This is a genomic window from Nocardioides sp. CFH 31398, from assembly GCF_022436705.1.
In the GTDB taxonomy this organism is placed as follows: Bacteria; Actinomycetota; Actinomycetes; order Propionibacteriales; family Nocardioidaceae; genus Nocardioides.
Genome location: NZ_JAKUHT010000026.1, coordinates 1 through 57671 on the forward strand (window position 1 = coordinate 1; position 57671 = coordinate 57671).

Below are 57671 nucleotides of genomic sequence, written 5' to 3' on the forward strand. Positions count from 1 at the left end.
GGGCGGAGCACCCGGCGCGGGCGGCGGCGTGGTCGGCGCGTACGTCGTCCAGCTGGACGAGCAGAGCTTCCAGACCACGCTCGAGGCGTCGATGACGGCGCCGGTGCTGCTGGTCTTCTACTCGCCGTCGCGGATGCCGGAGAGCGCCCAGCTCGCGGACGACGTGGCGCTGCTGGCCGACGAGTTCGCCGGTCGGTTCCTCGCCGGGCTGGTCGACATCGACGCGGTCCCGCAGATCGCGCAGGCGATGCAGATCCCGTCCGTGCCGCTGGTGGTCGCCGTCCTCGAGGGCCGGCCCGCGCCGCTGCTGCAGGACGTCGTCCCGCTGGAGGAGCTGCGGACGGCGCTGACCCAGGTGATGCAGCAGCTCGCGGGCCAGGGCATGACCGGGCGCCACCACCCGCTGACCGGGGCCCCGGTCGAGGCGGAGGACCCCGACGCCGAGCCGCCGCTCGACCCCCGCTTCGTGCCGGCCGAGGACGCCCTGCAGCGCGGGGACGCCGACGGAGCCGTCGCGGAGTACCAGAGGCTGGTCGACGCGAACCCCGCCGACACCGAGGCGGCCGCCGGCCTGGCGCGGGCGAAGCTGCTCCAGCGCGCGGGCACCGCCGACCTCAACGCCGCCCGCGCCGCGGCCGCGGCCGCCCCGGACGACGTCGACGCCCAGCTCCTCGTCGCCGACCTCGACCTGCTCGGGGGACACGTGGAGGACGCGTTCAACCGCCTCGTCGACCTGGTCCGCCGCACGCGGGAGGGCGAGCGCAACCGTGTGCGCGAGCACCTCGTCGAGCTGTTCACGGTCGTCGGCAACGCCGACCCGCGGGTGCAGCGCGGCCGCCAGAACCTCGCCTCGGCCCTGTTCTGAGCGACACAGCGATGCCGGACGACCCCTCGGTCGAGACCGTCGCGGACGGCGTGGCCCGCGTGCGGTGGACGCACGCCGGCACCGACGTCGTCCGCGCCACGGTCGAGGACGCCCTGTCGACCCACGGCCGGGTCGAGGCGCACGTCGGCGTCGACGACGTGGCGGGCCAGCGCACGGCCACCTGGTCGGGCCTGCGCAAGGAGGGCGTGCGACGGGGCGTCGCCGGTGACGAGGTCGTCTACGCCCGCCTCGACTCCGACGCCTCCGTCGGGGAGCCCGACGGCTTCCGCGCCCTGCTCAACAGCTTCCTGCCCCGCAAGCGGGCGATCGCGCAGATGCTGGTCCGCGACGACCGCGGCCGGGTCCTGCTGTGCCGCCTGACCTACAAGCGCGACTGGGACCTGCCCGGCGGTGTCGTCGAGGTGGGGGAGTCGCCCCAGCTCGCCGTCGTCCGTGAGGTCGCCGAGGAGCTGGCGCTCGACCTCGAGGCCCGCTCGCTGCTGCTCACCGACTGGCTGCCGCCGTGGGGCGGCTGGGACGACGCCCTGTGCCTGGTCTTCGACGGCGGCGTCCACGACCCGTCCGTCCTCGACCGCGTCGTGCGCCAGGAGCGCGAGATCAGGGACGTCGCGTTCTGCGACCCCGCCGAGGTCGAGGAGCGGTGCGCCGACTTCACCGCACGGCGCGTCCGCGCCGCGCTCGAGGCCCTCGACGCCGGCACGTCGTACACCGAGTCCGGGCGCGGCTGAGGCCGCAGCCGGGCTCGCGGCAGCTCGGACCGGCCGCGGCTCACCACGCTAGGTGGGTGGGCCCTCGGGTTGCGCGGCGAGCCCACCGCGCCAGGCAGCTGCTCACCGCGCCAGCGTGGTGAGCGTGTGACGACCTGACACGGCAGGATCCGCCCGCCGGGTCAGGCCAGCCCCATGAGGCGGCGTACGCGCTGGGCCGTCACCGACGGCCGGGAGTAGTCGGCCCAGACCAGGCGGACCATCGCGCACCCGGAGGCCTCACGCATCCGGTCCTCCCGGTTCTTCTCGCCGAAGACGACCTCACCGGGATCCTGGCCCGGCCGGAGGAGACGACGGTACTTCCACTGACCGTCGAACTCGCCGAGCAGCCGGTAGTCCTCCCACCACCAGTCAGAGGTCCCGATGACGACCCCGTCGGCGTCGACGACAGGGTGCTGGACGACGGGTTGCGGGATGCGGAACTGACGGAACAGCCAGCGGCCGCGACTCTCGCCGGGCCCGTCCGCCCCGGGCTCCACCATCCGCAACGGGACGTGGAGGCGACGGGTGTCGCACCACGCGGCCATGACCTCGAACCGGGCGAACAGGTCCTCCGGCGTGCACAGCCCGAGGTGGGTCACGGAGTCGAAGACCGCGAGGGCCCGCTCCCCGTCGGCCAGCGTGCCGGTCTCGATGGCTGCCCGGTCCGGGCGGGTGACGAGCATGCCGTCGACCTCCACGACGTCCTGCTCCGTGAGCTTCCCCGCGTGGTAGGTGACGTCCGCCTCCGTCCGGCTAGACCGGCCGTCGAGCCGGGTGACGTGGACGCGGTCGAGGCAGTGGCCCCAGACGATCCCGCCCAGGACGAGGACGGCTGACACGTGGCTGAGCGCGTAGCCCCGGCCCAGCGACCGCAGCACCGCCCGGCAGCGCACCCGGTGGCGTGAGACGTCGTCCAGGCCCCGCCACACGTCGGTGAAGGCGTAGGAGCCGCGGCGGAAGCGCACGAGCAGCCCGTCCCTCACCGCCGCCGTCAGGTCGCCGTCGCGGTAGCCGCGGCCGAGGGCCTCAGCCCGGGTGAAGAAGCCCTGGCTGTCGGCGAGCACTCGGAGGTCGTCCATGCGCCGAGGGTCGGTCACCGGACGGGTCGACCGCGCCTACGAGGCGACGTCCTGTGCAGGACCACGCTCCGCTCGCAGCTGTGGACGGATCGTGGCTCGTCCATGGCGCCGCGCGTCGCTCACCACGCTAGGTGGGCGAGCCCTCGGGTAGCGCGGTGGGCTCGCCGCGCCAGGCAGGTGTTCGCCTACCTAGCGTGGTGAGCCACCAGCAGCCGCCGCGACCCACCCACCTAGCGTGGTGAGCCGCGGGCCCGGCCCACCCCGGAGCCTGACTCGTCAGTCGCGCCGCCGGAACCAGACGGTGGCCAGCGGGGGCAGGCGGACGTCGGCGTGGGCGGGCTGACCCGAGGCGCCGGCGCCGTGGCCGTCGGTGGCCTCCACGGAGCCGAGGTTGCCGACCCCGGAGCCGGTGTAGCCCTCGGCGTCGGTGTTGAGGACCTCGTCCCACACGCCGGCCGACGGGAACCCCAGGCGGTAGCCCTCGTGGGGGACGGCGGCGAAGTTCGTCGCGCACACCAGGTCGGGGTCGCCCGCGGGGGAGCGGCGCACGAAGGAGAAGACGTTGTGGCCGGCGTCGTTGGCGTCGATCCAGCCGAAGCCCTCGTGGGAGGAGTCCGCCGCCCACAGCGCGGGGCTGTCGCGGTACACGGCGTTGAGGTCGCGGACCAGGGCGTGGACGCCGCGGTGCTCGGGGTGGTCGAGGAGCCACCAGTCGAGCTCGCGCGACTCGGCCCACTCCGACTCCTGGCCCATCTCGGCGCCCATGAACAACAGCTGCTTGCCCGGGTGGGCCCACATGTAGGCCAGGTAGGCGCGCAGGTTCGCCAGCTGCTGCCACCGGTCGCCCGGCATCTTGCGCAGCAGCGAGCCCTTGCCGTGGACGACCTCGTCGTGGCTGATCGGCAGGACGAAGTTCTCGGAGTAGGCGTAGACGAGGGCGAAGGTCAGCTCGCCGTGGTGGTAGGACCGGTAGACCGGGTCGTAGGCGACGTAGCCCAGCGAGTCGTGCATCCAGCCCATGTTCCACTTGAAGCCGAACCCCAGCCCGCCGGCGTCGGTGGGCTTCGTGACGCCCGGCCAGGACGTCGACTCCTCGGCGATGGTCACGACGCCGGGGCAGCGGCGGTAGACCGTCGCGTTCATCTCCTGCAGCATCGCCACGGCCTCGAGGTTCTCGCGGCCGCCGAGGTGGTTCGGCGTCCACTCGCCCTCGGCGCGCGAGTAGTCGAGGTAGAGCATCGAGGCAACGCCGTCGACGCGCAGGCCGTCGGCGTGGAACTCCTCGCACCAGTAGACGGCGTTCGCGTAGAGGAAGTTGCGGACCTCCCGGCGACCGAAGTCGAAGATGTGGGAGCCCCACTCCTTGTGCCAGCCGCGCTGCGGGTTCGGGTCCTCGTACAGCGGCTGGCCGTCGAAGCGCGCCAGCGCCCACGGGTCGGTGGCGAAGTGCCCGGGCACCCAGTCGAGGATCACGCCGATGCCGGCCTGGTGCAGCCGGTCGACGAGCAGGCGGAAGCCGTCGGGGTCGCCGAACCGGCTGTCCGGGGCGAAGTACGACGTCACGTGGTAGCCCCACGACCCGCCGAACGGGTGCTGCATCACCGGCATCATCTCGACGTGGGTGAACCCCAGGTCGCTCACGTAGCCGACGAGCTCGTCGGCCAGCTGCTCCCAGCTGCGGTCGCGACGCCACGACGCGAGGTGCACCTCGTACGTCGACATCGGCTCCGCGACCGGCTGGCTCGCCGCCCGCGCGGCCATCCACTCGTCGTCGTTCCAGGTGTACGACGACTTGTAGACGCGGCTGGCGGTGTCCGGCGGCGTCTCGGCCCAGGCCGCGAGCGGGTCGGCACGGTCGGTCCAGGCGCCGTCGGAGCCGAGGACGGCGTACTTGTAGCGGGTGCCCGAGCCCACGTCGGGCACGAAGAGCTCCCAGACGCCGGACGACCCGAGCTGGCGCATCGGGTGCTGCGAGCCGTCCCAGCCGTTGAAGTCGCCCTTGACCCGCACGGCGCGGGCGCGGGGCGCCCAGACGGCGAACGAGGTGCCGACGACGTCGCCCTCGAGCCCGCCGGTGTAGCGGTGCACGTGGGCGCCGAGGACGGTCCACAGCTGCTCGTGGCGGCCCTCGTTGACGAGGTGGAGGTCGGTCTCGCCGAGGGTCGGCAGGAAGCGGTAGGGGTCGTCGGTGACGTGGTGCGCGCCGTCCGGGTAGGTCACCGAGACGCGGTAGTCCGGCGTCTGCGCGAGGGGCAGGACGCCGACCCAGACGCCGCCGTGCTCGTGCGTCAGCGGCGTCTCGAGCGAGCCGTCGGGGGAGGGTGCGGAACCGTGGCGGACCGTCACCGTCTCGGCGAAGGGCCGCATCACGCGGACCGTCACGCCGCTCCCGTCGGCGGCCGGGTGCGGGCCGAGGATCGCGTGCGGGTCGCCGTGCTGGCCGTGGAGGAGCTGGTCGAGCTGCTCGGTCGCGACCGGCGCCGGCGTGGGCCCCGAGGTCGGCACGGACGGCGTCGGCTCGGGGGTGGGAGGGGTGGGCGGCTGGGTCATCGGGCTCCGATCCGAGCGATCGCGGCCAACGGGATGGACACCCACGTCGGCCGGTTGCGGGTCTCGTACACGGTCTCGTAGACCGCCTTGTCGGCGACGTACGCCGTGAGCAGGGCGCGCTCGGCGTCGGTCAGGTCGCGGGCGGCGTACGCGGTCAGGAAGGCCTCGCGGTTGCGGTCGGCCCACTCGGCGGCGCGGTAGGCGCGCTGCGGGGCGCCCTCGCCCTCGTCGTCGTCGATGGTGTGCTGCACGACGCGCGGCACGTAGTCGAAGGAGCGCAGCATCCCGGCGACGTCGCGCCAGGGGGAGTCGGGCAGGACCCGCTCGGCCAGCGGCTTGGCGGGCTCGCCCTCGAAGTCGACGATCTTCCAGCCCTTGGTGGTGCGCAGGGTCTGGCCGAGGTGCAGGTCGCCGTGGACCCGCTGCACGGGGATGCCGTCGAGGGTGGCGATGTCGGAGTAGAGCGTGCGGAGCGCGGCGGCGTCGGCCTCGAGCTCGGGCACGACGGGGAGCGCCTCCTCCAGCCGGCGCGTCATCGCCGCGGCCAGCTCGCCCATGGCCGCCCGGTCGGCGGTCTGCGTGGGGAAGTGCTCCGCGAGGGTCGCGTGGACCTCCGACAGCGCGACCCCGAGCCGCGCGGACTCGCCCGCGAAGTCCCCGCCGACCTCGTCGGCGTGCAGGTCGGCCTCCGCGAACAGGTTGCGGACGCTGGCCAGCCCGAGCTCCCAGCCGTCCGTCGCGGTGCGCAGGAACTGCTGGATCATCCCCAGCTGCAGGGGCTCGCCGGTGGCGGGGTCGCGGGCCTCGAGCCACCCGTACAGCGCGGCGACGTGCTCCGAGGCCGCGCGGGTGAGGACGTCGTGGATCGCGATGTCGGGGTTGACCCCGGTGGTGACCTTCCGGAACACCTTCATCAGCGAGTCCTCGCCGAACGCGACCGAGGAGTTCGACTGCTCGCCGGTGAACAGCAGCCCGGTGGCCGTCTCGTCGAGCGTGTAGAACGGCAGCCGGTGGAAGGTGAGCCCGTCGGTCTGCATCACCTTGTCGGGCGCCTCGAACGCGTCGGAGAACGCGGTCAGCCAGCCGGACGTCGCCGCGCGGTCGTGCAGCGCGTCGTACGCGTGCTCCGGCGGGCCGTCGTCCGGGGTGAACGTGCCGACGCGGGCGTACTCGAGGTGCTCCTGCTCCTCGGCGTAGCAGGCGAGCGGCACCTGGTAGGTCTCGTGCGAGTCGGTGGCCGTGCCCTCGGCGTACGCGACGTCGACGAGCAGCACCCGCACCGTCGGGCCGTCCGCGGGGACGACGCCGAGGTGGGTCCAGCCGGTGACGGTGAAGTCGCGGCCCTTGCCGCCGAACCAGCGGGTGCGGACGAGGTAGGCGGCGAGGGCGTCGGTCAAGGGGCCGCCGAGGGGGTCGCTCACAGCAGGCCTCCCGTCGTCGTCTCGGTCTCCGGTGCGGTCAGCCGGAACCAGTAGAACCCGTACGCCGACAGCGTGAGCAGGTACGGCAGCTCGCCGACGACCGGGAAGGGCACGCCGCCGAGCAGCTCGACCGGCCGGTACCCCTGCCAGCGCCGCAGATCCAGCTCGACCGGCTGCGGGAAGCGGGACAGGTTGTTGACGCAGAGGATGACGTCCTGGCCCTCGGCCGGGTCCTCGTAGGTGCGCAGGTAGGACAGCACCGAGGGGTTGGAGCCGCCGAGGTCGACGAAGTCGCCGAGGCCGAAGGCACCGTGCTGGCGACGGGCCTGGATCATCCGGCGCGTCCAGTGCAGCAGCGAGGACGAGTTCTCCAGCTGCGCCTCCACGTTGACGGACTGGTAGCCGAAGACCGGGTCCTGGATCAGCGGCAGGTCCAGCCGCCCGGGCGTCGCCGACGAGAAGCCCGCGTTCCGGTCCGGCGTCCACTGCATCGGGGTGCGGACGCCGTCCCGGTCACCCAGCCAGATGTTGTCGCCCATCCCGATCTCGTCGCCGTAGTACAGGACCGGCGAGCCGGGCAGCGACAGCAGCAGCGCGTTGAACAGCTCGAGGCGGTTGATGTCGTTGTCGAGCAGCGGGGCCAGGCGCCGGCGGATGCCGATGTTGGCCTTCATGCGGGGGTCCTTGGCGTACTCGTCCCACATGTAGTCGCGGTCCTCGTCGCTGACCATCTCGAGGGTGAGCTCGTCGTGGTTGCGCAGGAAGATGCCCCACTGGCAGTTCTCGGGGATCGCCGGCGTCTGCTCGAGGATCTCCGAGATCGGGTAGCGCGACTCGCGGCGCACGGCCATGAAGATGCGCGGCATGACGGGGAAGTGGAACGCCATGTGGCACTCGTCGCCGCCGACGGAGTAGTCGCCGAAGTACTCCACCACGTCGCCGGGCCACTGGTTGGCCTCGCAGAGCAGCACGCGGCCCGGGAACTCGTCGTCCACGAACCGGCGGACCTTCTTGAGGAACTCGTGGGTCTCCGGCAGGTTCTCGCCGTTGGTGCCCGGGCGCTCGTAGAGGTACGGCACCGCGTCGAGGCGGAACCCGTCGAGGCCCATGTCGAGCCAGGTCCGCATCGCGTCGATCATCGCGTCGTGGACGGTCGGGTTGTCGAAGTTGAGGTCCGGCTGGTGGTGGAAGAACCGGTGCCAGAAGTACTGCTGGCGCACCGGGTCCCACGTCCAGTTGCTGGGCTCGGTGTCGACGAAGATGACCCGCGCCTCGGAGTACAGCTCGTCGGTGTCGGACCAGACGTAGAAGTCGCCGTAGGGCCCGTCGGGGTCCTTGCGGGACTCCTGGAACCACATGTGCTGGTCGGAGGTGTGGTTCGCGACGAAGTCGATGATCACGCGGATGCCGCGGGCGTGCGCCTCGTCGAGCAGGTGGTGGAAGTCCTCGACCGTGCCGACCTCGGGCAGGACGCCGTTGTAGTCGGCGACGTCGTACCCGCCGTCGCGCAGCGGTGAGGGGAAGAACGGCGGGATCCACAGGCAGTCCACGCCGAGCCACTGGAGGTAGTCCAGCTTCTCGATGAGGCCCTTGAAGTCGCCGGTGCCGTCGCCGTTGGAGTCGCGGAACGACCGGACGAGCACCTCGTAGAACACCGCGGTCTTGAACCAGTCGGGGGTGTCCCCGGCGGCGTACTCGGCGTTGTCGGCCGCGGTCGTGCCGGCCGCCGGGTCGGACTCGAGGGCGGGGTCGCCGTCGAAGGTCAGGTCGTCGCTCACGCGTGCCTCCTGACGACGAGCACGTGCGCGGGCTCGTGGTGGGGGTCGAGCCGGACGTAGTTGCGCTCGCCCCAGCCGTAGCTCTCGCCGGACAGCTCGTCGGTGACGGTGAAGCCGTCGTGCCAGTCCATGCCCAGCGCAGGCATGTCGAGGTGGACGGTCGTCTCGCGGGTGGCGTGGGGGTCGAGGTTGAGCACCACGATGACCTGGTCGTCCCCGTGCGCCTTGGAGAACACCAGCGTGTGGTCGTCGTCCGCGTGGTGGAGGCGGAGGTTGCGCAGCAGCCGCAGCGCGGGGTGGCGCCGGCGGATGTCGTTGAGCCGCGCGATGTACGGCGCCAGGGTGCGGCCCTCGGCCTCGGCGGCGTCCCAGTCGCGGACACGGACCTGGAACTTCTCGGTGTCCAGGTACTCCTCGCTGCCCGGCTTCACCGCCACGTGCTCGAAGAGCTCGTAGCCGGCGTACACGCCCCACGACGGGGACGTCATGGCCGCCAGGACCGCGCGGATCTTGAACGCCGGCGGACCGCCGTACTGCAGGAAGGCGTGGAGGATGTCGGGGGTGTTGACGAAGAAGTTCGGCCGCATGACGTGGTCGGTCTCGGTCGACAGCTCGCGCAGGTAGGCCTCGATCTCCCACTTCGCGGTGCGCCACGTGAAGTACGTGTACGACTGCTGGTAGCCGATCGACCCCAGCCCGCGCATCATCGCGGGCTTCGTGAAGGCCTCGGCCAGGAAGATGACGTCCGGGTCGGTGCGCCGGACCTCGGCGAGCAGCCACTCCCAGAACGCGACGGGCTTGGTGTGCGGGTTGTCGACGCGGAAGATGCGGACGCCGCGGCTCATCCAGAGCCGCACGATCCGCAGCACCTCGCGGCAGATGCCGGTCGGGTCGTTGTCGAAGTTGATCGGGTAGATGTCCTGGTACTTCTTCGGCGGGTTCTCGGCGTACGCGATCGTGCCGTCGGCACGGGTGGTGAACCACTCCGGGTGGGCGGTCACCCAGGGGTGGTCGGGCGCCGCCTGCAGCGCCAGGTCGAGGGCGACCTCGAGGCCGAGCTCGGTCGCGCGGGCGACGAAGGCCTCGAAGTCCTCCTCGTCGCCGAGGTCGGGGTGGATGGCGTCGTGGCCGCCGTCCTTGCTGCCGATCGCCCACGGGCTGCCCGGGTCGTCGGGACCGGGGGTGAGGGTGTTGTTCGGGCCCTTGCGGTTGACCTCGCCGATCGGGTGGATCGGGGGCAGGTAGACGACGTCGAAGTTCATCGCCCTCGCCCGCTCCAGGCCGGCGACGGCCGTGCGGAAGGTGCCGGAGACGACCTTCCCGGTCGCCTCGTCGACGTACGCGCCCTCGGAGCGGGGGAAGAACTCGTACCAGGAGCCGTACAGGGCGCGCTCGCGGTCGGCGTACGCCCGGTAGGGCCCGGCGGTGGTGACCAGCTCGCGGAGCGGGTGGTCGAGCATCACCTGCACCAGGGCGGGGTCCTGCAGGGCGGCGAGGCGGGCCTCGACGGGCCGGGCGGTGTCGGTGCACGCCTCGATGCCCGCGGCGACCCGCGCCTGCTCCTCGGCGGTGCCGCCGGTGGCGCCGAGGTCGGCGGCCACACGCTCCAGCAGCAGGCGGCCCTCGGTGAACATGAGCTCGACGTCGACGCCGGCGGGGATCTTCAGCCCGGCGGCGTGCTCCCAGGTCGCCAGGGGGTCGGACCAGGCGACGACCTCGAAGCCCCAGGCGCCCTCGGCGTCCGGGGTCACCCAGGCGCTGTAGCGGTTGGGCACGTCGGCGTCCTCGACCATCCGCACCGGCGGGCGCCGCGTGCCGCGCGGGTCGATGAGCACGACCTCGGCGCCGAAGCGGTCGTGGCCCTCGCGGAAGACCGTGGCGCTGACGGGGAAGGGCTCACCGACGGTCGCCTTGGCGGGCAGACGCCCGAGGTCGACCACCGGCGAGACGTCCATGACGGGGATGCGTCCGACCATGACTCGACCCTAGTCAGGCGCCTACCCCCACCTGCAACCGCTCGTCCACGCCAGCCCCCGGGACGGCGGCCGGACCGGCCCCGCGGTGCTGCTCGACCACCTGGGACGGGCTCGCGTGCTGCTCGACCGCCGTGCGGTGAGGCGAGGGGTCAGACCGGGCAGGCCGAGACGCGCAGGTTGGGGCCCGTCTCGACGTAGTGGCAGGTGACGTAGCCGGAGGCCGGGGCGGTGATCTTCGCCCAGTTGCGCGAGGTGTTGCCGCCGATGGTCACCGCCTCCCCGACCGCCTGGCACTGCACGGTCATCACGGTGCCGTTCGCGAGGCTCGCCACGACCGCCGCGGAGGTCGTGGGCTGGGTGCGCACGTTCAGGTTGCCCACGGTCGCCCGCAGCTGCGTGCCCTCGGACGGCGGGTCGGTCGGGGTGCCGCCCTGCGCGGCGGCGACGTCCGCACGCATCGAGCCCAGGTCGATGTACGACGGGTCGATCTTCCCGGTCGTCGAGGTCTCGCGGTGCCCCCGCGCGTACGACGAGTCGCGGCCGAGGCGGTCGAGCACGGCGGCGGTGGCGACGATCGAGGCGTCGTACTGCGCCTGCGTCATCCGCTGCTGGACGCCGCCCCCGCCGTCGCCCGCGTAGTCGATCTCCCAGCCGATCATCAGGGTGTTCCCGTCACCGGCGGGGATCGGCCCCGAGCCCCCGCTGCGCCCGGCGTGGTTGGCGCGGTTCGCGCTGATGACGTGGAAGACGCCGTGGTAGTCGACGAGGGCGTGGCACAGCGGCCCGGGCAGGTCGGAGCGGCCGTTGATGCAGATGTTCAGCGCCGGGTGCGGGTTCGAGGCGCTGCTCGGTGCGGCGGTGTGGTGCCACAGCACGCCGACGGGGGAGAACGACGACCCGGCGCTGCGCGCGAGCCAGTCGCCCTCCTCGACCACCTCGACGCCGGCGCCGCGCAGGACGTCAGCCAGCCACGAGATCGCCACGGCCCACCACCCCCATCTCGATGAGGTCGGCGAGGCAGGACGGCGTCGAGACCTCCTCGTAGCCGCGCGCGTCGACGCGCGGGTCGGGGTCGGCGGCGTGTGCGGGGTGGTCGCCCAGCACCGTCAGCGCGGCCGGCGCGACCGCCAGGGCGCCGAGCCCCTTGAGCACGCCGCGGCGTCCCGTCCGCAGGCCGCGCCCGTCGGTCGGGGGAGTGTCGATCGGGGGTGTCATGGTCCCAGGTCACCAGGGCCCGCCGGCGGGGCGAAACGGGGAGAACCCTTGCGTGGACGGACCGAGGGCCCGGCCGCTGCAGGTGCGGTCGGGCCCTCGGCGCCGAGAGGCGGAGCGGTGGGTCAGTAGACCTGGAGCTCCGCGGCGCGCACAGACTCGTCACGGTCGGTCGCCGTGCGGCAGTCCGTGTCGTTGGTCGGGTCGTCGTCCTGCTCCCCGGCGTAGCCGGCGAAGCCGGTGCACTGGTTCTCCAGGGCGACGAACCGCAGCGCGGCCGCCTTCGTGGCCGGCACCGTGAACGACCGCAGCTGCTGCTTGCCGACGGTCGGGCGCGGGGCGACGGCGGGGAAGGCGTCGGCGGGCGCGGTGTAGAAGCGACGGAACGTCGCGTCCGGGCTCCCGCACTGCGACACGCACGCCTCGAGCGCGAAGCGGCGCAGCGAGGTGAAGCGCGACCCGGCGTCCGTGTCGTCCTCGCCCTCGGCGAGCGCGGGCCGCAGCATGGCGCTGACCTGGACCCGGCGCACCGTGCGGACGCCGCCCGCGAGGTCCACCGTGACCGACGGGCGCGTGCCCTGGTCCACCGACACGTCCGCACCGGTGCTGCGACCGGCCCAGTTGGTGGCCTCGGTCCCGTCGATCAGGTCCTCGGTGTTGAGGGACCCGGCCGTGGTGGAGAGCACCCGGGCGCCGTTCGCGGCGGCGGAGAGGTTCTCCGGCGCGGCGACGGTCACCGTACGACGCTCACCGGCCCCCACCGTCATGGAGAAGCGCTTCGCGCCCCGGGTGGGGGAGACGTAGAGCATCTCGTAGGTGCCGGGCGTGAACGACGCGGTGTCGCCCAGCTCGGTGCCGCGACGGGTGTCGGCGACCGGGCGGGACCGCGCCTCGAACCGACCGACGTACACGTTGCCGGCACCGGCGGTGTCGAACGTGATCCGGGCGTTGTCGGAGCGCGGCGACGCGAACCCGCCGACCGTCTGGGTGTCGTCGCCACCCTGGGAACGGGCGTCCTCGCCCATGCCGCGGCGGGCGAACGCGTCCCAGATGACCTTCTGGTTCTGACCGTTGAAGCGCACGCGGTCGGCGGCGAGGAAGGCGTCGCGCATGTCGAGCATGCTCACCGCGCCGCTGGCCTGCAGCAGGAACGAGTCGAACATCAGCTGGATCCAGCGACGGTTGCCGGCGCAGACCTGCGGACGCAGCGGCGAGGCGGCGGCGCGGCCCTGGGCGCAGCTGAGCTGACGCTTCGTGTCGCGGTAGGGGTAGTCGCGCTCCCACTTGTCGACGAGCGCCTGGCGGACGTCCCACATCGTGCCGCTCCAGATCTCGCCGTCGGCGTGGACCTGGGGACCGAGCGTGTCGTAGCCGACGTTCGAGTAGTTCAGCGGGTTCTGGTTGTGGGCGAAGTTGCGGATGCCCGACTCCAGGTTCCCGGTCACGTAGGCGCCGGTGATGAACGGGTGGACGCCCTGGTCGTAGCCGTGGCTGAAGACGTACTCCGCGGCGACGAGGTCGCTCCAGGACTCACCCATGGCGCCGCCCTGGTCGGACGTCAGGCCCTCGTCCGGCCCGGCGATCATGCGGTTGCTGATCGCGTGGGTGTACTCGTGGCCCGCGACGCTGAAGTCCAGCGCGCCGTCGGCGCACGGTGCGTAGAAGGCCCCGGCCAGCGGCTGGAACAGGTACTGGTTGGTGATGCCCGGGATGCCGTCCTGCAGGGTGATCTGGTTGGCGTTGTTGCGGCCCAGACCCGTCGCGGCCGGGGCGCCGGTGATGGCGCCGGCCTGGACGTTGCCCACCTCGGGGTCCCGCTCGCGGGACGGGTCGGGGTTCTTGCCCAGGTTGCTCAGCTGCATGTTGTAGTTCTGCTCGGTGAAGCCGAGGCCGTAGCTGAAGTCGTGCATCCGGTTGTGCTGGGCGTTCAGGTTGGTCGTCGCGTAGACGACGTCGTTGCCGCCCGGCACCAGCTGGGTCGGGTTGCAGCGCGAGTTGTTCCACGCGTCGGTGAAGCGCGGCGTGGTGTAGCGCCGCTCCGGCGAGAACGGCCGCTGCATCAGCCCGCCCGGGGTCAGCGGGCTGACCCAGGCCTCGGCGGTGTTGGCGTTGTTGCCGAGCGAGGTGAAGCTCGGCAGGTTCGCGCCCGGGATGACGTCCCACGGAGCGCCGAACGGCTGGTCGACCGGTCCGCTCGACAGCGTGCAGCCCTTCGGCTGCGAGCCCAGGCCCCGTCGTCCGCCGTAGCAGGCGATCGCGTCGTTCGTCGGGGTGGTGTCCGCCGAGAAGTCGAGCGTGGGGTTCGTCGGGAAGTAGCGGTAGCGCGGCAGCTGGGAGGACGTCGAGCCGCCCCCGCCGCCGGGCAGGGACTCGTCGCTGGTCTGGACGACGCCCGCGTAGTCGCCCGGCTCCATCACGGTCTCCGCGGTGAAGGGGCACACCTGCACGGCGTAGTCACCCGCCGGGATGGCCGCGTCCGGGGTGTAGGTCAGCGCCTCCGGCGACGCCAGGAGGTCCTGGCTGGCCAGCAGCTCGCCGTCCGGGTCGAACAGCTTGACGGTGACGTCGTTGGTGGGCACCGCGGCGGTCACGCCGACGACGATGGTGCGGGTGGCGTCGTCGTCCAGCGGCACCGTGACGGGGTCGTCGCAGGCCGTGGGCGTGATCGCGCCCGAGAACGGGATCGTCTGGGTGGTGGTCGCCAGCGGAGCCGCCGGTGCGGCGGCCGCCGGGACGGCGGTCGGGGCCGCGCTGCCGGGCTCGAAGTGCTCGACCTGGTTCTCGCGGTAGAGGACCTCGCCGGTCACCGCGTCCACGAGGCTGGTGTAGGCCAGGGCGGCCTCGCCGTTGCGGGGCTGGGCGTCGACGACGTTCGCCTCGACGACCGGGCGGACCTCGCCGTCGGCGAGGGCGAGGGCCGTCGGCCGCGCCTGCTGCTCCTGGGCGAACCCGTCGACGGTCAGCCGCGTCCACGGCCGGACGGCGCCGAGGGCCCCGTCGAGGTCGTCGGTGGCCTCGGCGGCCACGTCGCCCGCGGAGGCGGGCAGGCCGATCTCCTCGGCCGCGGCCAGCCAGCCCTGCACGGGGCTGAGGTCGGCGGCCTCCGTGAGGGCGCCGGGCGTGGCCTTGACGAGCGAGGACGACACGTAGTGGACCCGTCCGCCGTTCACGCCGACGGTGACCTGGCCGCCGCGGGCGGACCCGAGGCCCTGCGAGCCGAACGTCTGGCGGAAGAGCACCGCCTTCCCGCTCGACTGCTGCAGGCGCTGGGCACGCACCAGCTCGAGGGACTCGACGACCTCCTCGCTGACGCCGAGCACGTCGCGGTGGTCCATGAGCCACGAGGACGCGCCCTCGACGGCGCCGCCCGGGGCGGCACCGAGGTCGGCGCCGCGGGAGGGGTTGACCGAGCCGGCCGTGCCGAAGGTGTTCCAGGAGACCCGGAACCCGTCGCGCCGGGCGGCGGCGAGCTGGTCGGCTTCCGCCGCGACGGAGCCGCGGAGGTCGACGTCGGCCAGGCCGAGGGGGGAGTCGCCGAGGGTGGTGACGTCGTCGGCGGTGGGGACCGCGGTGGCGGTCGTGGTGAGGCCGGAGACGGCCGGCAGGGGGGCGAGGCCGGGGATCGCGAGGGCGAGCCCGAGGCCGAGGCCGAGGACCCCGAGGCGGGATCGGCGGGGGTGACGGGTGGTCATGACCCCTCCCAACGTGGTCTGGGCCACGTGGTTACGGCCCGATCGGGCGCGGTTGCCGGCGAACTAGGGCCGCTCCGGTCTTGGATCGATCCAAGAAGGGCGTTAGCGTTCGCCGGTGCGCGCTATCCGTCGGTTCACCGTCCGCCCCCTGCTGCCCGAGTCGCTGGGAGGTCTGGACGTCCTCGCCCGCAACCTCCGGTGGTCCTGGCACCCCGAGACGCAGGACGTCTTCGCCGCCGTCGACCCGGAGCTGTGGGAGACCAGCGGGCACGACCCGGTGCGCCTGCTCGGCGCCGTCTCGCGCGACCGCCTCGCCGAGCTCGCCCGCGACAAGCGGTTCACGCGGATGCTCGAGCTGGCGGTCGCCGACCTGGAGCAGTACCTGACCGGGGACCGCTGGTACCAGCGCAGCGAGCCCGCCGCCGGCGAGAGCCCGCGCGGCATCGGCTACTTCTCCCCGGAGTTCGGCATCACCTCGGTGCTGCCGCAGTACTCCGGCGGCCTCGGCATCCTCGCCGGCGACCACCTCAAGACCGCCTCGGACCTCGGCGTCCCGATCACCGGCGTCGGCCTGCTCTACAAGCACGGCTACTTCCGCCAGTCCCTGTCGCGGGACGGCTGGCAGCAGGAGACCTACCCGGTCGCCGACCCCGACGGCCTGCCCATCACGCTGCTGCGCTACGCCGACGGCTCGCCCGCGACGGTCAGCATCGGCGTCCCCGGCGGCACGCTGCACGCCCGCGTCTGGGTCGCCCAGGTCGGCCGGGTGCCGCTGCTGCTGCTCGACTCCGACATCGAGGCCAACGAGGGCCACCTGCGCGAGGTCACCGACCGGCTGTACGGCGGCGCCGGCGAGCACCGCCTGCTCCAGGAGCTGCTCCTCGGCGTCGGCGGGACCCGTGCGCTCGGCGTCCACAGCGAGATCACCGGCTCGCCCTACCCCGAGGTCTTCCACACCAACGAGGGCCACGCCGGCTTCCTCGGCCTGGAGCGGATCCGGCTGCTGTCCGTCGCCGAGGGGTCCCCGGGCCTGTCGCTGGACGCGGCCCGCGAGCTGTCGCGCGCCGGCACCGTCTTCACCACCCACACCCCGGTCCCGGCGGGCATCGACCGCTTCCCGGTCGAGCTGATGCGCCAGTACTTCGGGGCCGGCCGCGACGGCTCCGACGGCCCCGTGCCCGGCCTCCCCGTCGACTGGGTGCTCGCGCTCGGCGCGGAGGACTACCCGGGCGGCGACCCCGGGGTGTTCAACATGGCCGTCATGGGCTTCCGCCTCGCCCAGCGCGCCAACGGCGTCTCGCTGCTGCACGGTGAGGTCTCCCGCGGCATGTTCAACGGGCTGTGGCCGGGCTTCGACGAGAACGACGTGCCCATCGGCTCCATCACCAACGGCGTCCACGCGCCCACCTGGGTGGCCCGCGAGGTCTTCGAGCTGGCCGCCAAGGCGGGCGGCGACGCCGACGACGAGTCGGTCTTCGACGTCGTCGACCAGATCCCCGCGACCGACCTGTGGAGCACGAAGCGGGTGCTGCGCCAGCGGCTCGTGCACGACGCCCGCCGGCGCCTGCGCGACTCCTGGCTCGAGCGGGGCGCCGCGCCCGCCGAGCTCGGCTGGGTCGACGAGGCCCTCAGCCCCGACGTCCTGACGATCGGGTTCGCGCGCCGCGTGCCGTCGTACAAGCGGCTGACGCTGATGCTCCGCGACCCCGAGCGCCTCAAGCGCCTGCTGCTGCACCCGGAGCGACCGATCCAGCTGGTCATCGCCGGCAAGTCGCACCCCGCGGACGACGGCGGCAAGTCGCTGATCCAGCAGATGGTGCGCTTCGCCGACGACCCGGAGGTCCGCCACCGCATCGTCTTCCTGCCCAACTACGACATCGCGATGGCGCAGCCGCTCTACCCCGGGTGCGACGTGTGGCTGAACAACCCCCTGCGCCCGTACGAGGCCTGCGGCACCTCCGGCATGAAGGCCGCGCTGAACGGCGGACTGAACCTGTCGATCCTCGACGGCTGGTGGGACGAGTGGTACGACGGCCAGAACGGCTGGGCGATCCCGTCCGCCGAGGGCCCCGACACCGGCCCGGAGCTCGACAACGGCCACCGCGACGACGTCGAGGCCACCGCGCTGTACGACCTCATCGAGAACCACGTCGCGCCGCGGTTCTACGACGTCGGCCGCGACGGGGTCCCCGACCGCTGGCTGGCGATGGTCCGCCACACGCTGCGCTCCCTCGGCCCGAAGGTCCTCGCGACCCGCATGGTGCGCGACTACGTGGAGCAGCTCTACGCCCCCGCCGCGCTCACCGCCCGCCTGCTGGACGGCGACTTCACCGGCGCCAACGAGCTCGCCGCGTGGAAGGGCAGGGTCGGCTCGTCGTGGTCGTCGGTCGCCGTGGAGCACGTCGAGGCCACCGACCTGCCCGACGCCCCCGAGATCGGCTCGACCCTCTCGGTGCGGGCCTTCGTCGCCCTCGGCTCCCTCGCGCCGTCCGACGTGGTCGTCCAGCTCGTCCACGGCGGCATCTCGTCGACCGACGAGCTCACCGGCGCCGTCTCCGCGCCGCTCACCCTCGCCGAGTCGTACGAGGGCGGACGCCACCGCTTCGAGGGCACCGTCACCCTCGACCGCACCGGCCCCTTCGGCTACACCGTCCGCGTGCTCCCGACCCACCCGCACCTCGCCGGCCCGTCCGAGCTGGGGCTCGTCGCGCTGCCGGCCTGACGCCCGCGCGGCGCGCGTGACCCGGCCCGGTCTCGCCGGGTCGGGTCTGGTCCGGCTCCGGGGTTCCGGGGGCCAGGTCGGGGTTTCACCAGCCGGCTGGTGGAACCCCCGGGCCCGGGCCCGTGACACGAGTGACCACCGAGGCTCGTGCGGCGACAGGGAGTCAGGGGGCGTGCGGGCGCGGGCGGTCGGTGGGGTCGGCGGAGCCGAGGCCGGTGCGCAGGGGGCTGGCCGGGTAGGTGCCGAGCATGCGGAGCTCGTCGGTGAAGAACGACAGCTCCTCGAGCGCGTAGCCGAGGCCGGTGTCCTCGGGGTGGCCCTCGACGTCGGCGTAGAACTGGGTCGCGGCGAACACCCCGCCGACCTGGTAGCTCTCCAGCTTCGTCATGTTGACGCCGTTGGTGGCGAACCCGCCGAGCGCCTTGTAGAGCGCCGAGGGGATGTTGCGGACGCGGAAGAGGAACGACGTCACGTACGGCGTGCCCTCCTGCCGCGTCACCTCGACGGGCTCGGGGGAGAGGGCGACGAAGCGGGTGGTGTTGTGGTGCTCGTCCTCGACGTCGGAGGCGAGGACGTCGAGCCCGTACAGCTCGGCGGCGAGCAGCGGCGACAGGGCGCCGACGGTCGGGTCGCCACCCTCGGAGACCTCGCGGGCGGCGCCGGCGGTGTCGTCGGCGACGACACCGCGCCACCCGTGCTCACGGATGATCGTGCGGCACTGGCCGAAGGCGTGCGCGTGGCTGCGGACGCTGCGGATCTGCTCGATGTCCGCCCCGGGCAGCGCCATCAGGTGGAAGTGGATCGGCAGGAAGTGCTCGCCGACCAGCCACAGCCCCGAGCCGGGCAGCAGGTGGTGGACGTCGGCGACCCGGCCCGCGCTGGAGTTGTCGATCGGGATGACGGCGAGGTCGGCGGTGCCGTCCTGCACGGCACCGATCGCGTCCTCGAACGTCTGGCACGCCATCGGCTCGAGGTGCTCGGCCATCTGCTCGCAGGCGAGGTGGGAGTTCGCGCCGGGCTCGCCCTGGTAGGCGACCTTCCCCGTGGCGTGCCGTGCGGCGTCGGTGGTCACGGGCCCTCAGCCTAGGCCCGCCCCGCGGACCACGACCGGCGGACCACGACCGGCGGACCACGACCGGCCGACCACGACCGGCCGACTACGACTGGCGGAGCACCACCACGCACCGCGCGTCGAGCTGCAGCGTCGACCCGGGCGCCACGACGGTCCCCTCCGGCAGGCTCGGCAGCGTCGACAGCACGACCTCGCCCGCGTCGGGCCAGTCCTCGTCCGGCAGCGCGACCTCCACGCTGCCCGGCCGGCCCTGCAGCCAGACGAGGAACGACGCGTCGTGCTGCTGCTCGCCGCGGGGGCCGGGGGAGCGCAGCGGGGAGCCCGAGAGCAGCAGCCCGAGGACGGCGAGGTCGGAGTGCCAGTCCGCGGGCGTCATCTCCCGCCCCGACGGGTGGATCCACGCCAGGTCCTTCGGCCCGCCCGGCACCGTCGGGCGACCCTCGAACCAGTGACGCTGACGCAGCGCCGGGTGCTCGCGCCGCAGCCGCAGCGCCGTGCGGACGACGTCGAGGACGTCGTCCCAGCCCTCCGACCAGTCCAGGTAGGAGACCTCGTTGTCCTGGCAGTAGGCGTTGTTGTTGCCGCCCTGGGTCCGGCCGCGCTCGTCGCCGGCGGTGATCATCGGGACGCCGTTGCTCAGGCACAGCGTCGCCATCAGGTTGGCCGCCTGTCGTCGTCGCCTCGCCACGACGGTCTCGTCGTCGGTCTCGCCCTCGACGCCGTGGTTGAACGACCGGTTGTTGTCGGTGCCGTCCCGGTTCGACTCGCCGTTCGCCTCGTTGTGCTTGCGGTCGTAGGACACCAGGTCGCGCACCGTGAAGCCGTCGTGGGCGGTCACGAAGTTCACCGAGGCGTACGGCGAGCGGCCGTCGTCGGCGTACAGGTCGGAGGAACCGGCCAGGCGCGTCGCCACCGAGCGGATCGCGCCGGCGCCGGAGTGGTCGCCGCGCCAGAAGTCCCGCACGGCGTCGCGGAACTGGTCGTTCCACTCCACCCACGGTGGTGGGAACGAGCCGACGAGGTAGCCGTCGGCCGAGGCGTCCCACGGCTCCGCGATGAGCTTCACGTGGCGCAGCACCGGGTCCTGCCCGATCGCGGACAGCAGGTGGCCCTTCAGGTCGACCTCGTGCCCGTCGCGGGTCAGGGCGGAGAGCAGGTCGAAGCGGAACCCGTCGACGTGCATCTCGGTGACCCAGTAGCGCAGCGAGTCCATGATCAGCCGCAGCGACGCCGGGTGGTCCGTCGACACGGTGTTGCCGCAGCCGGTGACGTCCCAGTACGGCGGCAGGCCGCCCGCCCGCGGCGGCGCAGCCCGGTGGTAGCAGGCCTCGTCGAGGCCGCGCAGCGACAGCACCGGCCCGTCGAGGCCGCCCTCGGCGGTGTGGTTGTAGACGACGTCGAGGATCACCTCCAGGCCCTCGGCGTGCAGCGCCTTCACCATCGCCTGGAACTCGGTGACCTGGCCCCCCTCCGAGCCCGCCGAGGAGTAGGCCGCGTGGGGGGCGAGGAACGCGAGGGTGTTGTAGCCCCAGTAGTTCACCAGCCCGCGCTCGGAGACGCCCGGCTCGGTGACGAACTGCTGGACCGGCAGCAGCTCGACGGCGGTCACCCCCAGGTCCTTGAGGTACGACGTCACGGCCGGGTGGGCCAGACCGGCGTACGTGCCGCGCAGCTCGGGCGGCACGTCCGGGTGCAGCGCGGTCAGCCCCTTCACGTGGGCCTCGTAGACGACCGTGTCGCGCAGCTTGCGCCGCGGCGGGGTGTCGGCGCCCCAGTCGAAGCCGTCGCGCACGACCACCCCGCGCGGCACGTACGGTGCGCTGTCGACGCCGCTGGGCGCGTCGGCGGTCGGGTCGTCGTACGTCGCGGGGTGGGGCACGAACTCGCCGGTCACCGCCCGGGCGTAGGGGTCGAGCAGCAGCTTCGCGGGGTCGAAGCGGAGCCCCTGCGAAGGCCGCCACGGCCCGTCGGCCCGCAGGCCGTAGCGCGTCCCGGGCGGCAGGCGGGGGACGGCGCCGTGCCAGATCCCCAGGGACTGCTCGGGGAGGCGGTGCCGGGTCTCGCGCTCGTTCCCGTCGTCGTCGGTGGTGAAGGTGCACACCCACATCGCGGTCGCCGCGGGTGCGTGCACCGCCACGTTGGTGGCCTCCGGGGCCCAGGTCGCCCCCAGCGGCCAGTACCGGCCCGGCCAGACCTCCGCCGTCTCGCCGAGATCGGTCCAGGTCGTCACGACGGTCACACGCGTCATCCAACCAGCCTTCGCCACGGCCCGCCGGACCTCGCCCCCGGGTGGCACCATGCCCCCATGAGCAGCCCTGAGAACCGTGGAGCGAGCGAGTCCGAGACCACCGTCCGCCTCGAGGTCGCCGACGGCGTGGCGACCATCCGGCTCGACCGGCCGAAGATGAACGCCCTGGACGTCTCCACCCAGGAGCAGATCCGGGCGGCCGCTGCCGAGTGCACCGACCGCGACGACATCCGGGCCGTCGTCGTCTACGGCGGCGAGCGGGTCTTCGCCGCCGGCGCCGACGTCGTCGAGATGGAGCGGATGTCGCACCTCGACATGGTCAAGCGGTCCGGTGGCCTGCAGTCGGCGCTCAGCGCGGTCGCCCGCATCCCGAAGCCGGTCGTCGCCGCGGTCACCGGCTACGCGCTCGGCGGCGGGTGCGAGCTCGCCCTGTGCGCCGACGTCCGCATCGCCGCGGACGACGCCACGCTGGGCCAGCCGGAGGTGCTGCTCGGGATCATCCCGGGCGCGGGCGGCACCCAGCGCCTGACGCGTCTCGTCGGCATCAGCACCGCGAAGGACCTGATCTTCACCGGCCGGTTCGTCAAGGCCGACGAGGCGCTCGCCATCGGCCTGGTCGACCGGCTCGTCCCCGCCGCCGAGGTGTACGACGCCGCGGTGGCCTGGGCGAAGCAGTTCGCCGCCGGTCCGATGCTCGCGCTGCGGGCGGCCAAGGAGGCGATCGACCGCGGCGTCGAGACCGACCTGGAGACCGGGCTGGAGATCGAGCGGGCCGCCTTCGCCGCGCTCTTCGCCACCGACGACCGTGCGGCAGGAATGAGGTCGTTCGTCGAGAACGGCCCCGGCAAGGCCACCTTCACCGGCCGCTGACACGTCCACCGGCGGGCCGGTGGGCCGGACGTCCGACCCGGGCGCCCGGCCCAGCAGGCGGCGCGGCGGGCCCGGCCTGCGCCATACTCCCGGGTAACCCCTGGGAGGAACGACCGTTCACCTTGTTGTGACCACGGCGGATCCGCGAGAATCCAGCCCAGGTGCCGAGGGAGGATCCATGTCGACCGAGACCGACAAGCCGACGCCCGAGTCCACGGGCGATCCGAAGGCGAGGACGCGAGCGGAGGTCAAGGCCAAGCGCGCCGAGCGCCGCGAGGAGCGTCAGGCCGCGCGTGCCGAGAAGGCCGCGACCAAGGCCTCCGCGGCCGAGGAGAAGCAGAAGGCGAAGGCCGACAAGGCCGCCGCGAAGGAGTCCGGCAAGCCCGCGGCGGCGGGCAAGGACAAGGACAAGGGCGGCAAGAACGCCGGTCCTGCCATCAGGAGCGGCATCGACTCGCTGCGCACCCTCGTCGGTCAGGTCGTCTGGATCGCGGCCGTCGTCTGTGCGCTGTTCCTCGCGGTCGGCGCGCTGTGCATCGCCCTCGACGCCAACCGCGACAACCCGTTGGTGTCCTTCGTCCTCGAGGGCGCCGAGACCGTCTCCCTCGGGGTCTTCTCCGTCCGCGGAGACGGGGTCTTCGACTTCGTCGGCGCCAACTCCCAGATCAAGAACGCCCTCGTCAACTACGGGCTGGGAGCACTGCTGTACCTCGTCGTCGGCCGCATCGTCGAGCGCGTCCTGCGTCCCTGAGCGGCCCCCGGCGCCGCCCCCGGGCGCGCCGGCGCGCGGCCGGAGGGGCTCGGCGGGATCGCCCGCCGGGTACCGGACGTGTGAGTCTTGCCACCACCCCGACCCCTGCCGACCGTAAGTGACTCGCGGGTAACATCGGCGGGGTACACCCGAGTCCACAGGAGGGGCCCCCGGGCCACACCATGAACATCGTTGTCTGCGTGAAGTACGTCCCGGACGCCACGGCGGACCGGCAGTTCGAGTCCGACAACACGGTCGACCGCGTCGGCGTGGACGGTCTGCTCTCCGAGCTCGACGAGTACGCCGTCGAGCAGGCGCTGCAGATCAAGGAGAAGCGCTCCGACGAGGACATCACCATCACCGCGCTGTGCGTCGGCCCGGAGAAGGCGGTGGACGCCGTCCGCAAGGCGCTGCAGATGGGCGCCGACAAGGGCGTCCACGTCAGCGACGACGCCATCGCCGGCTCCGACTACGGGGCGACCTCGCTCGTGCTCGCGAAGGCCGTGCAGAAGATCGACGCCGAGGAGAAGGTCGACCTCGTCATGTGCGGCATGGCGTCGACCGACGGCTCCGGCAGCGTCGTCCCGGCCATGCTCGCCGAGCGCCTCGACTACCCGCAGGTCACCTTCGGCTCGAAGATCGAGACCCAGGGCGACCAGGTCCGCATCCAGCGCGACGGCGACGTCGCGACCGAGATCATCGGCGGGTCCATGCCGCTGGTGCTGTCGGTGACCGACCAGACCGGCGAGGCCCGCTACCCCTCGTTCAAGGGGATCATGGCGGCCAAGAAGAAGCCGATGGAGACCTGGTCGCTGGCCGACATCGGCGTCGACGCCGGTGAGGTCGGGCTGTCGGTGGCGTGGACCACCGTCGAGGCCGCCACGGCCCGCCCGCCCCGTGAGGCGGGCGAGGTCCACACGGACGAGGACGGCTCCGGCGCCGGCGCGCTGGCCGACTTCCTCGCGTCCAAGAAGTTCATCTGAGCACCGCAGACCAGCACCAGGAGATCGCAGTGTCCGAAGTTCTCGTCCTCGTCGACCACGTCGACGGCGCGGTCAGCAAGCCCACCCTCGAGCTGCTGACGCTCGCGGGCCGGCTCGGCGAGCCGTCCGCGGTGTTCATCGGCCCGTCCGGCCAGGGCGCCGAGGCGGCGAAGAAGCTCGGCGAGTACGGCGCCGCCAAGGTGTACGTCGTCGACGACACCGAGGTGAAGGGCTACCTCGTGGCCCCCAAGGCCGAGGTGCTCGCCCAGCTCGTCGAGAAGACCTCGCCCGCCGGCGTCCTGCTCGTGTCCTCCTACGAGGGCAAGGAGATCGCGGGCCGGCTGGCGATCAAGACCGGCTCGGGCCTCATCACGGACGCCGTCGACGTCGCCGACGACGGCACCACCACGCAGGCCGTCTTCGCCGGCAACTACACGGTCCAGGCCAAGGTCACCCACGGCACGCCGATCGTGACCGTGAAGCCGAACTCGGCCGCCCCGGAGGCCGTGGGCGCCGCCGGTGCCGTCGAGGAGTTCGCCGCGACCATCTCCGACTCGGCGAAGAAGGCGCAGATCGTCGCCTCGCAGCCGCGTCAGGCGTCCGGGCGCCCCGAGCTCACCGAGGCCGCGATCGTGGTCTCCGGTGGCCGGGGCACCGGCGGCGACTTCGCACCCGTCGAGGGCCTCGCCGACGCGCTCGGCGCGGCGGTCGGCGCCTCGCGCGCGGCCGTCGACTCCGGCTGGATGCCCCACAGCTTCCAGGTCGGCCAGACCGGCAAGACCGTGTCCCCGCAGCTGTACGTCGCCAACGGCATCTCCGGCGCGATCCAGCACCGCGCCGGCATGCAGACCTCCAAGACGATCGTCGCGGTCAACAAGGACGAGGAGGCGCCGATCTTCGAGCTCGTCGACTTCGGCGTCGTCGGCGACCTGCACGCCGTCCTCCCGGCCCTGACCGAGAAGGTCAAGGAGCGCAAGGGCTGAGCCCCGGCTTCCCGCAGCACGACGAACGGGCCCGACACCGCGAGGTGTCGGGCCCGTTCGTCGTCGTGCGGCGCTGCCTCAGGAGCAGTCCTCCCGCGGCTGCCCGCAGACCAGGCCGAGGGCCGGGACCCGGACGGTGCGCGCCCCGGGCTTGCCGCCGATGACCACCTTGCGCAGCGCGACGTCGTTCGACTCCCGGTCGTCGGCCTCGTGCAGCAGGTCGCGCGGGTTCGCCTCGACGCTGATGAAGTAGGTGCCGTTGTCGAGGCCCTTCAGCCGGAACGCCTGGCCCGCGCGGTACTGGGAGTAGGTGTCGCCCGAGCCGGCCGAGAGGACCTGGCGCAGCGACTGCGCCGAGCGCGAGCCGCAGGCGCTGGACAGGTCGGTGCCCTCCGGCCGCCAGTCGGCGCCGGGGCGCGTGTAGTCGACGGCGTCGGTGTTGGCGAGGCAGAAGGACTGCTTCGTGCTGCGGACGACCTTCGACTTGTCCGCACTCAGCAGCCGGTAGCGGGCGAAGTCGAGGAAGTGCCAGTGGTGGTGGCTCGGCGCCGCGTGCCAGTGCATCGCCCCGACGCCGCAGTAGCCCTCCTGGGTGAGGTCACCGTCGTCGTCGCGGGAGTAGAAGTACTGGTAGGCGTCCATCATCTCCTCGCCGTCGCGGCGGAAGCCGTCCACGACGAGCGGGCTGTCACCGGAGTTCCAGACGGTCGCCGAGAACGCCAGGTTGTCACCGCGGGCCCGGATGCCGAAGGCCGGCAGCGACTCCAGGTCGGGCAGCGGGTCGGCGGCACCGGGCTCGTAGTCGCACGCCATCGTCCGCGCGGAGTGGGTCATGCCGTTCATGTCGGCCATCGAGGTCTCGCCCCGGGCGGGTGCGGGGCGCGGGCCGGGCTCGGCCGGCGGGACGGCGACGTCCTCGGCACGCCGCTGCGCCATGCGCAGGCCGCCGCTGTCGTTGCGGACGCGCATCGGGTAGGTGATCGGGGTGTTGTCGGTGACCCCGAGCAGCTCGGCCCACGCGTCGCTGAAGCGCGCCCTGACGGTGTAGCGACCGCCGGTGAGCCTGAGGCGGGCCCACTCCTGCACGGGTGTGGCGTAGCCCCGCTCGACGCCCTGCACCGACGCCATGGTGAACGGGTTCCACGGGCAGCCGCTGGGGTAGTGCGGGTCAGCCGGCGAGTCGGGGCCGAGGCGCTCGGGCTGGTAGCCGTTGAGGCAGCCGCTCAGGCTGTGCTCGACCTTCGGCCCGGAGCCGTCGGCCCGGCGGACCACGACCTCGACGAGGCCCTTCGGCTGGTCGAAGCCGGCGACGAGGCGTCGCGGGACCTTCACGCCGTCGCCCCACGTGGTCTGGCCCTCGGTCCAGCCGCCCGGGAAGTAGCGGGTCTCCGGCTGCTTCGCCCAGTCGTAGCGGCGGGTGCGCAGCTCGATCCGACCGCCGTCGGCCGCCACCCGCACGCCGAGGTCGCCGTACGCCCACCCGCGCTGGGCGTACATCTCACCCTGGGCCGCGCGCAGGCTCACGACGGGCTCGTCGGCGAGGGCGGCCGGGACGGCGCCGGCGGCCGGGGGAGCGGTGGCGGCACTGCCGCCCACCGCCCCGGGCACGAGGGACGCGGCCAGCGCAGCGGCAGCGGCCGCGGCAGCGGCGAGGCGGGGACGGGGTCGGGTCACGGTCTGCTCCCTCGTGGTCGGTGCTCTCGAAGACACCGACGCCCCGAGAGCCGGATCGGTTGCCTCCGGCGGCAGCCGGATCATGTCACCGGGCCGGAGCGGTGAACCGGAACGTTTCCGCAAGATCGCGGCGGACGACGTCACTCCGTCCGGCGAGCAGGGTCGCCACGGGGTCGGAGCGAGTCGGGGGCGCGGCGGCCCGGTAGCATGCGGTCATGTCCTCGATCGCTCCCCTCGTCGTGCTCGCCTCCGAGTCGGGGGAGGAGCCGCTGATCAACGTCTGGGTCGTCGGCCTCATCACCTTCGTGATCCTCATCGGGCTGCTGGCCGCCGTCATCAGCATCGGTGGCGGGCGCGACCACAGCTGACCCGGGCCCGACCGACCCGTGACCGACCCCGTGACCCGGCGACGGGTCGGCGTCATGGGCGGGACGTTCGACCCGATCCACCACGGCCACCTCGTGGCGGCGAGCGAGGTGCAGTCCTGGTTCGGGCTCGACGAGGTGGTGTTCGTGCCCACCGGTGACCCGTGGCAGAAGTCGGGCCGCGAGGTCTCCCCGGCAGAGCACCGCTACCTGATGACGGTCGTCGCCACCGCCTCCAACCCGCGTTTCACGGTCTCGCGGGTCGACATCGACCGCGCGGGCCCGACGTACACGATCGACACGCTGCGCGACCTGCACGACCAGGTGCCCGACGCCGACCTGTACTTCATCACCGGCGCCGACGCGCTCGCCGAGATCTTCACCTGGCGCGACGCCGAGGAGCTGTTCGGCCTCGCGAACTTCGTGGGTTGCACGCGTCCGGGGTACACGATGGACGCCGAGACCCTCGACAAGATCCCGGCCGAGCGGGTCACGATGGTCGAGATCCCGGCGCTGGCGATCAGCTCCACGGACTGCCGGCGGCGCACGGCCAAGGGGGACCCGGTCTGGTACCTCGTCCCCGACGGGGTCGTGCAGTACATCGCCAAGCACCAGCTCTACGCCGGCGGCACGGTGGGCCACACCGACGCCGTGCTCCTCAAGCCCCAGAACGGAGACCACCACCTCGCATGAGTGCCACCGACCACGCCGTGGAGCTCGTCCACGTCGCCGCCGTCGCGGCCTCCGACAAGCTCGCGAAGCAGATCGTCGCCTTCGACGTGTCCGACCAGCTCGCCATCACCGACGCCTTCCTCATCGCCTCCGCGACGAACGAGCGGCAGGTCGGTGCGGTCGTGGACGCCGTCGAGGACGCCCTGCGCGAGCACGGGGAGAAGCCCATCCGTCGCGAGGGCCACAAGGAGGGCCGCTGGGTCCTCATCGACTACGGCGAGATCGTCGTGCACGTGCAGCACGAGGAGGAGCGGCAGTTCTACGCCCTCGAGCGGCTCTGGCGCGACTGCCCGGCCATCGCGCTGCCCGACACCGTGACGGACGCCCGCTGAGCGCGGGCGCCGGGCGTTCCCTGGTGCTGGTGCGCCACGGGCGCACCGGGTGGAACGCCGCGGGACGGGCCCAGGGGCACACCGACGTCGACCTCGACGCCACCGGCCACGAGCAGGCCGCCCGCATGGGCCCGGTCGTGGCCGCGCTGGGGCCGGCGCTGCTGCGCTGCAGCGACCTCGCACGGGCCCGCGACACCGCGACCTACGTCGGCAAGGAGGTCGGCCTCGAGCCGGCGACGGACCCGCGCCTGCGTGAGTACTCGCTCGGCGAGCGAGAGGGCTGGCTGGACAGCGAGTGGCGCGACTCCTTCCCCGAGGAGCGCGCGGCCTTCGAGGCCGGCGACTACGACGTCGTCCCCGGTGGCGAGCGCAGCGCCGAGGTCGGCGCCCGCGTCGCCGCCGCCTGCCGCGACCTTCTCGACGCGACCCCCGCGGGGGAGACCGCCGTCGCGGTGTCGCACGGCGGCGCCATCCGGGTCGGGGTCGCGACGCTGCTGGGCTGGCCCGCGGGGCTCCACGGGACGCTCGGCAGCCTCGCGAACTGCGCCTGGGTCCGCCTCGGCGAGCGGTCGTACGGCGAGGGCCTGCGCCTGCTGTCGTGGAACGAGCAGGTGCCCACCCCCGGTTTCGCACCCCCGCCGCCAGCGGGGTAAGGTTCCCGTCGTTGTCCACTCCGGTGGACGCACCTGGGGCTGTGGCGCAGCTGGTAGCGCACTTCCATGGCATGGAAGGGGTCAGGGGTTCGAGTCCCCTCAGCTCCACTCGAGAACGGGTCCCGTCGGGGCCCGTTTCGTCGTTCCGGGGCCTCGTGCGTGTCCGCCCCGGAGTGGCTCGCTCCGCGGAGGGGCTCCGGCCCGCCGGCGGGGTCCAGCCACCGGGACGGCTGGCGAAACTCGACCGGCCCACGAGACATTGGGTCCCATGAGCCACCCCATCTCCGTGCTGTGGAGCATCCCGCGCTCGGTCTCGACCTCGTTCGAGCGGATGGTGAGCGAGCGCGGGGACCACACGGTCTTCGACGAGCCGTTCTCGCGTGCCTACTACTTCGGGCCCGACCGGCTGTCGGACCGCTACACCGAGACCATCCCGCACAGCGCGTACGACGAGGTGCTGGCCGAGATCGAGGAGGCCGCCGCCGAGCGGCCGGTGTTCGTGAAGGACATGGCCTACCAGGCGCAGCCGCTGCTCGACGAGGCGTTCGTCGGCCGGCTGCACAACAGCTTTATGGTCCGCCACCCCGCGGCGACGCTGCGCTCGCTCGAGCGCACCTGGCCGGACTTCACCGACGACGAGACCGGGTGGGAGCACCTCGGGGTGGTCGCCGACCACCTCGACGCGCTGGGGCGTGAGCTGGTGGTCGTCGAGGCCGAGACGCTGTGCGAGGACCCGGCCCCGGTCGTGGCGGACTGGTGCGACCGCATGGGTCTCGAGCAGCGTCCCGACGCCCTGACCTGGGAGCCCGGCATGCGCCCGGAGTGGGAGCTGTGGGAGGAGTGGCACGGCTCGACGGCGCGGACGACGGGCTTCGCGCCGCTGCGCCCGCCCCCGCCGCCCCCGGGTGAGGACGAGCCCCGCCTGAGGGCGGCGTACGACGCGGCGATGGGTGTCTACGAGAGGCTGCGCGCCCACGCGCTGTGACCGACCCACCTAGGCTCGGGCCGTGGCACTGAGCGCGGACGACGTCCAGCGGGTCCTCGAGCACATGGACGCCGACCACGCCGAGGCGAGCCTGGCCATCGTGCGGGCCCACGGCTACCCGGTGGCGACGTCGGCCGAGATGACCGGGGTCGACGAGCACGGCGGGACCTGGCACGTCACCGTCGGCACCACCGAGGCCTCGGTGCGCGTGTCGTGGCCGGACGGCCCCGTCGAGGACAGCGACGGCGTACGCCGGGCCGTCGTCGGTCTGTACCGGGCGTCGTCCACAGGCCGGGCGGGGTCAGCCGGGTAGTCCCCTGAGCTCCTGCTCCCGGGGGTGCCTCCGGGCGACCGTCGGTCAGGGGACTACCCGGGAGGGTCGGGTGGAGCTGTGGAGAGCCCGCCCGCTCGGCGGCGAGGGTGCTCACGACGCGACGCTGCGCGGGCGCGGCTCACCGTCGTGCATGCGGTCGTCCGCCGCGCCCGTGGTGGCCTCGTCCTTCAGGATGCGCATCGACTGGCCGACGCCGCGGGCCAGGGCGGGGAGCTTCGCGGAGCCGAAGACGAGCAGGACGATGGCGAGGATGATCAGGGCGTGCCAGCCCGTGAGGTTCTGCAGCATGGGACTTCTCCTGGTGGGTGTGGGTGTGGGTGCGGCCGGGTCAGCTGTCGGACGAGCCCGGCGGGGGACCCGACGGGGGCTCGCCGCCGGGGGCGCCGCCGCCCGGCATGCCGCCACCCATGCCCCCACCCATGCCGCCGCCCGACGGCTCGGTGGTGGTGTCGACCGCGACCGCGAGACGGGCGGCGTAGCCGGACGACGGGTCGCCGCTGACGTCGGGCACCTGCAGCTCCCAGTCGCCCTCGCCGAACAGCGAGTCGTCGCTGACCCGGGTGCCGATGGCCGCGAGGTTGTCGGTGGACCCGGCGTACACGTCGGACCACTGCGAGGACCCGTAGACGTCGCCGAGCATCCCGGGCGGGAAGGCCAGCTGGGAGGTGGCGATCACGTTCTCGACGTTCGTCGCCGACGCGGCGTCGGGGTAGACCTCGACGTGGATGTGGGTCCAGCGGCCGGGGTAGCAGCCGGGGACGATGGTGGCGAAGGTGGCCTCGCCGGCGGCGTCGGTGACCTGGACGCCGCGGAGGTAGGTCTCGTCCTCGACGCCCGAGGAGTACATCGAGTAGCGACCCTCGGCGTCGCACTGCCAGGCGTAGACCGCCACGCCCTCGAACGGGGCGTCGTCGTTCGCCACGTCGGTGACGACGAACGTCAGCTCGAGCGGGACGCCGTCCACGGTCGTGCCACCGTCGAGGCTGGAGGTGATGTCGCTGCGGACGATCCCCGACTCCTCGAGGACATTCACGTCCGCGGTGCCGTCGGCGGGGTAGGGACCGTTGGTCTCCTCGGGGATCTCGCCGGCCGAGGTGGTGGCGCTCGTCGACGCGCCGGTCGTCGAGGAGCCCGAGCTGCTCGACCCCGAGGCGCCGCAGGCGGCGAGCGCGGCGGCGCCGACGCCGACGCCGACGAGGCCGAGCAGGCGGCGTCGGGTCACGAGGGTGCGGACGTCGAAGCCGGCGCCCTGGTCGACGACCTCGTCGTCGGGTCGGGCCAGCAGGCGGCCCTCGTAGGCCGGTCCGGCGGGAGTGTAGTCGGGCTCGGGGATCTGGGGCATCGGTCGGTGGTCCTCCGGTCGGTGTCGTGGTCGTGTCACCACCGTGACGGACCGATCAGTGAGAACCGTGGGACGCGGCAGTGAGATTTCTGTGAGCCCTTTGTGCGCTGGTGCGCTCAGGGAGTCCGGTAGGGGACCGAGCCACGACCGGCGGCGATGCTCCCGACCGGTGGTGCTCCCGACCAACGGGAGCGGAGTCCTCCGGGACCGATGAGTTCTCGCGCAGCGGGCGGTCGACCGGGGCATGACCACCCGCACCGTCGCCGTCCCCGGCGCGACCCTGACCTACGACGTCCACGGCGAGCTCGCCCCGGGCGTCACGCCGCTCGTCCTGGCGGCCTCGCCCATGGACGCCTCCGGGTTCGAGACCCTCCGTTCGCACTTCACCGACCGCGTCGTGGTCACCTACGACCCCCGCAACACGGGCCGCAGCGTCCGCGACGAGCCGACGGCGGGCGTCAGCCCCGAGGAGCACGCCGACGACCTCCACGCCGTGCTCGCCGACCTCGGGTCGGGGCCGGTCGACCTGTTCGGGTCCAGCGGGGGAGCGGTGAACGGGCTGCACCTCGTCGCGCGCCACCCGGACGACGTGCGCCTACTCGTGGCCCACGAGCCGCCCGCGGCCAACGTCCTGGGCGACGAGGCCGAGGTCGCGGCCGTGTGCGACGACATGGTCGCCACGTACGACGCCCACGGGGTCGGGCCGGCGATGGCGAAGTTCATCGCCTTCGTCATGCACCGGGGGCCCACACCGCCCGACCACCTCGAGCAGCCCGCCCCCGAGCCCGCGGCGTTCGGCCTGCCCACCGAGGACGACGGGAGCCGCAACGACCCGTTGATGAGCAACCTGCGTGGCGGCAACGTCCACCGCGGCCTGCCCGACGTGGAGGCGGTGTCCCGGGCCGCGACGCGGGTCGTGGTCGCGGTGGGCGAGGAGTCCGGTGGTCCGGACGACGGGGAGATGCCCGCCCGCGCGGCGTACGGCGTCGCCGCGGCCCTCGGTCAGGAGGTCGTCGTGTTCCCCAGCCACCACGCCGGCTTCCTGGGCGGCGAGTTCGGCCAGACCGGTGAGCCGGAGGCGTTCGCGGTCCGCCTGCGCGACGTCCTGGAGCGGGCCGGCTGAGCGGGCGACCCTCAGCGGTGCGCGGCGTCGAGCGTCTCCAGACGCACGAACCGCGCGCCGTGGTGGTCGACGGGCCCCGGCAGCCGCACCGTCGCGGGGTCGCCCGGGTGCGACAGCAGGAGCAGCGCGTACGGCCCCGCGTCGCGGGCGCCGGTGGCGCTGAGCCGCTCGACGACGTCCGCGACGCGGTCGTCACCGTCGGCGCGCAGCTGGGCGGCGTACGAGCCGGTGAGCGCGAGCATCGGCACCCGCAGCTCGATCCGCGGCAGCACGGCCATCAGCCGGCCGTCCCGCTCGAAGGCCACGTGGGTCACCTCGGGGTCGGGCACGTCGGCCGGCGCGCAGACCAGGACGTTCAGGTCCAGGTACTCCCGCCACGCGGCCCGCGCGGGGACGACCGCGACGTCCGCGCCCGCGGGGCGCATCGACGGACGACGCAGGCCCAGGTCGAGCGGGCTGATGTCCTCGAGGTCCAGCTCCAGACCGACCGGATCGGGGTCCGGCAGCGGCGTCGGGGTCGGCACCGGCTCGAGGCTCGGCGGCTCCACCACGATCGGCGGCCCCTCGTCGAGCAGGTGCTCGGCCTCGTAGAGCGCCACCAGCTCCTGCAGCAGCAACCGCGAGGAGGGGTCGAGCGGACGCAGGTGGTCCTCGAGCACCGAGACGATCGCCTTCGTCAGCCACGCGAACGACGTCCACGCGATCCGGGGCCGCACCGACTCGGGCACGCCGTCCGGCGCCGCCAGCCAGGTCGGTGCCGGTGGGTCGTTCGAGATCACGAAGACCCACGAGCGCGGACCCAGGTCACGGGCGACGGCGCGGATGCGGTCACGCGCGGCCCCGTCGACGCCGTACGCCCCGGGTCGGGTCGAGACCTCCAGCCACCAGTCGAGGTCGGCCCGCAGCCGAGGCACCGGCCCGCCCAGGTCGAGCGAGACGCCCGGCAGGCCGGCGTCGAGACCCGCGGCCTCGTGCAGCACGTCCCGCACGAGGGCAGGGTCGAGCCGCGCGATCACGGCAAGTGTCGCGTGGACGGCGCGGTCTTCTCCCGCGCCGCCGAACAACGGCATGGTCATGTCACGGCACCCCCCGGGCCGTTCGTCGCCGTGCCCCACCCCCCGGTTCGGGCGCGACGACGTGTCGTGCGCGAGCTGCCCCCCGGCAACCCGTCCTCCCATTGAACTAGGCAGGACCCGAAAGGTCACGGTCTCCGACCGCTTCCGCACAGGCTTTACCCTGGCGACGTGGTGGAGGAGGCGACGGTCCCGCTCCCGGACTGGGACGAGACGACCCGCCCGACCACCTCGGCGTACGACGAGGTCGGCGCCGACGAGCGGACCGCGGGGGAGCACCTGCGGGCCATCCACGACATGTACCGCCAGGGCCTGGCCCAGGTGGCCCACGTCCTCGACCAGGTCGTCGACGGCGCCGCCGGCATCGGGGAGGCCCGCGAGGCCGTGCAGCAGCTCGGGCTGCGGACGGCGGTCGAGCGGGCGGGCTCGTTCTGCGGTCAGCTGTGCCGCGCCGTCGAGACCCACCACCGCATCGAGGACGCCTACCTCTACCCGGCGCTGCGGATCGCGGACGGCGGGCTCGGGCCGGTGCTGGACCGGCTCGACGACGAGCACGTCGTCGTCCACGAGCTGCTGGTGCGTCTCGACGCGACCCTGGTCGCCGTCGCGCGCGACCCCGGCCGCGTCGACGTGCTGCTGGCCGAGTTCACCCACCTGCGGCGGCTGCTGGAGTCGCACTTCGTCTACGAGGAGGACCAGATCGGCGGGGCGCTCGGCGTCCACCGGATCACGGTCTGAGCACGACCCGGCCGGCCCGCGACTGCGCGTCGCGCGACGGGGTAGCGGTGCACGGGAGTAGCGTCCCGACGGATGTGAACGCTGTCACTGCTCGGGAGGTCTGATGGACGAGGCGTTGCGGCTCGACGCGAACTGGGTCGACTACCTGCTGGTCGCCCTCTACTTCGCCTTCGTGCTGGGCATCGGCCTGGCCGCCCGCCGCCAGGTGTCCACCAGCCTCGACTTCTTCCTCTCCGGCCGCAGCCTGCCCGCCTGGGTCACGGGTCTCGCCTTCGTCTCCGCCAACCTCGGCGCCGTCGAGATCGTGGGCATGAGCGCCAACGGCGCGAACTACGGCATCGCCACGATGCACTACTTCTGGGTCGGCGCCGTCCCGGCGATGCTGTTCCTGGCCATCGTGATGATGCCGTTCTACTACGGCTCGAAGGTCCGCAGCGTCCCCGAGTTCATGCGCCGCCGCTTCGGCACCGGCGCGCACCTGGTCAACGCGATCTCGTTCGCCGTGGCGCAGCTGCTGATCGCCGGCATCAACCTGTTCCTGCTCGCCACCGTCGTCGAGGTGCTGCTGGGCTGGTCGCTGATCGTCTCGCTGGTGGTCGCCGCGCTCGTCGTCCTCACCTACACGGCGCTCGGCGGGTTGTCGGCCGCGATCTACAACGAGGTCCTGCAGTTCTTCGTCATCGTCGCCGCGCTGCTGCCGCTCACGCTGGTCGGCCTGCACAAGGTGGGCGGCTGGGACGGCCTGACCGCCGCCGTCTCCGACAGCCCGGGCGGCGCCGAGCAGCTGTCGAGCTGGCCCGGCACCGCGCTGACCGGCTTCGACTCGCCGGTGCTGTCGGTGATCGGGATCGTGCTGGGCCTCGGGTTCGTGCTCTCGTTCGGCTACTGGACGACGAACTTCGTCGAGGTGCAGCGCGCCATGGCCGCGGACTCCATGGCCTCGGCGCAGTCCACCCCGGTGATCGGCGCCTTCCCGAAGATGTTCGTGCCGTTCATCGTCGTCATCCCCGGCATGATCGCGGCGGTCCTGGTGCAGGAGATCGCGACCGAGAAGGCGGCCGGCGGCGAGCCGGCGTACAACGACTCGATCCTCTACCTGATCCGCGACCTGCTGCCGAACGGCATGCTCGGTGTCGCGATCGCCGGCCTGCTGGCGTCGTTCATGGCGGGCATGGCGGCCAACATCTCGGCCTTCAACACGGTCTTCAGCTACGACCTGTGGCAGCAGTACGTGAAGAAGGACGAGCCGGACGAGTACTACACGCGGGTGGGCCGGCTGGCCACGGTCGGCGCCACGGTCATCGCGATCGGCACCGCCGGCATCGCGTCGTCGTACTCGAACATCATGGACTACCTCCAGACCCTGTTCGGGTTCTTCAACGCCCCGCTGTTCGCCACGTTCATCCTCGGCATGTTCTGGAAGCGGATGACCGCGACGGCGGGCTGGGTCGGCCTCGTCGCCGGCACGGCGTCCGCGATCGGGATCTGGGTGCTCTCGGGCGACGTGCTCGGCGTCGTCCCGCTGGCCGGTCAGGGCGCGGCGTTCGTCGCGGCCGGCGTCGCGTTCGCCGTCGACATCGTGGTCAGCGTCGCGGTGTCGATGGTCACCCGGCCGCGCGAGTACGCCGAGCTCAAGGGCCTCGTCTGGTCGGAGACGCCGCGCGAGACGTTCCGCGACGAGAACGCCGAGGTCCTGCCCTGGTTCCGCCAGCCCACGAAGCTGGCCGGGATCGCACTGGTCATGGTCATCGCCCTCAACCTGCTGTTCCTCTGAGAGGGGACGAGATGAGCGACAAGAAGACGACGCCCCCCGCCACGAAGACGGCACGGGCGTTCGACGTCCGGACCTTCATCGCCGCCCTGATCGGGCTGTACGGCGTGATCCTCCTGCTGACCGCCTTCTTCGGGACCTCCGAGGAGGACCTCGCGAAGGCGGACGGCCTCAACGTGAACCTCTGGACGGGCCTCGGCCTGCTCGCCTTCGCCATCGCCTTCCAGGCGTGGGCGATGCTGCGGCCGGTCCGTGTGCCGCCGCGCCCGGACGACGACGGCTGAGCCCCGCGTCGCTCCGGGCCCCTCGACCTCCGGTCGGGCCGGCCCGCCCCGTCGGCTAGCATGGCGGTGTGAACGGTCGCCTGCTCCTTCCCTAGCCGCGTCGAGAACCGACGCGGCCGCCCCTCCGTGCGAGGGGCTTTTTTGTGCCCGGAGGCCAGGAGCAGACCCATCGGTGAGGAGAGCGTGATGAGCAGCGAGCAGCACCCGGCGCGGGACGGCGCCCCGGAGGCCGCGACGTACGACGTCGCCGCCGTCGAGGCCGCCTGGCAGCAGCGGTGGGCGGAGCTCGACCTCTTCACCGCGGACGACGCCAGCGAGAAGCCGAAGAAGTACGCGCTGACGATGTTCCCCTACCCCTCGGGGGACCTGCACATCGGTCACGCCGAGGTGTTCGCGCTGCACGACGTCATCGCCCGCTACTGGCGCTTCCGCGGCTACGAGGTCCTGAACCCGATGGGCTGGGACTCCTTCGGGCTGCCCGCCGAGAACGCCGCGATCCGGCGTGACGAGCACCCCGCGACCTACACCTACGCCAACATCGAGACCCAGTTCTCGGCGATGCAGCGCTACGGGCTGAGCTTCGACTGGACCCGCCGGCTGCACACCTCCGACCCGGAGTACTACCGCTGGACCCAGTGGCTGTTCCTGCAGTTCCGTGAGCGGGGGCTGGCCTACCGCAAGAACAGCCCGGTCAACTGGTGCCCGCAGGACCAGACGGTGCTGGCCAACGAGCAGGTGCTGGCGGACGGCACCTGCGAGCGCTGCGGCGCCGAGGTCACCAAGCGTGAGCTGACGCAGTGGTACTTCCGGACGACCGAGTACGCCCAGGAGCTGTACGACTGCCTGGACGACCTGCAGTCCACCTGGATCGGCAAGGTCGTCAACGCCCAGCGCAACTGGATCGGCCGCTCCGAGGGCGCCCACGTGCGCTTCGACGTCGAGGGCCACGAGCCCCTCACCGTGTTCACCACGCGGCCCGACACGCTGTGGGGCGCCACGTTCATGGTCGTCGCGGCCGACGCGAGGCTCGCCGCCGACCTGGTGAGCGAGGAGCAGCGCGACTCGCTGGAGGCGTACGTCGCCGAGGTCCGCAAGGCCTCCGACATCGACCGGCTGGCCACCGACCGCCCCAAGTCGGGCGTGTTCCTCGGCGTCCACGCGACGAACCCGGTCACCGGCGAGCAGATCCCGGTCTGGGCCTCCGACTACGTGCTGGCCGACTACGGCACCGGCGCGATCATGGCCGTGCCCGCGCACGACCAGCGCGACCTGGACTTCGCCCGGGCCTTCGACCTGCCCGTGCGGCGGGTGGTCGACACGGGTGAGCCGGACCCGGCCGAGAGCGGCGTCGCGACCACCGGCGACGGCGCCTACGTCGACTCCGGGCCGCTGGTGGGGGTCGCGGACAAGGCCGAGGGCGTCCGCCGCGCCATCGAGCTGCTCGAGGCCGACGGGCGGGGGACGGGCACGGTCAACTTCCGCCTGCGCGACTGGCTGCTGAGCCGCCAGCGCTACTGGGGCGCCCCGATCCCTGTCGTCCACTGCCCGGTCGACGGGGAGGTCGCCGTCCCGGACGACCAGCTGCCCGTCGAGCTGCCCGAGCTGCGCGGCGCCGACCTGAAGCCGAAGGGGACCTCGCCGCTGGGCGCGGCCCGCGAGTGGGTCGAGACCACCTGCCCCACCTGCGGCGGTCCGGCCGAGCGGGACACGGACACGATGGACACGTTCGTCGACTCGTCCTGGTACTTCTTCCGCTACCTGTCGCCCCACGACACCACCCAGGCGTTCGACCCGGAGCTCGCCAGGCGCTGGGGCCCGATCGACCTCTACATCGGTGGTGACGAGCACGCCGTCCTGCACCTGCTGTACGCGCGCTTCTTCACCAAGGTGCTGCGCGACATGGGCGTCATCGAGTGGGACGAGCCGTTCTCGGCGTACCTGTCGCAGGGCAAGGTCATCAACGACGGCCGCAAGATGAGCAAGTCGCTGGGCAACGGCGTCGACCTGGGGGCGCAGCTCCAGGAGTTCGGCGTGGACGCCGTCCGCCTAACGCTGGTGTTCGCCAGCCCGCCGGAGGACAACATCGACTGGGCCCGGGTCTCCCCGGCGGGGTCGCTGAAGTTCCTGCAGCGCGCCTGGCGGCTGGCGCACGACGTCACCTCCGAGCCGGGGGTCGACCCGACCACCGGCGACGCCGCGCTGCGCGCCGCGACGCACCGCACGGTGCACGAGGTCGAGCAGCTGGTGGAGTCCTACCGCTTCAACGTGGTCGTCGCCCGGGTGATGGAGCTGGTCAACGCGACCAGGAAGGCCATCGACTCCGGCTGCGGGTCCGCCGACCCGGCGGTCCGGGAGGCCGCCGAGGCGGTCGCGGTCATGCTGTCGCTGGTCACGCCGTACGTCGCCGAGGAGATGTGGTCGGTCCTGGGCCACGGCCCGTCGGTGGTCCGTGCGACGTGGCCCGTGGTCGACGAGGCGCTGCTGGTGCAGGAGTCGGTGACGGCCGTCGTCCAGGTGAAGGGCAAGGTCCGCGCCCGCCTCGAGGTGTCGCCGGACATCTCGGAGAGCGACCTGGAGGCCGCGGCCCTGGCCGAGATCGCCGACCTGCTGGCCGGCCAGACGGTCCGGAAGGTCATCGTGCGGGCGCCCAAGCTCGTCAACGTGGTGGTCTGAGGCTCACCGTCCGGGCGGCGGAGCCGGGCACGGGGGTTCACCCTTCCGTCGCCCGGTGGTCGCCTGCGCGTGCTGGAGTCGGCGCGTGCAGACATCTCGGAGAACCATCCTGTCCGCGGGCGCCGTCACCGGTGGTGCCCTCCTCGTTGGCGGGGCCGCTGTCTCGAACGCCGCGCCGTCGGCCGCCGATCCGCTGGACCGTCGTCCCACCGCCGCGTCCGCGCGGCTGCGCGCCGACCCGTTCACCCTCGGCGTCGCCTCGGGAGACCCGGCCCCCGACGGCTTCGTCGTCTGGACCCGCCTCGCGCCCGACCCGACGGCCGCCGACGGCCTGGGCGGGATGCCGTCGTCCCGCTACCGCGTCCGGTTCCAGGTCTCGACGGGCCCGCGGTTCCGCGGCCGCGAGGTCGTCAAGCGGGGTGAGGTCACCGCCGGGCCCGAGACGGCCCACGCCGTCCACGTCGAGCTCCACGGCCTCGAGCCCGGCCGACCGTACTTCTACCGCTTCTCGGTGCAGGGCTGGACGTCGCCGGTCGGCCGCACCCGGACCGCTCCGCGTCCGACCGCGCTGACGCCCCTGGCGATGGCCTTCACGTCGTGCTCGAACTATCCGGTCGGCTACTTCACGGCCTACCGGCACCTCGCCGAGGAGGACCCGGACCTCGTCCTGCACCTCGGGGACTACCAGTACGAGGGGGCCCAGGCGACCAACGCGCTCGGCCGGCCCCACCTCGGGCCGGAGACCACCACCCTGGCCGGCTACCGCCAGCGCCACGCGCAGTACAAGACCGACCCCGACCTGCAGGCCGCGCACGCGGTCGCGCCCTGGCTGGTGGTCTGGGACGACCACGAGCTGGACAACAACTGGGCCGGTGACTCCTCGGAGAAGCCCGCCGAGCAGGGCGGCTTCGCCGCCCGCAAGGCCGCGGCCTTCCGTGCCTACTACGAGAACATGCCGCTGCGCCGGACCTCCGTGCCGCGGGGCACCGACCTCCAGCTGTTCCGCCGGGTCCAGTGGGGCGCGCTGGCGACCTTCCACATGCTCGACACCCGGCAGTACCGCGACGACCAGGCGTGCGGCGACGGCTACAAGGACTGCCCGGAGGCCACCGACCCGTCGCGGACGCTGACCGGCGCCGAGCAGGAGCAGTGGCTGCTCGACGGCTTCGCCGCGTCGACGGCCCGCTGGGACCTGCTGGGCCAGCAGGTGTTCTTCGGCCGCCGCGACAACGACCCCGGCGCCGCACGGACCGTCTCGATGGATGCCTGGGACGGCTACGCCGCCTCCCGCGACCGCGTCGTCAACGGCTGGGTGGACGCCGGGGTCCGCAACCCCGTCGTCCTCACCGGCGACGTGCACGCCCACTGGGCCTCCGAGGTGCTCGCCGACTTCGACGACGCGGACTCCGAGATCCTGGGCTCGGAGCTCATCAGCTCGTCCATCACCTCCGGCGGTGACGGCTACGACGAGCCCGACGGGCGGCACCCCTGGGCGGACTGGAACCCCAACCTGGAGTTCTGGACCAACCTGCGCGGCTACGTCTCGACGACGATCACCCGCGACTCGCTGACCGCGGACTTCCGCTGCGTGCCCCGGGTGACGACGCCGGACTCCGACGTCTTCACCCGCCGCCGCTACGTCATCGAGGACGGCGTCCGCGGCCTCCAGCTGGCGCTCGACAACCCCCAGCCGTCGGGGTCGTTCTCCGCACGGTCGCTGCCCAGCGACGCCCAGATCATCCGCGACACCATCCGGGAGGAGACCGGCTACTGAGCGGCACCGGGCCCGGTCGGGTGACGACGGCCGGATGCTCCTCGAGCACCGGTCACGGCCACCCGGCGGCTGGTCGACCACCATCCGTCGGGCTGAGGCGGCTCCCGGTGTCCTAGGGTGCGCGGCATGCCTGGTCAGCCCGGCGCCGAGGGCGGCCGCGTCGTGGTCGTCACCGACTCGACGGCCAGCCTCCCCCGTGCCCTCGTCCGCGAGCGCGGCCTGGTCGTCGTCCCGCTCCAGGTCGTCATCGGCGACGAGGTCCTCGACGAGGCGCTGAGCGAGGAGGAGGGCGCGGCCGGGGGAGCGACACCGGCGCGGGTCGCGGAGGCGCTGCGCGGCCACCAGCGGGTCAGCACGTCGCGGCCGAACCCGGCGGCGATGGGCGCGGTGTACGCCGACCTGGTCGCGGACGGCGCCACGGAGGTCGTCGCCGTGCACCTCTCCGGCGAGGTGAGCGGCACGGTGGAGTCCGCGCGGGTCGCCGCCCGCGAGGCCGCCGTGCCCGTCCACGTCGTCGACACCCGCCAGGTCGGGGTCGCGACCGGGTACGCCGCCCTCAGCGCCGTCGAGACCCTCGAGGCCGGCGGCTCCGCCGAGGAGGCCGCGGACGCAGCCGCCCGGCGCGCTGCGGCCGCGACGTCGTACTTCTACGTCGACACCCTGGAGTTCCTGCGCCGCGGCGGGCGCATCGGTGCCGGCGCCGCGCTGCTCGGCAGCGCCCTCGCGGTCAAGCCGCTGCTGTCCATCACCGACGGGGTCGTCGGCCCCCTGGAGCGGGTCCGGACGACGACCAAGGCGCTCGCCCGGCTCGAGGAGCTCGCCGTCCGCGACGCGCTGACGGCCGTGGGCCGCAGCGGGTCGCCCGTCGAGGTCGGGGTGGCGCACCTCGCGAACCCCGAGCGGGCCGAGCAGCTGGCCGCCCACCTCGCCGCACGGCTCGGCGACGACCCGGGGCTGGTCGGGCAGCAGGTGCGTTGCGTCGAGCTCGGCGCCGTGCTCGGCGCTCACGTGGGCCCCGGCATGGTCGCCGTCTGCGTCTCCCCGCTCTGACGACCTGACGACCGCCCGGTCCGGCCACCCGCCGTCCACAGGCGCCGGCGGACCTCTCCCCTCCACAGGACGGCGCCCGACGACGGGCGTCGGCGGCGCGGCGCTCCTAGCGTCGCCGTCATGCGACCCCGACGTCCGTCCACCGACCAGCAGGAGGCGATCGCCCGGCGGCTGGCGCTGCTCGACGCGGAGCTGTCCGCGGTCCGCACCGGGGAGGCCGACGCGGAACGGTCGGCACCGCCCCCGAGCTGGGACGTCGCGCCCGCGGTCGGGGGCGGGCCGCCCCCCGCGGCACGGTGGGTGGCGCCCGACACCCACACGCGGCCCCGGCCACCGGCCGGCGAGGACGACGACGAGCACGAGGGTGTCGAGGACGACGAGGGGGAGGTGCGGCTCGGCGCGGTGCCGCGGACCGGACGGCACGCCACCCGCCGCGCCTCACCACCCCGCACGCCCGGCCTCCGGCAGCGCCTCGGCCCGACGGGATGGGTCGGGCTGGTGCCGGAGACGCTCCAGGGGCGTGCGGGCCTGGGAGCCGCGCACCTGGCGGTGGTCGCGGTGCTCGTCAGCGTCGGTCTCGGCGTGACCTGCTGGTGGGTCCTGCGGTCCGGACCGGAGCCGCTGCCGGCGACAGCCCCGGTGAGTGCTCTCGTCACGCCGGGCGCCACCGGCGGCGCGGCGGGCTCCCCGGGGTCGACGGCCCCGGCGAGCCCTGTCGCCGGAGCCTTGCCGGGTGCCCCCACCCCGGGCGGCTCCACGGGTGCGACCCCGGGCGGCGCGGTGGGGGGCGAGGTGGTCGTCGACGTGGCCGGGCGTGTGCGCCGGCCCGGCATCGTCGTGCTCCCGAGCGGGTCGCGGGTGGCGGACGCGCTCGAGGCCGCCGGCGGCGCGCGCCCCGGGACCGACCTCACCCCGCTGAACCTGGCACGGGTCCTGCTCGACGGGGAGCAGGTGCTCGTGGGTGTCGACCCCGCCGCCGGCGGCGGTCTGCCGGTCCCGGGCGACCCCGGGTCCACCGGTACGCCGCCCGGGCCCGCGGCGCCCCCGGCTCCCGGGGCTCCGGTGGCCCTGGTCAACGTCAACACGGCTGACCTGGCGACCCTCGACACCCTCCCCGGCGTCGGTCCGGTGACGGCGCAGGCGATCGTCGACTGGCGCACCGAGAACGGCGGCTTCAGCGCGGTGGCCGACCTGCTCGACGTCAGCGGCATCGGCGAGGTCACCCTCGCCGAGCTGACTCCGCTGGTGACGGTGTGAGGTGCGGCCGTCGCCCGCCGGACCGGGCGGCCCGCCCCTCGCGGAGCCGGTGGGCGACCCCGAGCAGGACCCGGCCGAGCGGCCCGACCTCCGCACGCCGGCCCTGGCGCTCGCCGCCTGGGCGGGCGGGCTCCTCGGTCTGCTGTGTCCGCCCCCGGTGCTGGCGGTGGTGCTCGGCGTCCTCGTCGTGACCGGCGCGTTCCTCGGGCGTCGTGCCCGCCGCCGCGGGCGGGTCGGCCCCGACGCCCTGCGGGCCGTCGGCGGGTGCCTGCTCGTCCTGGTCGGGGTCGCCGTCGTCGCCGGGGTTCGCGTGGCGGTCGTCGCGCAGGACCCGGTGACGCTGCTCGCCGCGGACGCCGCGACCGTGCGGGCCGCGGCCACGGTGACCTCGGACCCCCGGCTGCGCGAGGGCGGCTTCGCGCCGTACGTGCTGCTGCGGGCCCGGGTGCACGAGGTCAGCGCGCGCGGCGCGCGGGTCCGGACCTCGGCGCCGGTCCTCGTCGTCGCCGACGCCTCGTGGCGCGACGTGGACCTGGGGTCGCGGGTCGAGTTGACGGGGCGCCTCGAGCCGGCGGACGGCGGCGACCTGGCCGGTCTGCTCGTCGCCCGCGGTGCTCCGGACGTCCGGGCACCGCCGGGAGTCCTGTGGTGCGGCGCCGACGCCGTGCGCGCCTCGGTGCGCGAGGCGGTGGCCCATCGGCCGCCGAGCCAGGCGGGACTGGTGCCGGCCCTCGTGGTGGGGGACGACTCGACGCTGCCCGACGACCTGGAGGCCGACTTCGCGGCGACCGGGCTCACGCACCTGCTGGCGGTCTCCGGCACGAACCTCACGCTCCTGGTCGGCTTCCTGCTCCTCGCCGCGCGCTGGTGCGGCGTCCGGGGCCGGTGGCTGCACCTCGTGGGCGCGGTGGGGATCGTCGGTTTCGTGCTCCTGGCCCGGACCGAGCCGAGCGTGGTCCGCGCCGCCGCGATGGGGACCGTGGCGTTGATCGGCATGGGCAGCAACGGCCCGCGCCGGGGCACTCGGTCGCTGGGCGTGGCGGTCACCGCCCTGCTGCTGGTGCACCCCTGGTACGCGCTGTCCGCGGGGTTCGCCCTGTCCGTGCTGGCGACCGCCGGGATCCTCCTGCTCGCCCCGGGGTGGCGCGACGCCCTCGCCCGGCGGGCGCCCCGGTGGCTCGCGGAGGCCATCACCGTGCCGGCCGCCGCGCAGCTGGCCTGCACGCCCGTCGTCGCCGCCATCTCCGGCCAGGTGAGCCTCGTGGCCGTGGTCGCGAACCTGCTGGCGGCCCCGGCGGTGGGGCCCGCGACCGTGCTGGGACTGCTCGCGGGCCTGGTGGGCCTCGTCTGGCCCTGGGCGGCCACCCTGGTCGGCACGGTGGCGTCGTGGTGCGTCGCCTGGATCGTCCTCGTCGCCCGACGGGGCGCGGCCCTGCCCACCGCCGCGGTCGACTGGGACACCTCCGCGGCCGCGCTCGCCCTGCTGACCGCCCTGTGCGTCGGGATCGCGGTGCTGCTGCCCGCCCTGCTGCGCAGCCGGGGCGGCCTGGCGCTCTGCGCGGGGGCCACCGCCGTCACCCTCGGCGTCCCGCTGCCGACCCCCGGCTGGCCGGCCGAGGGCTGGGTCCTGGCCGCGTGCGACGTGGGGCAGGGCGACGCCCTGGTCCTGCGGGCGGGACCGGACTCGGGTGTCGTCGTGGACACCGGTCCCGAGCCGGCGCTGGTCGACCGCTGCCTCAGTCGTCTGGGGATCGATCGTGTGCCCCTGGTCGTCGTGACGCACTTCCACGCCGACCACGCGGACGGCCTGCCCGGCGTGCTGCGCGGGCGGGAGGTCGGCGCCGTCGAGGTGACCGCCGTCGCCGAGCCCGCGGAGGGCGCCGAGGCCGTCTCCCGGGCCGCGGCCGACGCGGGAGTGGTCGTCCGCGTGCCGGCGTACGGCGAGACGCGACGTGTCGGCGAGGTGACGGTGCAGGTCCTCGCTCCGCTGCCGGGGGTGGCCCCCGCCGCGGGCGCCGAGGGCGACGCCGCGAACGACGCCAGCCTCGTCGTCCTCGCGGAGGTGGGCGGGACGAGCGTGCTCCTGACCGGTGACCTGGAGCCACCCGGCCAGGAGGCCCTGGCGGCCTCCGTGCCGGGCCTGACGGTCGACGTCCTCAAGGTCCCGCACCACGGGAGCCGGCACCAGGACCTCGACCTGCTGCTGTCGCTCGGCGCCGAGCTGGCCCTGGTGTCGGTGGGGGAGGACAACACCTACGGGCACCCCTCCGAGGAGGTGCTCGACCCGCTGGAGGACGCCGGCGTCGAGGTGGGCCGTACCGACGAGCAGGGCGACCTCCTCGTCGTCCCCGGTGACGACGGTCCCGAGCTCGTCACGGCGGACTGAGGGGCCCCGGGCCGGGTCGTGGGGTGGGTCGCCGGATCCCGTGCCTCGACCGCCGGTCCGGAGGCGCTCCTCGCCCCTCGACCTCGGGAGGGGATGGTGTCGGCGGGCTGTGGCAGGGTCGTCGCATGGCCCGCTCCTCCGCCCCGCAGTCGGTGTCGTCAGCCCCCGCCTCCGTCCTGGGCCGGGTCGTGCTGGTGACCGGCAAGGAGGAGTTCCTGCGCGACCGCGTGGTGCGCGACGTCCGCGCCGCCGTCCGCGAGATCGACCCCGAGGCCGAGCTGTCGGAGACCCGGGGCAGCGAGCTGACGCTCGCGACGCTGGGGGAGCTCGCGGCGCCGTCGCTGTTCTCGTCGACCCGCGGGGTCGTGGTGTGGGAGCTGGAGAACCTGCCGGAGGAGTCGGTCGCCGGCCTGGTCGGGTACGCCGGGTCCCCGGCGGACGACGTCGCGCTCGTCCTCGTCCACTCGGGCGGTCCCCGCGGCAGCGGCGTGCTGACCAAGCTCCGCAAGGTGGCCGCGGTGAGCGACGTGAAGGTCGACGAGGTCAAGGGCTACCAGATGGGCGGCTTCGTGCAGGCGGAGATCCGGCGCCACGGCTCGCGGCTGGATCCCGACACGGCGGGTTTCCTCGTGCAGGCGGTCGGCCACGACCTGCGCTCGCTCGCGGCAGCGGCGCACCAGCTCGCGACCGACTTCCCCGGACGCACCGTGAGCGCCGAGGAGGTCAAGCGCTACTTCGGCGGCCGCTCCGAGGCGACGTCCTTCGCCGTGGCCGACCACGCCTTCGAAGGCCGTCGCGAGAAGGCGCTCGAGGAGCTCCGCTGGGCCCTCGACGGCGGGGTGGCTCCGGTGCTGGTGACCTCCGCCTTCGCGAACGGGGCGCGCGGGCTCGCGCGCTTCGCCACGGCGCCCCGCGGCATGCGCGACGCCGACCTGGCCCGCGAGGTGGGCGTCCCGCCCTGGAAGCTGAAGAGCCTGCGCTCGCAGGTCCGCGGCTGGGACGAGCGGTCCCTGGCGGCGGTCCTGGTCGAGGTGGCCCGGACCGACGCCGACGTCAAGGGTGCGTCGTCCGACGCGGCGTACGCGCTCGAGCGCATGACCCTCACGGTCTGCGCGCTGCGGTCCGGCCGCTAGGAGCGGGGGCGCGCACCGCGCACTTCCCCGGGAACGCCGACGGCCCGCCGCGACGAGCGCGACGGGCCGGGCTTGATCGAGCGAGGCGCAGGCCTCAGAGGGCGTTGACGCGACCCGCGATCTTGGACTTGCGGTTCGCCGCCTGGTTGGCGTGGATGACGCCCTTGGAGGCCGCGCGGTCGAGCTTGCGGGTCGCGGCGCGAGCCAGCGTGGTCGCGTTCTCCTTGTCGCCGGACTCGGCGGCCTCACGGAACTTGCGCACGGCGGTCTTCAGGTCCGACTTCACGGACTTGTTGCGCTCGCGGCGCGCCTCGTTCTGCTTGTTGCGCTTGATCTGGGACTTGATGTTCGCCACTGGGTGATCGTCCTCGGTGCTCGACTCGGTGCTGGACTGGAGGTCTGAAGGCGCGCAGCGGTGCGGCGCAGCGCGCGACAGGGCAATCTATCAAGCCGTGCCGACGGCTCCCAAATCCCTCAGGTCCGCGTCACCGCCGACCCAGCCGCGGCGCTCGGCGAGCCACCCCCAGGCCACCTGGGCGCACCGGTCCTGGTGGGCCCGCAACCACGGCGAGGTCGGCGGCACCGGGTGGTCGCGGGCGCGGAGGTAGAACCCGGCCATCAGCGCCAGGAGCCGGTCGACGTGGTCGGCGGGGACGTCGCGGGTCAGCGCCCGGCCCGCCAGCAGCGCGTCGACGTCCACACCGTCGCCGCGCGGCCCCAGCAGCAGCTCGACCGTGTCGACCCAGGCGGCGCCCCGGGCCGGGTAGGCCCAGTCGCACAGCCACACCTCGCCGTGCGGGCCGAGGAGCACGTTGTCGTCGCGCAGGTCGGTGTGGACGACGGTGTCCCCGCCGGTGACCTCCACGTGGGAGGCGGCCAGGCGGGCGGCCTCGTCGGCGTGCTCCGCGAGGCCCGGCAGGTCGGGCCGCACGCGCGCCCACGCGGACACGGCGCCCGCCATCTCGTCGGCGAACGCGGCCGGGGCGAGCCCCCGCGGCGCGGGGGTGAGGAGGTGGGCGCAGTCCTCGAGGGCGTCCAGGGCGCGGTCGAGGTCGTCGAGGTCCCAGGGGCGGGCCGCGGGGACGCCGGGCACGTGCTCGACGGCCAGCACGACCCAGTCCTCGTCGTGGTGCCACCACTGCAGCCGCGGCGCGGGGACGCCGACGGGCATCAGGGCGAGCCGGCGCGCCTCCTCGGCGTACGCCGCCGCGAACTCGCGCTGCGCCTTCACGCTCGCCGCCTTGAGGAAGTGGGTGCTGCCGTCCTCGCAGGTCACCACGGACGCGAGACCGGGCGTGAAGCCGGCCCGGCACGAGGTCGCCTCGGCGACCGGGGAGCCCAGGCGTTGCCCGACGAGCTCGCGCAGGCGGGGCGGGAGGAACGACCACTCGAGGCGGCGGGCGGTCGCGCCGTACGGGATGGGTTGCAGCACGGGCACACCCAACCACCGACCCGGGCGACTGGCGCGGATCGTGAGGGGAACGGGCGGGTCATGACCACCGTCGCGGAGCACCTGGCCGACGCCCTCGCCGCCCACGGGGTGACCCACGTGTGGGGCGTGGTGGGTGACGCGCTGAACCCGGTCACCGACGCGATCCGGCGCCAGGACGGTCTCGAGTGGGTCGGGGTGCGCCACGAGGAGGCGGGTGCGTTCGCCGCCGGCGCGCAGGCCCAGCTGACCGGCCGGCTCGGCGTCTGCCTCGGCACCGTCGGACCGGGCTCGGTGCACCTGCTCAACGGCCTCTACGACGCGAAGAAGTCGCACGCCCCCGTGCTGGCCGTGTGCGGCCAGGTCCCCCGGGCCGACCTGGGCAGCGACCTGTTCCAGGAGGTCGACAACCAGGTCCTCTTCGCCGACGTCGCGGAGTACGTCGCGACCGTCACCGACCCCGCCCAGCTCGCCCACGTGCTCGAGCAGGCCGGCAACGCCGCGCTGTCGAGCGGCGGGGTCGCGGTCGTGACCCTGCCGGGCGACGTCGGCGACCTCGAGCTGCCGGAGGGCACGCCGCCCACCCGGTGGGCACAGCGTCCGGCCCTGCCCACTCCGGCGGAGGAGGCGCTGGCGGCCGCGGCCACCGCGATCGACGCCGCGTCCCGGGTCACGATGCTCGTCGGTGTCGGCGCGCTGGACGCCCGCGAGGACGTCCTCGCGCTCGGCCGGCGCCTGGGGGCCCCGATGGTGCTCAGCCTGAAGGCGAAGGAGGGCCTGGAGCACGACAACGAGCTGGAGGTCGGCCAGACCGGTCAGCTCGGCAACCCGGCGGCCGCGCAGGCCCTCACCGAGTGCGACCTGCTGCTGATGGTCGGCACCGACTTCCCCTACACCGACTACCTGCCGCACGGCACGACCACGGTCCAGCTCGACGTCCGGGCCGCCCACGTGGGCCGCCGCACCCCGGTCGCCCACCCGGTCGTCGGCGACGCCGGGGCCGCCCTGCGCGCGCTGCTCGCCCGGGTGGAGGAGAAGGCCGGGACCGCCCACCTGGACCGCGCCCGCTCGTCGTACGACGGGTGGCGGGAGAAGCAGCGGGCGCTCGGCGAGCCCGGGGCAGCGGGCGACCGGGTGCGCCCGGAGGTGCTGGCGGCCGCGATCGACCGCCACGCCGCCGGCGACGCGGTGATGACCACCGACACCGGCATGGCGACGATCTGGCTCTCGCGCCACGCCTCGATGGGAGCCCGGCGCCGCCTGCTCGGTTCCTACAACCTCGGCTCGATGGCGAACGCGATGCCGCAGGCCATCGGCGCCGGGGCGCTCGACCCCGACCGCCAGGTCGTCGCCTGGTGCGGCGACGGCGGGCTGACGATGCTGCTGGGCGACCTGCTGACCATCGCCGAGCAGGGGCTGCCCCTCAAGGTCGTCGTCTTCGACAACGGCCGGCTCGGTCTCGTGAAGATCGAGCAGGAGGAGGTCGACCTGCCCGAGCACGGCACCGGGCTCGACAACCCCGACCTGGCCGCCGTGGCGCGGGCCGTCGGCCTCCACGGCGTCCGTGTCACCCGCGACGACGAGGTGGACGCTGCGGTCCGGGAGGCGTTCGCCCACCCGGGGCCCGTGCTCCTCGACGTGTTGGTCGACCCCGAGGCGACCGCGGAGGACTGAGCGTCGCTGCGGCCGGCGCCTCGGTTCCGCCTCAGCGCCGCCTCAGCGCCGCCTCGGGGTGAGGGTCCGGCGGAAGAGCGAGGCGCCCTCGACGTCGCGCAGGTGCACGGTCAGCTCCCGCGACGCGGCGTCGATCTGCACCTCGCCGAAGAACTGCGAGCCCTCCGCGGGTGAGGCGTTCGGCGCTGGCGGCGCCGCCACGAACGCGGCACGCGGCCCGAAGGTCGCGTCGAGGTCGTTGGGCCCGAAGGCCCCGGCGTTCAGCGGCCCGGACACGAACTCCCAGAAGGGGTCGAAGTCCGTGAACGACGCCCGCGCGGGGGAGTAGTGGTGGGCGGCGGTGTAGTGGACGTCGGCGGTCAGCCACACGTGGTTGCGGACGCCCAGGCGCTTCAGCCCCGACAGCACGTCGGCGATGCCGATCTCACGGCCCAGCGGGGCGCCGCCGTCGCCGTTCGCGATGCCCTCCCAGGCCTCGCCGTCCGGCACCAGCAGCCCGAGGGGCAGGTCCGCGGCGATGACCTTCCAGGTCGCGGTGGAGCGCTCGAGCTCACGCAGCAGCCAGCGGGTCTGGCGCGCACCGAGCACCCCGGAGCGCTCGGCCGGCTCGAGGTTCGCGGTGTTGGGGTTCTTGAAGGTCCGCATGTCGAGGACGAAGACGTCCAGCAGCGGCCCGTAGGCGATCTTGCGGTAGACGCGCCCCTCGGGGTCGGGGGAGAGGTCGGACAGCGGCGTCCACTCGCGGAACGCGCGGTGCCCACGGCGGGCGAGGGTGTCGACGTCCTTCACGCGGTAGCGCTGGTCGTCGAGGATCTCGCCCGGGTACCAGTTGTTCGTGACCTCGTGGTCGTCCCACTGCACGACCTGCGGGGTGCGGGCGAGGAACTCCCGCCAGTTGTCGGCCAGCAGGTTGTAGGCGTACTGGCCGCGGAACTCCGCCAGCGTCTCGGCCACCTTGGACTTCTCCTCGGTCACCACGTTGCGCCAGGTCGAACCGTCCGGAAGCTCGACCCGCTCCTGCACGGGCCCGTCGGCGTACACGTAGTCGCCGGAGCAGAGGAAGAAGTCGGCGTCACGACGGCTCATCGCGTCGGCGATGCGGAAGCCGCCCAGGTCGGGGTTCACGCCCCAGCCCTGCCCGGCGATGTCGCCGCCCCACAGGAAGCGGACGTCGTCGCCGCGGGCCGGCGCCGTCCGCAGCCGGCCGACGGCGGGCTCGCTGGAGCGGCGGGCGTCGTCGAGGTCGACGGCACGGACGCGGTAGTGCAGCTCGGCCCCGCTGGGCAGGTCGGTGAGGTCGACGTGGCCGGTCAGGTCGGTGCCGGGGCGGACGACGGGCCCGCGGACCGTGCGGACGCGGCGGCGGAAGCGGGGGTCGCGCGAGACCTCGACCACGAGGCGGGAGGGGCGGTCCGCGCGGCTCCAGACGACCGCGCCGCCGGGACGCACGTCGCCGGACTGGACGCCGTGGGTCAGGCGGGGGCGGCCCGCGCGCACGAACGCGGGCGCCCTGCGGGTCGTCGCGTCGGCGTGCGGGGCCAGGAAGCCCGAGGTGGCGGCGACGCCCGCCGCGGCGGCGAGGCCGGTGGTGCGCAGGACGGTACGGCGGTCGAGGGAGCCCGAGGTCATGGCCGGAGCCTGACGGACCCGCGCGAACCGGAGGTGGCGCGGCGGTGAACTCAGGCGCGGATCTGCTCCGGCGTCTCGAAGGTGACCGAGCGCCCGGTCGGTCGGCCGTCGACGACCCGGGTGCGACGGACACCGTCCACGGGGTCCACGGTGTAGAGGTGCCTGCCGTCCGGCGACCAGGCGACGGACTCCGGGGAGCCGTCCTGCGGGCCGAGGGGGCGGGCGACGTTCGCGACGGGGTCCCAGGCGAGCACCCGGGTCCCCGGCCCGTCCACCGCGGGCTCGACGAAGGCCAGCCGGGTGCCGTCCGGGGACCACGCGAGGTCCCCGACCGCTCCGGTCCCCAGGGTGGCGGGGTCCGTGCTGGCAGCCAGCCGGGTCACGGCCGAGAGGTCGTCGACGTCGAGCAGGACGAGGTCGGGGTCCTCGTTCGGGACCGCCGCCAACCGGCGTCCGTCGGGGCTGAACGCCAGGTCCCGCACCGCGCCCTCCCCGGTGCGCACGCGCTCGCGGGCCTCGACGTCCCACAGCTCGAGGACCCCGTCGTACCCACCGACGGCGAGCAGCGCGCCGTCGGGGGAGAAGGCCAGGGCGGCCGGCTGGCTCTCCTCGAGGTCCAGCCAGGCGAGACGCTCCTGCGCCTCGACGTCCCACAGCCCGACGCGCCCGTCGTCCGCGGCGGTGGCGGCGAGCCGGCCGTCGGGGGAGACGTCCAGGGCGTCGACGTCGCCGCCGGCTCCCTCGGTCGCCTCGACCCGCTCGATGTCGTGCCCGAGCAGCGTGCAGGTGTCCCCGCTGCGGAGGTCCCCCAGACGGAGCTCGCCGACCTCGCGCCGCTCGTCGTAGCCGGTGCTGACGAGCAGCGTGCCCTCGGACCCGGCGAAGGTGAGGTGGTCCCCGCCCCCGGGCGGGGCCTGGTCGTCGAGCAGCTCGCCCGTCGTGGTGTCCCAGAGGCAGACCCCGCCGTCGCAGGTCACCGCGATGCGGCTGCCGTCGGGTGAGACGTCGGCCTCGTCGGGCCACACGGTCTGACCCGGTTCGATCCGGATGCCGCCCACCGGCGGGCCGGCCGCGACCGCGGGGGCCGCGAGGAGCGCCTCCGGGGCCACGCATCCCTCGGGCACGTCGGAGCACGCCGCCAGCAGGGGCAGCGCGAGCGCCGGCACGGCCAGGCGCCGCACCACGGGCCTCGTACGGCGGGAGCGAGGCGCACCGGTCACCCCGAGGGCCTGCCCGCTGCCGCGGCACGGCAAACCGACCGGTCGCGTGGGAGGATCACAGACGACCCCGACCGCCGCAGGACCGAGCAGAGAGCAGCCGTGGCCACCACCTCCGTCGCGACACCCCAGCAGCCGGGACGCACCGACCCGTCGCTGATCCGCAACTTCTGCATCATCGCCCACATCGACCACGGCAAGTCGACGCTGGCCGACCGCATGCTCTCGTTGACCGGGGTGCTCAGCGACCGCGACGCCCGCGCGCAGTACCTCGACCGGATGGACATCGAGCGGGAGCGCGGCATCACGATCAAGTCGCAGGCCGTGCGTCTGCCGTGGCACGTGAAGGCCGACAACGCCGAGGGCGCCGAGCCGGGCGACTACGTGCTCAACATGATCGACACCCCGGGCCACGTGGACTTCACCTACGAGGTCTCCCGCAGCCTGGAGGCGTGCGAGGCGGCGATCCTGCTCGTCGACGCCGCCCAGGGCATCGAGGCCCAGACGCTCGCGAACCTGTACCTGGCCATCGGCGCCGACCTCCACATCATCCCGGTGCTCAACAAGATCGACCTGCCGTCGGCCGACCCCGACAAGTACGCCGCGGAGCTCGCCGGGATCATCGGCTGCGAGCCCTCCGACGTCCTGCGGGTCTCGGCGAAGACGGGTGAGGGCGTCGAGATGGTCCTCAACGAGGTCGTCCGGCAGACGCCCGCCCCGGTCGGGGACGCGGCGAAACCCGCCCGCGCGCTGATCTTCGACTCGGTCTACGACACCTACCGGGGCGTGGTCACCTACGTCCGGGTGGTCGACGGCAGCCTGAAGCACCGCGACCGCATCAAGATGATGTCGACCGGCGCGACCCACGAGATGCTCGAGGTCGGCGTCATCAGCCCGGAGCCGGTGAAGGCCGGCGAGATCGGTGTCGGCGAGGTCGGCTACCTGATCACCGGCGTGAAGGACGTCCGCCAGTCCCGGGTCGGCGACACCGTGACCAGCCAGCACGACGGCGCCACCGAGCCGCTCGGCGGCTACAAGCACCCGAACCCCATGGTGTTCGCGGGCCTCTACCCGATCGACGGCGACGACTACCCGACGCTGCGCGAGGCGCTCGACAAGCTCCAGCTCAACGACGCCGCCCTGGCCTACGAGCCGGAGACCTCCGGCGCGCTCGGGTTCGGCTTCCGCTGCGGGTTCCTCGGGCTGCTGCACATGGAGATCACCCGCGACCGCCTCGAGCGCGAGTTCGGCCTCGACCTCATCTCGACCGCCCCGAACGTCGTGTACGACGTGGTGATGGAGGACGGCACCGAGCACGTCGTCACCAACCCGAGCGAGTTCCCCGCGGGCAAGATCGCCGAGGTGCGCGAGCCGGTGGTGAAGGCGACCGTCCTGACGCCGTCCGACTTCATCGGCACGATCATGGAGCTCTGCCAGGCCAAGCGCGGCAACCTCCAGGGCATGGACTACCTGTCCGAGGACCGCGTCGAGATGCGCTACACCCTGCCGATGGCGGAGATCGTCTTCGACTTCTTCGACCAGCTGAAGTCCCGCACCAAGGGCTACGCCTCGCTCGACTACGAGGTGACCGGCGACCAGGCCGCCGACCTGGTGAAGGTCGACATCCTGCTGCAGGGCGACCCCGTCGACGCGTTCTCGGCGATCGTGCACAAGGACGCGGCGTACGCCTACGGCGTCATGCTCGCCGGCAAGCTGAAGGACCTGATCCCGCGCCAGCAGTTCGAGGTGCCGATCCAGGCCGCCGTCGGCGCGAGGGTGATCGCCCGCGAGACCATCCGCGCGATGCGCAAGGACGTCCTCGCCAAGTGCTACGGCGGCGACATCAGCCGCAAGCGCAAGCTGCTGGAGAAGCAGAAGGAGGGCAAGAAGCGGATGAAGATGGTCGGCCGGGTCGAGGTGCCCCAGGAGGCCTTCATCGCCGCGCTGTCCACCTCCGGCCCCGCGGGGGACCAGCCGAAGAAGTAGGCCCGGTGGGTCAGTTGATGATCTCGCCCTTCTCGGCCTCGATCCGGGCGAGGCGGCTGCGCCACTCGGCGAGGGCCTCGGGGGTGAGGCGGGGCCAGTCCTCGACCTCGCCGACGACGCGGACGGGCTCACAGCTGCGGTAGGACCGCGTGGGGTTGCCGGGGAACTTCTTGTCGGTGACGTTGGGGTCGTCCTCCCACGCGCCGGTCGGCTCGACGACGTACACCCGCGGCTCGGCGTCGCCCGCGGCGAGCTCGGCGGCGAGGCCCGCGCCGGCGATGGTCGCGGTGAAGTAGACGTGGTTCATCACGAGCGACGGTCGGTAGTTGGACCGACGTCCGGCCGTCAGGAGGTCACCGACCCCGAGGTCGGCCTTGGTGCCGTGGAAGAACGGCCCGTCGTCCAGTGCGTCACCCACCGTCGCAGGCTACGACCCGCGGCCGCCCCGTCAGCCCAGCAGGGCGCGCAGGGTGTCGCGGTGGCGGGTGTACGCCGCGCGGCCCGCGCGGGTCGCCTTGTAGGTCGTCGTCGACCCGCGGCCACGGCCCGACTTGCTGATCGTCAGGTAGCCCGCCGCCTCGAGAGCGCCGGCCTGCTTGGACAGGTCGGAGTCGCTGACGCCCAGGTGGTCGCGGAGGAACGCGAAGTCGGCCGAGGTGGCGCCGGTGAGCACGGCCATGATCGCCAGCCTCTTCGGGGCGTTCAGGGCGGGGTCGAGCCCGGCGAGCGCCGAGGTCTGGGGAGCGTGGGACCCGGTCATGCCAGGCGCTCCTTCACGGTGCGGGTGATGCGGTCGTACGTCAGCTGCGCGAGCAGGCCGAAAGCCGTGCACGATGCGCCGGCGAGCGCCGCCGCGGTCCACCCGCCGACGTGGATCCAGATCGGCAGCACGATCAGGAGGAGGGCCGTCGCGAGAAGGCCGAGCACGACGTAGTAGACCCGGTACTCCTGCGGCCCACGGCCCCGCGGGGACGGCGTCCTGCGCAGGTCCCACCAGAGGTAGACGAGGAGCACGCCCTGGTGGAGGAGGGTCCAGGTCAGCGGCGTGCTCCCCTCGAAGGCGACCCTGGCCCCGAACCCGGCGAACACCCACAGCCCGCCCGCCCACGGCAACCACCGGGGGATGCGCCAGCTGGTGGCGGCGGCGGCCTCGCCGCGCTCGATCTCGCGCAGCTGTGCCGCGAGCCAGTCGTCGTCCGCCGTGCTCACGCCAACCGCGCCTTGACCGCGGCCGACGCGCGGGCGTACGCGCGGTTGTAGAGGGACACCGTCAGGCCCCACGCGGAGCCGATGAACACGGCGGCGACCCAGCCGGCGACGTAGTAGCCCAGCAGGAACGTGACGGGGATCAGGACGAGGGGTGAGACGAAGAGCGCGATGGTCGGGCCGTTGTACTCGCGCGGCATCCGCCCGGTGTACGACGGGTAGGCCGCTTGGGCGCGGCGGTCCCACCAGAGGTAGCCGAACGAGGCGGCGAGGTGGATCAGGGACCACACGTTCCCCAGGACGCCGTCCAGGTAGTAGAGCCCGAGGGTGAACGTGGTGGCCCAGACCGCCATCGCGATCGGCGTCCACGTCGGGAACCGGTATCCGGTCCAGCCGAGGGCCTCGCCGCGCTCCGCCTCGCGGAGCTCCTGTCGGAGGGTCTCGTTGCTTTCCATGACGGAAACCTTAAGTAGTACTTTCCGGTTTCGCAAGCAGAAAGTTCAGACGACCTCGCGGGTGATCGTCACCCCGGTGACGGTGATGCCCAGGGCCGCCCCGAGGGCCGCGACGGGAGCCTCGAGCTCCGCCTTCCTCGGTCGCCGGGTCCGGGCGAACCAGGTCACTTCCAGCGGACGCCGGCGGGCCGAGCCGGCGGCCCGCCAGTGGCCCGTGATGCGGCCGTCGACCAGGAGCGGCGGCAGCACGGTGGCGTTCTTCGAGTTCCACAGGTGGGCGTGGTGGGCGGCGTCGACGAAGCGGGCGCGGGCCGACGGCTCGTAGGCACACATGAAGGCGTCGAACTCCGGCAGGAGGCGCACCCCGACGTCCTCGACCGGGTCGGGCCGCTCGGGCAGGTCGACGTAGTGCCGGCCGTCGGGCCCCTCGTCGCCGTCGAGGCCCAGGTGCTCCAGGGCGTCGTCCACGACCCCCAGGGTGGACCCGGCCCACCACGCGAGGTCCTGCCTGCTCGCAGGGCCGTGGGCCAGCAGGTGGGCGCGGACCAGCCCGGCGACGGCGTCGGGGGCGGCGACGCGCCGGGCGCGGTCGGGCACGGCGGAGGGGGAGTAGCCCGCCGCGCCCTGGCCCTCCCAGCCGCCCGAGAGCGGGCGACGGACGAGACCACCGTGCGTGTACGACAGCGAGCGTCCGACGCCCGCCTTCACCGTCTCGGCGTCCCGGCCCTCCCGCTCCGCGACCCAGGAGGCGAGGAACGTGTGCAGCTCGTCGGCCGTGCGGGGCTGCTCGGCGGCGTAGGCCTCGAGCGCGGACCAGAGGTCGTCGACGGCGAAGTGCTGCGGTGCGAGGACCCGCTGCAGGTCCTTGCGGCGGGCCAGCCGGGTGACGGCCTCGTGCCACGGGTGGTCGTCGGCGGCCACGGTGTGGACGGTCCCGCGCAGGGTGCTGCCCCGGACGATCGTCGCCGCCTCGAACGCCGCGGTGATCGCCGCGTGGGTGGTGCCCGGGTAGCGGGCGGCGAGGCCGAGGAAGGTCGAGCGAGCGGTCTGCGACTGGATCGCGCCGGTGCGGTGCAGGGCGGCCGCGACCTCACCCGGGGTGGTGGGTGCGGCGACGGCCGGCAGCTGTCGCGCGCGGGCGCGGGCGGCGAGGTCCTCCCAGGAGAGCGTCACGAGCCCGAGTCTGGACTCCACCGCGGGTCGCGGCCCAGCCTGCCGAGCAGCCGGTCGGACGCCGAGGCGTCGTCCGGCACGGGCACCGGTGGCCCGCAGATCCCCTCGCTGTGCAGGGCCGGCCCCCAGCCGTCGGCCAGCCTCGACAGGGTGTCCGCGTCCGGGATCTCGTACGACGCGCCGGCGGCGACGGCGACGTCCCAGGCGTGGACCTCGAGGTCCCACCCGTAGAAGTCCGCCATCGTCGCGCC

The 57671-nt window shown here is 73.6% G+C and carries 49 protein-coding genes and 1 tRNA gene (1 of these 50 running past the window's edge); 26 read left to right on the plus strand and 24 right to left on the minus strand.

From position 1 onward, the window contains the following. Both MJ876_RS17770 and MJ876_RS17775 read left to right on the plus strand, forming a co-directional pair. Nucleotides 1-865: co-chaperone YbbN (locus MJ876_RS17770; RefSeq protein ID WP_240238444.1), on the plus strand; the 865-nt coding region annotated here is incomplete at its 5' end. 11 nt (nucleotides 866-876) lie between these two features. Beyond that, a complete protein-coding gene (locus MJ876_RS17775) occupies nucleotides 877-1614 on the plus strand; it encodes an NUDIX hydrolase (RefSeq protein ID WP_240238446.1) in 738 nt (245 codons plus the stop codon). A 161-nt stretch (nucleotides 1615-1775) separates the two neighbouring features. Here the strand turns inward: MJ876_RS17775 and MJ876_RS17780 are convergent, their stop codons facing one another. From MJ876_RS17780 to MJ876_RS17815, 8 genes are all read right to left on the minus strand, one after another. After that, a complete protein-coding gene (locus MJ876_RS17780) occupies nucleotides 1776-2714 on the minus strand; it encodes a type IV toxin-antitoxin system AbiEi family antitoxin domain-containing protein (protein ID WP_240238447.1) in 939 nt (312 codons plus the stop codon). 276 nt (nucleotides 2715-2990) lie between these two features. Continuing rightward, nucleotides 2991-5264: a 1,4-alpha-glucan branching protein GlgB gene (gene glgB / locus MJ876_RS17785; RefSeq protein WP_240238448.1), complete on the minus strand. Its 2274-nt coding sequence runs from the start codon at nucleotides 5262-5264 to the stop codon at nucleotides 2991-2993. Then, nucleotides 5261-6685: a hypothetical protein gene (locus tag MJ876_RS17790; protein WP_240238449.1), complete on the minus strand. Its 1425-nt coding sequence runs from the start codon at nucleotides 6683-6685 to the stop codon at nucleotides 5261-5263. The genes glgB and MJ876_RS17790 overlap by 4 nt, the downstream gene beginning before the upstream one ends. Continuing rightward, entirely contained in the window at nucleotides 6682-8463 is a 1782-nt protein-coding gene (treS, locus tag MJ876_RS17795) for a maltose alpha-D-glucosyltransferase (RefSeq protein WP_308192621.1), read from the minus strand. Before treS ends, MJ876_RS17790 begins: the two co-directional genes overlap by 4 nt. Then, entirely contained in the window at nucleotides 8460-10439 is a 1980-nt protein-coding gene (locus tag MJ876_RS17800; protein WP_240238450.1) for an alpha-1,4-glucan--maltose-1-phosphate maltosyltransferase, read from the minus strand. The genes treS and MJ876_RS17800 overlap by 4 nt, the downstream gene beginning before the upstream one ends. Before the next feature lie 149 nt (nucleotides 10440-10588). Further along, on the minus strand, nucleotides 10589-11422 hold the full coding sequence (locus tag MJ876_RS17805; RefSeq protein WP_240238451.1) for an N-acetylmuramoyl-L-alanine amidase: 834 nt from the start codon (nucleotides 11420-11422) through the stop codon (nucleotides 10589-10591). Beyond that, nucleotides 11400-11654, minus strand: coding sequence for a hypothetical protein (locus MJ876_RS17810; protein ID WP_240238452.1), 255 nt, complete (start codon nucleotides 11652-11654; stop codon nucleotides 11400-11402). Before MJ876_RS17810 ends, MJ876_RS17805 begins: the two co-directional genes overlap by 23 nt. A gap of 122 nt (nucleotides 11655-11776) precedes the next feature. Next, nucleotides 11777-15343, minus strand: coding sequence for a M36 family metallopeptidase (locus MJ876_RS17815; RefSeq protein WP_240238454.1), 3567 nt, complete (start codon nucleotides 15341-15343; stop codon nucleotides 11777-11779). A 115-nt stretch (nucleotides 15344-15458) separates the two neighbouring features. Here MJ876_RS17815 and glgP point away from each other — a divergent pair, with 115 nt between their 5' ends. Beyond that, nucleotides 15459-18065: an alpha-glucan family phosphorylase gene (glgP, locus tag MJ876_RS17820; RefSeq protein WP_240238456.1), complete on the plus strand. Its 2607-nt coding sequence runs from the start codon at nucleotides 15459-15461 to the stop codon at nucleotides 18063-18065. 163 nt (nucleotides 18066-18228) lie between these two features. On the opposite strand, the gene MJ876_RS17825 is transcribed toward glgP, so the two are convergent. Together MJ876_RS17825 and glgX are read right to left on the minus strand one after the other, a co-directional pair. After that, complete coding sequence (locus tag MJ876_RS17825) at nucleotides 18229-19137, minus strand: prephenate dehydratase (RefSeq protein WP_240238458.1); 909 nt, start codon at nucleotides 19135-19137, stop codon at nucleotides 18229-18231. A gap of 85 nt (nucleotides 19138-19222) precedes the next feature. Further along, nucleotides 19223-21385, minus strand: a complete 2163-nt coding sequence (gene glgX / locus MJ876_RS17830; RefSeq protein ID WP_240238460.1) for a glycogen debranching protein GlgX — start codon at nucleotides 21383-21385, stop codon at nucleotides 19223-19225. Between the two features lie 57 nt (nucleotides 21386-21442). Between glgX and MJ876_RS17835 the strand changes: the two genes are divergently transcribed. The 4 genes from MJ876_RS17835 to MJ876_RS17850 all read left to right on the plus strand — a co-directional run bounded on the left by MJ876_RS17835 (nucleotide 21443) and on the right by MJ876_RS17850 (nucleotide 24972). Next, nucleotides 21443-22255, plus strand: a complete 813-nt coding sequence (locus MJ876_RS17835; protein WP_240238462.1) for an enoyl-CoA hydratase/isomerase family protein — start codon at nucleotides 21443-21445, stop codon at nucleotides 22253-22255. Between the two features lie 178 nt (nucleotides 22256-22433). Continuing rightward, nucleotides 22434-23006: a hypothetical protein gene (locus tag MJ876_RS17840; protein WP_240238464.1), complete on the plus strand. Its 573-nt coding sequence runs from the start codon at nucleotides 22434-22436 to the stop codon at nucleotides 23004-23006. A gap of 200 nt (nucleotides 23007-23206) precedes the next feature. Further along, the gene (locus MJ876_RS17845) at nucleotides 23207-23989 is read left to right on the plus strand and encodes an electron transfer flavoprotein subunit beta/FixA family protein (protein WP_240238466.1); all 783 of its coding nucleotides are present in this window, start codon (nucleotides 23207-23209) and stop codon (nucleotides 23987-23989) included. Nucleotides 23990-24018: 29 nt separating this feature from the next. Beyond that, nucleotides 24019-24972 carry an electron transfer flavoprotein subunit alpha/FixB family protein gene (locus MJ876_RS17850; protein ID WP_240238467.1) on the plus strand — a complete coding sequence of 318 codons (954 nt, stop codon included), beginning with the start codon at nucleotides 24019-24021 and terminating at the stop codon, nucleotides 24970-24972. A 78-nt stretch (nucleotides 24973-25050) separates the two neighbouring features. On the opposite strand, the gene MJ876_RS22355 is transcribed toward MJ876_RS17850, so the two are convergent. Continuing rightward, on the minus strand, nucleotides 25051-26646 hold the full coding sequence (locus MJ876_RS22355) for a lysyl oxidase family protein (protein ID WP_240238468.1): 1596 nt from the start codon (nucleotides 26644-26646) through the stop codon (nucleotides 25051-25053). 215 nt (nucleotides 26647-26861) lie between these two features. Here MJ876_RS22355 and MJ876_RS17860 point away from each other — a divergent pair, with 215 nt between their 5' ends. The 7 genes from MJ876_RS17860 (at nucleotide 26862) to MJ876_RS17890 (ending at nucleotide 30026) form a co-directional block, all read left to right on the plus strand. After that, a complete protein-coding gene (locus MJ876_RS17860) occupies nucleotides 26862-27014 on the plus strand; it encodes a hypothetical protein (RefSeq protein WP_240238469.1) in 153 nt (50 codons plus the stop codon). Nucleotides 27015-27032: 18 nt separating this feature from the next. After that, nucleotides 27033-27704: a nicotinate-nucleotide adenylyltransferase gene (gene nadD, locus MJ876_RS17865; protein ID WP_308192622.1), complete on the plus strand. Its 672-nt coding sequence runs from the start codon at nucleotides 27033-27035 to the stop codon at nucleotides 27702-27704. Continuing rightward, on the plus strand, nucleotides 27701-28075 hold the full coding sequence (gene rsfS / locus MJ876_RS17870; RefSeq protein WP_240238470.1) for a ribosome silencing factor: 375 nt from the start codon (nucleotides 27701-27703) through the stop codon (nucleotides 28073-28075). Before nadD ends, rsfS begins: the two co-directional genes overlap by 4 nt. A gap of 29 nt (nucleotides 28076-28104) precedes the next feature. After that, entirely contained in the window at nucleotides 28105-28728 is a 624-nt protein-coding gene (locus MJ876_RS17875; protein ID WP_240238471.1) for a histidine phosphatase family protein, read from the plus strand. A gap of 35 nt (nucleotides 28729-28763) precedes the next feature. Further along, nucleotides 28764-28836: transfer RNA gene (locus tag MJ876_RS17880), tRNA-Ala, on the plus strand. A gap of 160 nt (nucleotides 28837-28996) precedes the next feature. After that, nucleotides 28997-29713 (plus strand): hypothetical protein, encoded by a 717-nt coding sequence (locus tag MJ876_RS17885; protein WP_240238472.1) that lies wholly within the window; start codon nucleotides 28997-28999, stop codon nucleotides 29711-29713. A 22-nt stretch (nucleotides 29714-29735) separates the two neighbouring features. Then, a complete protein-coding gene (locus MJ876_RS17890) occupies nucleotides 29736-30026 on the plus strand; it encodes a DUF2470 domain-containing protein (protein WP_240238474.1) in 291 nt (96 codons plus the stop codon). Between the two features lie 111 nt (nucleotides 30027-30137). On the opposite strand, the gene MJ876_RS17895 is transcribed toward MJ876_RS17890, so the two are convergent. Next, nucleotides 30138-30335: a twin-arginine translocase TatA/TatE family subunit gene (locus tag MJ876_RS17895; RefSeq protein ID WP_240238476.1), complete on the minus strand. Its 198-nt coding sequence runs from the start codon at nucleotides 30333-30335 to the stop codon at nucleotides 30138-30140. 40 nt (nucleotides 30336-30375) lie between these two features. After that, complete coding sequence (locus MJ876_RS17900; protein ID WP_240238478.1) at nucleotides 30376-31389, minus strand: 3,4-dioxygenase subunit beta; 1014 nt, start codon at nucleotides 31387-31389, stop codon at nucleotides 30376-30378. Nucleotides 31390-31633: 244 nt separating this feature from the next. Here MJ876_RS17900 and MJ876_RS17905 point away from each other — a divergent pair, with 244 nt between their 5' ends. Further along, nucleotides 31634-32512 carry an alpha/beta fold hydrolase gene (locus MJ876_RS17905; RefSeq protein WP_240238480.1) on the plus strand — a complete coding sequence of 293 codons (879 nt, stop codon included), beginning with the start codon at nucleotides 31634-31636 and terminating at the stop codon, nucleotides 32510-32512. Nucleotides 32513-32523: 11 nt separating this feature from the next. On the opposite strand, the gene MJ876_RS17910 is transcribed toward MJ876_RS17905, so the two are convergent. After that, nucleotides 32524-33588, minus strand: coding sequence for a hypothetical protein (locus MJ876_RS17910; RefSeq protein WP_240238482.1), 1065 nt, complete (start codon nucleotides 33586-33588; stop codon nucleotides 32524-32526). 168 nt (nucleotides 33589-33756) lie between these two features. Between MJ876_RS17910 and MJ876_RS17915 the strand changes: the two genes are divergently transcribed. The 9 genes from MJ876_RS17915 to holA all read left to right on the plus strand — a co-directional run bounded on the left by MJ876_RS17915 (nucleotide 33757) and on the right by holA (nucleotide 46651). Then, nucleotides 33757-34323 (plus strand): hemerythrin domain-containing protein, encoded by a 567-nt coding sequence (locus tag MJ876_RS17915; RefSeq protein WP_240238484.1) that lies wholly within the window; start codon nucleotides 33757-33759, stop codon nucleotides 34321-34323. Nucleotides 34324-34426: 103 nt separating this feature from the next. Next, entirely contained in the window at nucleotides 34427-36097 is a 1671-nt protein-coding gene (locus tag MJ876_RS17920; protein ID WP_240238486.1) for a sodium:solute symporter family protein, read from the plus strand. Nucleotides 36098-36108: 11 nt separating this feature from the next. Then, nucleotides 36109-36378 (plus strand): hypothetical protein, encoded by a 270-nt coding sequence (locus MJ876_RS17925; RefSeq protein WP_240238488.1) that lies wholly within the window; start codon nucleotides 36109-36111, stop codon nucleotides 36376-36378. 186 nt (nucleotides 36379-36564) lie between these two features. Beyond that, entirely contained in the window at nucleotides 36565-39051 is a 2487-nt protein-coding gene (gene leuS, locus MJ876_RS17930) for a leucine--tRNA ligase (protein WP_240238490.1), read from the plus strand. Between the two features lie 85 nt (nucleotides 39052-39136). After that, a complete protein-coding gene (locus MJ876_RS17935) occupies nucleotides 39137-40825 on the plus strand; it encodes an alkaline phosphatase (protein WP_240238492.1) in 1689 nt (562 codons plus the stop codon). A 126-nt stretch (nucleotides 40826-40951) separates the two neighbouring features. Then, nucleotides 40952-41875 carry a DegV family protein gene (locus MJ876_RS17940; RefSeq protein ID WP_240238494.1) on the plus strand — a complete coding sequence of 308 codons (924 nt, stop codon included), beginning with the start codon at nucleotides 40952-40954 and terminating at the stop codon, nucleotides 41873-41875. 120 nt (nucleotides 41876-41995) lie between these two features. Beyond that, entirely contained in the window at nucleotides 41996-43132 is a 1137-nt protein-coding gene (locus MJ876_RS17945) for a ComEA family DNA-binding protein (RefSeq protein WP_240238496.1), read from the plus strand. A 1-nt stretch (nucleotide 43133) separates the two neighbouring features. Then, nucleotides 43134-45518 (plus strand): ComEC/Rec2 family competence protein, encoded by a 2385-nt coding sequence (locus MJ876_RS17950; RefSeq protein ID WP_240238498.1) that lies wholly within the window; start codon nucleotides 43134-43136, stop codon nucleotides 45516-45518. Nucleotides 45519-45643: 125 nt separating this feature from the next. Continuing rightward, a complete protein-coding gene (gene holA, locus MJ876_RS17955) occupies nucleotides 45644-46651 on the plus strand; it encodes a DNA polymerase III subunit delta (RefSeq protein ID WP_240238500.1) in 1008 nt (335 codons plus the stop codon). A gap of 94 nt (nucleotides 46652-46745) precedes the next feature. Here the strand turns inward: holA and rpsT are convergent, their stop codons facing one another. Both rpsT and MJ876_RS17965 read right to left on the minus strand, forming a co-directional pair. Then, nucleotides 46746-47006, minus strand: a complete 261-nt coding sequence (gene rpsT, locus MJ876_RS17960) for a 30S ribosomal protein S20 (protein WP_240238502.1) — start codon at nucleotides 47004-47006, stop codon at nucleotides 46746-46748. A 90-nt stretch (nucleotides 47007-47096) separates the two neighbouring features. Next, nucleotides 47097-48083 carry a phosphotransferase family protein gene (locus MJ876_RS17965; RefSeq protein WP_240238504.1) on the minus strand — a complete coding sequence of 329 codons (987 nt, stop codon included), beginning with the start codon at nucleotides 48081-48083 and terminating at the stop codon, nucleotides 47097-47099. 60 nt (nucleotides 48084-48143) lie between these two features. Between MJ876_RS17965 and MJ876_RS17970 the strand changes: the two genes are divergently transcribed. Further along, on the plus strand, nucleotides 48144-49754 hold the full coding sequence (locus MJ876_RS17970) for a thiamine pyrophosphate-dependent enzyme (protein ID WP_240238506.1): 1611 nt from the start codon (nucleotides 48144-48146) through the stop codon (nucleotides 49752-49754). Nucleotides 49755-49796: 42 nt separating this feature from the next. On the opposite strand, the gene MJ876_RS17975 is transcribed toward MJ876_RS17970, so the two are convergent. Together MJ876_RS17975 and MJ876_RS17980 are read right to left on the minus strand one after the other, a co-directional pair. After that, nucleotides 49797-51383 carry an alkaline phosphatase gene (locus MJ876_RS17975; RefSeq protein ID WP_240238508.1) on the minus strand — a complete coding sequence of 529 codons (1587 nt, stop codon included), beginning with the start codon at nucleotides 51381-51383 and terminating at the stop codon, nucleotides 49797-49799. A 50-nt stretch (nucleotides 51384-51433) separates the two neighbouring features. Then, nucleotides 51434-52564: a cytochrome D1 domain-containing protein gene (locus tag MJ876_RS17980; RefSeq protein ID WP_240238510.1), complete on the minus strand. Its 1131-nt coding sequence runs from the start codon at nucleotides 52562-52564 to the stop codon at nucleotides 51434-51436. Between the two features lie 138 nt (nucleotides 52565-52702). Between MJ876_RS17980 and lepA the strand changes: the two genes are divergently transcribed. Then, a complete protein-coding gene (gene lepA, locus MJ876_RS17985) occupies nucleotides 52703-54586 on the plus strand; it encodes a translation elongation factor 4 (protein WP_240238512.1) in 1884 nt (627 codons plus the stop codon). Between the two features lie 10 nt (nucleotides 54587-54596). Here the strand turns inward: lepA and arr are convergent, their stop codons facing one another. The 6 genes in view from arr to MJ876_RS18015 are tightly spaced (at most 45 nt apart) and all read right to left on the minus strand, a layout consistent with a single transcriptional unit that may run on beyond the window. After that, nucleotides 54597-55004, minus strand: coding sequence for an NAD(+)--rifampin ADP-ribosyltransferase (gene arr, locus MJ876_RS17990; protein ID WP_240238514.1), 408 nt, complete (start codon nucleotides 55002-55004; stop codon nucleotides 54597-54599). Nucleotides 55005-55034: 30 nt separating this feature from the next. After that, on the minus strand, nucleotides 55035-55346 hold the full coding sequence (locus tag MJ876_RS17995) for a transcriptional regulator (RefSeq protein WP_240238516.1): 312 nt from the start codon (nucleotides 55344-55346) through the stop codon (nucleotides 55035-55037). Further along, entirely contained in the window at nucleotides 55343-55795 is a 453-nt protein-coding gene (locus tag MJ876_RS18000; RefSeq protein WP_240238518.1) for a hypothetical protein, read from the minus strand. The genes MJ876_RS17995 and MJ876_RS18000 overlap by 4 nt, the downstream gene beginning before the upstream one ends. After that, nucleotides 55792-56247, minus strand: coding sequence for a hypothetical protein (locus tag MJ876_RS18005; RefSeq protein WP_240238520.1), 456 nt, complete (start codon nucleotides 56245-56247; stop codon nucleotides 55792-55794). The genes MJ876_RS18000 and MJ876_RS18005 overlap by 4 nt, the downstream gene beginning before the upstream one ends. Before the next feature lie 45 nt (nucleotides 56248-56292). Then, nucleotides 56293-57420 carry a winged helix DNA-binding domain-containing protein gene (locus tag MJ876_RS18010; RefSeq protein WP_240238522.1) on the minus strand — a complete coding sequence of 376 codons (1128 nt, stop codon included), beginning with the start codon at nucleotides 57418-57420 and terminating at the stop codon, nucleotides 56293-56295. Beyond that, nucleotides 57417-57671, minus strand: partial view of a maleylpyruvate isomerase family mycothiol-dependent enzyme gene (locus MJ876_RS18015; RefSeq protein WP_240238524.1) — the 3' end only. It continues 330 nt past the right edge of the window; only the last 255 of its 585 coding nucleotides appear in the window; its start codon lies beyond the right edge, outside the window — the gene reads right to left on this strand; it ends in the stop codon at nucleotides 57417-57419. The genes MJ876_RS18010 and MJ876_RS18015 overlap by 4 nt, the downstream gene beginning before the upstream one ends.

Coding starts and splice junctions, on each gene's coding strand:
- MJ876_RS17940 (WP_240238494.1), top strand. CDS start 40,952: ATGCCTGGTCAGCCCGGCGCCGAGGGCGGCCGCGTCGTGGTCGTCACC.
- holA (WP_240238500.1), top strand. CDS start 45,644: ATGGCCCGCTCCTCCGCCCCGCAGTCGGTGTCGTCAGCCCCCGCCTCC.
- MJ876_RS17970 (WP_240238506.1), top strand. CDS start 48,144: ATGACCACCGTCGCGGAGCACCTGGCCGACGCCCTCGCCGCCCACGGG.
- MJ876_RS17920 (WP_240238486.1), top strand. CDS start 34,427: ATGGACGAGGCGTTGCGGCTCGACGCGAACTGGGTCGACTACCTGCTG.
- leuS (WP_240238490.1), top strand. CDS start 36,565: ATGAGCAGCGAGCAGCACCCGGCGCGGGACGGCGCCCCGGAGGCCGCG.
- MJ876_RS17775 (WP_240238446.1), top strand. CDS start 877: ATGCCGGACGACCCCTCGGTCGAGACCGTCGCGGACGGCGTGGCCCGC.
- MJ876_RS17780 (WP_240238447.1), bottom strand. CDS start 2,714: ATGGACGACCTCCGAGTGCTCGCCGACAGCCAGGGCTTCTTCACCCGG.
- MJ876_RS17815 (WP_240238454.1), bottom strand. CDS start 15,343: ATGACCACCCGTCACCCCCGCCGATCCCGCCTCGGGGTCCTCGGCCTC.
- glgX (WP_240238460.1), bottom strand. CDS start 21,385: ATGACGCGTGTGACCGTCGTGACGACCTGGACCGATCTCGGCGAGACG.
- MJ876_RS18005 (WP_240238520.1), bottom strand. CDS start 56,247: ATGGAAAGCAACGAGACCCTCCGACAGGAGCTCCGCGAGGCGGAGCGC.
- MJ876_RS17945 (WP_240238496.1), top strand. CDS start 41,996: ATGCGACCCCGACGTCCGTCCACCGACCAGCAGGAGGCGATCGCCCGG.
- MJ876_RS17860 (WP_240238469.1), top strand. CDS start 26,862: ATGTCCTCGATCGCTCCCCTCGTCGTGCTCGCCTCCGAGTCGGGGGAG.
- MJ876_RS17900 (WP_240238478.1), bottom strand. CDS start 31,389: ATGCCCCAGATCCCCGAGCCCGACTACACTCCCGCCGGACCGGCCTAC.
- MJ876_RS17910 (WP_240238482.1), bottom strand. CDS start 33,588: ATGACCATGCCGTTGTTCGGCGGCGCGGGAGAAGACCGCGCCGTCCAC.
- MJ876_RS17810 (WP_240238452.1), bottom strand. CDS start 11,654: ATGACACCCCCGATCGACACTCCCCCGACCGACGGGCGCGGCCTGCGG.
- MJ876_RS17800 (WP_240238450.1), bottom strand. CDS start 10,439: ATGGTCGGACGCATCCCCGTCATGGACGTCTCGCCGGTGGTCGACCTC.
- rsfS (WP_240238470.1), top strand. CDS start 27,701: ATGAGTGCCACCGACCACGCCGTGGAGCTCGTCCACGTCGCCGCCGTC.
- MJ876_RS17925 (WP_240238488.1), top strand. CDS start 36,109: ATGAGCGACAAGAAGACGACGCCCCCCGCCACGAAGACGGCACGGGCG.
- MJ876_RS17840 (WP_240238464.1), top strand. CDS start 22,434: ATGTCGACCGAGACCGACAAGCCGACGCCCGAGTCCACGGGCGATCCG.
- MJ876_RS17975 (WP_240238508.1), bottom strand. CDS start 51,383: ATGACCTCGGGCTCCCTCGACCGCCGTACCGTCCTGCGCACCACCGGC.
- MJ876_RS17995 (WP_240238516.1), bottom strand. CDS start 55,346: ATGACCGGGTCCCACGCTCCCCAGACCTCGGCGCTCGCCGGGCTCGAC.
- MJ876_RS17905 (WP_240238480.1), top strand. CDS start 31,634: ATGACCACCCGCACCGTCGCCGTCCCCGGCGCGACCCTGACCTACGAC.
- glgB (WP_240238448.1), bottom strand. CDS start 5,264: ATGACCCAGCCGCCCACCCCTCCCACCCCCGAGCCGACGCCGTCCGTG.
- MJ876_RS17895 (WP_240238476.1), bottom strand. CDS start 30,335: ATGCTGCAGAACCTCACGGGCTGGCACGCCCTGATCATCCTCGCCATC.
- MJ876_RS17885 (WP_240238472.1), top strand. CDS start 28,997: ATGAGCCACCCCATCTCCGTGCTGTGGAGCATCCCGCGCTCGGTCTCG.
- MJ876_RS17835 (WP_240238462.1), top strand. CDS start 21,443: ATGAGCAGCCCTGAGAACCGTGGAGCGAGCGAGTCCGAGACCACCGTC.